This window comes from Microbacterium schleiferi, from assembly GCF_020781975.1.
Taxonomy (GTDB): domain Bacteria; phylum Actinomycetota; class Actinomycetes; order Actinomycetales; family Microbacteriaceae; genus Microbacterium.
The window spans coordinates 168,394-225,092 of sequence record NZ_JAJGNI010000005.1 but is presented as its reverse complement, the minus strand read 5'-3'; the positions used below and the strand labels follow the sequence as shown (position 1 = coordinate 225,092).

54 protein-coding genes and 4 tRNA genes (1 of these 58 running past the window's edge) are annotated in these 56,699 nt (G+C 66.2%); 21 read left to right on the top strand and 37 right to left on the bottom strand.

Annotation, left to right across the window (positions count from 1 at the left end; genetic code table 11):
* Positions 1–7: 7 nt before the first annotated feature.
* The 5 genes from clpX to LL236_RS08020 all read right to left on the bottom strand — a co-directional run bounded on the left by clpX (position 8) and on the right by LL236_RS08020 (position 4,470).
* The gene (gene clpX / locus LL236_RS08040) at positions 8–1,276 is read right to left on the bottom strand and encodes an ATP-dependent Clp protease ATP-binding subunit ClpX (protein WP_228178212.1); all 1,269 of its coding nucleotides are present in this window, start codon (positions 1,274–1,276) and stop codon (positions 8–10) included.
* Positions 1,277–1,421: 145 nt separating this feature from the next.
* Positions 1,422–2,099, bottom strand: coding sequence for an ATP-dependent Clp protease proteolytic subunit (locus tag LL236_RS08035; RefSeq protein ID WP_308017248.1), 678 nt, complete (start codon positions 2,097–2,099; stop codon positions 1,422–1,424).
* Between the two features lie 34 nt (positions 2,100–2,133).
* Positions 2,134–2,760 (bottom strand): ATP-dependent Clp protease proteolytic subunit, encoded by a 627-nt coding sequence (locus LL236_RS08030; RefSeq protein WP_228178240.1) that lies wholly within the window; start codon positions 2,758–2,760, stop codon positions 2,134–2,136.
* A 135-nt stretch (positions 2,761–2,895) separates the two neighbouring features.
* Positions 2,896–4,326, bottom strand: coding sequence for a trigger factor (gene tig, locus LL236_RS08025; RefSeq protein ID WP_228178211.1), 1,431 nt, complete (start codon positions 4,324–4,326; stop codon positions 2,896–2,898).
* A 70-nt stretch (positions 4,327–4,396) separates the two neighbouring features.
* Positions 4,397–4,470, bottom strand: a tRNA-Pro gene (locus tag LL236_RS08020).
* A 241-nt stretch (positions 4,471–4,711) separates the two neighbouring features.
* Here LL236_RS08020 and LL236_RS08015 point away from each other — a divergent pair.
* A tRNA-Gly gene (locus tag LL236_RS08015) sits at positions 4,712–4,785 on the top strand.
* A 166-nt stretch (positions 4,786–4,951) separates the two neighbouring features.
* On the opposite strand, the gene LL236_RS08010 is transcribed toward LL236_RS08015, so the two are convergent.
* Genes LL236_RS08010 through LL236_RS07980 form a run of 7 tightly spaced genes read right to left on the bottom strand, consistent with a single transcriptional unit; the run spans position 4,952 to position 10,990 of the window.
* Entirely contained in the window at positions 4,952–5,491 is a 540-nt protein-coding gene (locus LL236_RS08010) for a gamma carbonic anhydrase family protein (RefSeq protein WP_228178210.1), read from the bottom strand.
* 53 nt (positions 5,492–5,544) lie between these two features.
* A complete protein-coding gene (locus tag LL236_RS08005) occupies positions 5,545–7,041 on the bottom strand; it encodes an amidohydrolase (RefSeq protein WP_228178209.1) in 1,497 nt (498 codons plus the stop codon).
* Complete coding sequence (locus tag LL236_RS08000; protein WP_228178208.1) at positions 7,038–7,667, bottom strand: FMN-binding negative transcriptional regulator; 630 nt, start codon at positions 7,665–7,667, stop codon at positions 7,038–7,040. Before LL236_RS08000 ends, LL236_RS08005 begins: the two co-directional genes overlap by 4 nt.
* Before the next feature lie 30 nt (positions 7,668–7,697).
* Positions 7,698–8,696, bottom strand: coding sequence for an Fpg/Nei family DNA glycosylase (locus tag LL236_RS07995; protein WP_228178207.1), 999 nt, complete (start codon positions 8,694–8,696; stop codon positions 7,698–7,700).
* Positions 8,696–9,226 carry a ribose-5-phosphate isomerase gene (locus LL236_RS07990; RefSeq protein WP_228178206.1) on the bottom strand — a complete coding sequence of 177 codons (531 nt, stop codon included), beginning with the start codon at positions 9,224–9,226 and terminating at the stop codon, positions 8,696–8,698. Before LL236_RS07990 ends, LL236_RS07995 begins: the two co-directional genes overlap by 1 nt.
* Before the next feature lie 26 nt (positions 9,227–9,252).
* Positions 9,253–10,227 carry a BCCT family transporter gene (locus LL236_RS07985; protein WP_414683127.1) on the bottom strand — a complete coding sequence of 325 codons (975 nt, stop codon included), beginning with the start codon at positions 10,225–10,227 and terminating at the stop codon, positions 9,253–9,255.
* Positions 10,178–10,990 carry a BCCT family transporter gene (locus LL236_RS07980; RefSeq protein ID WP_228178204.1) on the bottom strand — a complete coding sequence of 271 codons (813 nt, stop codon included), beginning with the start codon at positions 10,988–10,990 and terminating at the stop codon, positions 10,178–10,180. The genes LL236_RS07985 and LL236_RS07980 overlap by 50 nt, the downstream gene beginning before the upstream one ends.
* A gap of 188 nt (positions 10,991–11,178) precedes the next feature.
* Here LL236_RS07980 and pepN point away from each other — a divergent pair, with 188 nt between their 5' ends.
* The 6 genes from pepN (at position 11,179) to LL236_RS07950 (ending at position 18,831) form a co-directional block, all read left to right on the top strand.
* Positions 11,179–13,722 (top strand): aminopeptidase N, encoded by a 2,544-nt coding sequence (pepN, locus tag LL236_RS07975; RefSeq protein WP_228178203.1) that lies wholly within the window; start codon positions 11,179–11,181, stop codon positions 13,720–13,722.
* Positions 13,723–13,824: 102 nt separating this feature from the next.
* Positions 13,825–14,736 (top strand): ABC transporter ATP-binding protein, encoded by a 912-nt coding sequence (locus LL236_RS07970; protein WP_228178202.1) that lies wholly within the window; start codon positions 13,825–13,827, stop codon positions 14,734–14,736.
* The gene (locus LL236_RS07965; protein ID WP_228178201.1) at positions 14,733–15,536 is read left to right on the top strand and encodes an ABC transporter permease subunit; all 804 of its coding nucleotides are present in this window, start codon (positions 14,733–14,735) and stop codon (positions 15,534–15,536) included. The genes LL236_RS07970 and LL236_RS07965 overlap by 4 nt, the downstream gene beginning before the upstream one ends.
* A 64-nt stretch (positions 15,537–15,600) precedes the next feature.
* The gene (locus tag LL236_RS07960; RefSeq protein WP_228178200.1) at positions 15,601–16,680 is read left to right on the top strand and encodes a mechanosensitive ion channel family protein; all 1,080 of its coding nucleotides are present in this window, start codon (positions 15,601–15,603) and stop codon (positions 16,678–16,680) included.
* Positions 16,677–17,126, top strand: a complete 450-nt coding sequence (locus LL236_RS07955) for a globin (protein WP_228178199.1) — start codon at positions 16,677–16,679, stop codon at positions 17,124–17,126. Before LL236_RS07960 ends, LL236_RS07955 begins: the two co-directional genes overlap by 4 nt.
* A 37-nt stretch (positions 17,127–17,163) precedes the next feature.
* The gene (locus LL236_RS07950) at positions 17,164–18,831 is read left to right on the top strand and encodes an FAD-binding dehydrogenase (protein ID WP_228178198.1); all 1,668 of its coding nucleotides are present in this window, start codon (positions 17,164–17,166) and stop codon (positions 18,829–18,831) included.
* 19 nt (positions 18,832–18,850) lie between these two features.
* On the opposite strand, the gene LL236_RS07945 is transcribed toward LL236_RS07950, so the two are convergent.
* Together LL236_RS07945 and LL236_RS07940 are read right to left on the bottom strand one after the other, a co-directional pair.
* Positions 18,851–20,416, bottom strand: coding sequence for an APC family permease (locus tag LL236_RS07945; RefSeq protein ID WP_228178197.1), 1,566 nt, complete (start codon positions 20,414–20,416; stop codon positions 18,851–18,853).
* 56 nt (positions 20,417–20,472) lie between these two features.
* The gene (locus LL236_RS07940) at positions 20,473–21,138 is read right to left on the bottom strand and encodes a hypothetical protein (RefSeq protein WP_228178196.1); all 666 of its coding nucleotides are present in this window, start codon (positions 21,136–21,138) and stop codon (positions 20,473–20,475) included.
* A gap of 68 nt (positions 21,139–21,206) precedes the next feature.
* Here LL236_RS07940 and LL236_RS07935 point away from each other — a divergent pair, with 68 nt between their 5' ends.
* Positions 21,207–22,118 (top strand): acyl-CoA thioesterase, encoded by a 912-nt coding sequence (locus LL236_RS07935; protein WP_228178195.1) that lies wholly within the window; start codon positions 21,207–21,209, stop codon positions 22,116–22,118.
* Positions 22,119–22,145: 27 nt separating this feature from the next.
* On the opposite strand, the gene LL236_RS07930 is transcribed toward LL236_RS07935, so the two are convergent.
* The 5 genes from LL236_RS07930 to msrA form a co-directional block, all read right to left on the bottom strand.
* The gene (locus tag LL236_RS07930) at positions 22,146–22,658 is read right to left on the bottom strand and encodes an acyl-CoA thioesterase (protein ID WP_228178194.1); all 513 of its coding nucleotides are present in this window, start codon (positions 22,656–22,658) and stop codon (positions 22,146–22,148) included.
* A 7-nt stretch (positions 22,659–22,665) separates the two neighbouring features.
* Positions 22,666–24,345: an energy-dependent translational throttle protein EttA gene (ettA, locus tag LL236_RS07925; protein ID WP_228178193.1), complete on the bottom strand. Its 1,680-nt coding sequence runs from the start codon at positions 24,343–24,345 to the stop codon at positions 22,666–22,668.
* A gap of 41 nt (positions 24,346–24,386) precedes the next feature.
* Complete coding sequence (locus LL236_RS07920; protein ID WP_228178192.1) at positions 24,387–24,908, bottom strand: DUF6993 domain-containing protein; 522 nt, start codon at positions 24,906–24,908, stop codon at positions 24,387–24,389.
* A gap of 43 nt (positions 24,909–24,951) precedes the next feature.
* Entirely contained in the window at positions 24,952–25,428 is a 477-nt protein-coding gene (locus tag LL236_RS07915; protein WP_228178191.1) for a single-stranded DNA-binding protein, read from the bottom strand.
* A gap of 160 nt (positions 25,429–25,588) precedes the next feature.
* Positions 25,589–26,113: a peptide-methionine (S)-S-oxide reductase MsrA gene (gene msrA / locus LL236_RS07910; RefSeq protein ID WP_228178190.1), complete on the bottom strand. Its 525-nt coding sequence runs from the start codon at positions 26,111–26,113 to the stop codon at positions 25,589–25,591.
* Between the two features lie 120 nt (positions 26,114–26,233).
* On the opposite strand from msrA, the gene LL236_RS07905 reads away from it, so the two are divergent.
* The gene (locus LL236_RS07905) at positions 26,234–26,452 is read left to right on the top strand and encodes a hypothetical protein (RefSeq protein WP_228178189.1); all 219 of its coding nucleotides are present in this window, start codon (positions 26,234–26,236) and stop codon (positions 26,450–26,452) included.
* A gap of 22 nt (positions 26,453–26,474) precedes the next feature.
* Here LL236_RS07905 and yczR read toward each other — a convergent pair whose 3' ends face one another.
* On the bottom strand, positions 26,475–27,899 hold the full coding sequence (gene yczR, locus LL236_RS07900) for a MocR-like transcription factor YczR (protein WP_228178188.1): 1,425 nt from the start codon (positions 27,897–27,899) through the stop codon (positions 26,475–26,477).
* 59 nt (positions 27,900–27,958) lie between these two features.
* Here yczR and yczE point away from each other — a divergent pair, with 59 nt between their 5' ends.
* Positions 27,959–28,591 (top strand): membrane protein YczE, encoded by a 633-nt coding sequence (gene yczE / locus LL236_RS07895; protein ID WP_228178187.1) that lies wholly within the window; start codon positions 27,959–27,961, stop codon positions 28,589–28,591.
* Positions 28,592–28,598: 7 nt separating this feature from the next.
* On the opposite strand, the gene LL236_RS07890 is transcribed toward yczE, so the two are convergent.
* Together LL236_RS07890 and orn are read right to left on the bottom strand one after the other, a co-directional pair.
* A tRNA-His gene (locus LL236_RS07890) sits at positions 28,599–28,674 on the bottom strand.
* Positions 28,675–28,710: 36 nt separating this feature from the next.
* Positions 28,711–29,334, bottom strand: a complete 624-nt coding sequence (gene orn / locus LL236_RS07885; protein WP_228178186.1) for an oligoribonuclease — start codon at positions 29,332–29,334, stop codon at positions 28,711–28,713.
* Between the two features lie 63 nt (positions 29,335–29,397).
* Between orn and LL236_RS07880 the strand changes: the two genes are divergently transcribed.
* The 4 genes from LL236_RS07880 to LL236_RS07865 all read left to right on the top strand — a co-directional run bounded on the left by LL236_RS07880 (position 29,398) and on the right by LL236_RS07865 (position 30,651).
* Positions 29,398–29,470: transfer RNA gene (locus LL236_RS07880), tRNA-Arg, on the top strand.
* Positions 29,471–29,501: 31 nt separating this feature from the next.
* On the top strand, positions 29,502–29,852 hold the full coding sequence (locus tag LL236_RS07875; protein ID WP_228178239.1) for a metallopeptidase family protein: 351 nt from the start codon (positions 29,502–29,504) through the stop codon (positions 29,850–29,852).
* A complete protein-coding gene (clpS, locus tag LL236_RS07870; protein ID WP_374198018.1) occupies positions 29,852–30,145 on the top strand; it encodes an ATP-dependent Clp protease adapter ClpS in 294 nt (97 codons plus the stop codon). The genes LL236_RS07875 and clpS overlap by 1 nt, the downstream gene beginning before the upstream one ends.
* Positions 30,142–30,651: a DUF2017 family protein gene (locus tag LL236_RS07865; protein ID WP_228178184.1), complete on the top strand. Its 510-nt coding sequence runs from the start codon at positions 30,142–30,144 to the stop codon at positions 30,649–30,651. Before clpS ends, LL236_RS07865 begins: the two co-directional genes overlap by 4 nt.
* A gap of 21 nt (positions 30,652–30,672) precedes the next feature.
* Here the strand turns inward: LL236_RS07865 and LL236_RS07860 are convergent, their stop codons facing one another.
* Genes LL236_RS07860 through dinB form a run of 3 tightly spaced genes read right to left on the bottom strand, consistent with a single transcriptional unit; the run spans position 30,673 to position 32,879 of the window.
* A complete protein-coding gene (locus LL236_RS07860) occupies positions 30,673–31,263 on the bottom strand; it encodes a hypothetical protein (protein ID WP_228178183.1) in 591 nt (196 codons plus the stop codon).
* Complete coding sequence (locus LL236_RS07855; RefSeq protein ID WP_195691589.1) at positions 31,238–31,558, bottom strand: hypothetical protein; 321 nt, start codon at positions 31,556–31,558, stop codon at positions 31,238–31,240. Before LL236_RS07855 ends, LL236_RS07860 begins: the two co-directional genes overlap by 26 nt.
* 58 nt (positions 31,559–31,616) lie before the next feature.
* Entirely contained in the window at positions 31,617–32,879 is a 1,263-nt protein-coding gene (gene dinB, locus LL236_RS07850; protein ID WP_228178182.1) for a DNA polymerase IV, read from the bottom strand.
* A gap of 125 nt (positions 32,880–33,004) precedes the next feature.
* On the opposite strand from dinB, the gene LL236_RS07845 reads away from it, so the two are divergent.
* Positions 33,005–33,598 (top strand): DUF2202 domain-containing protein, encoded by a 594-nt coding sequence (locus tag LL236_RS07845; RefSeq protein ID WP_228178181.1) that lies wholly within the window; start codon positions 33,005–33,007, stop codon positions 33,596–33,598.
* A gap of 48 nt (positions 33,599–33,646) precedes the next feature.
* Here LL236_RS07845 and gatB read toward each other — a convergent pair whose 3' ends face one another.
* From gatB to gatC, 3 genes are read right to left on the bottom strand one after another with little or no spacing between them, the layout of a single operon-like run.
* Complete coding sequence (gene gatB, locus LL236_RS07840) at positions 33,647–35,179, bottom strand: Asp-tRNA(Asn)/Glu-tRNA(Gln) amidotransferase subunit GatB (protein WP_228178180.1); 1,533 nt, start codon at positions 35,177–35,179, stop codon at positions 33,647–33,649.
* Entirely contained in the window at positions 35,179–36,702 is a 1,524-nt protein-coding gene (gatA, locus tag LL236_RS07835) for an Asp-tRNA(Asn)/Glu-tRNA(Gln) amidotransferase subunit GatA (protein ID WP_228178179.1), read from the bottom strand. Before gatA ends, gatB begins: the two co-directional genes overlap by 1 nt.
* A complete protein-coding gene (gene gatC / locus LL236_RS07830) occupies positions 36,699–36,998 on the bottom strand; it encodes an Asp-tRNA(Asn)/Glu-tRNA(Gln) amidotransferase subunit GatC (RefSeq protein WP_228178178.1) in 300 nt (99 codons plus the stop codon). The genes gatA and gatC overlap by 4 nt, the downstream gene beginning before the upstream one ends.
* A gap of 95 nt (positions 36,999–37,093) precedes the next feature.
* Here gatC and LL236_RS07825 point away from each other — a divergent pair, with 95 nt between their 5' ends.
* Together LL236_RS07825 and LL236_RS07820 are read left to right on the top strand one after the other, a co-directional pair.
* Complete coding sequence (locus LL236_RS07825) at positions 37,094–37,573, top strand: TetR-like C-terminal domain-containing protein (protein WP_228178177.1); 480 nt, start codon at positions 37,094–37,096, stop codon at positions 37,571–37,573.
* 53 nt (positions 37,574–37,626) lie between these two features.
* Positions 37,627–39,327, top strand: coding sequence for a long-chain-fatty-acid--CoA ligase (locus LL236_RS07820; protein ID WP_228178238.1), 1,701 nt, complete (start codon positions 37,627–37,629; stop codon positions 39,325–39,327).
* A gap of 11 nt (positions 39,328–39,338) precedes the next feature.
* Here the strand turns inward: LL236_RS07820 and LL236_RS07815 are convergent, their stop codons facing one another.
* The 4 genes from LL236_RS07815 to LL236_RS07800 form a co-directional block, all read right to left on the bottom strand.
* Positions 39,339–39,827, bottom strand: coding sequence for a DUF4262 domain-containing protein (locus tag LL236_RS07815; RefSeq protein ID WP_228178176.1), 489 nt, complete (start codon positions 39,825–39,827; stop codon positions 39,339–39,341).
* Positions 39,828–39,898: 71 nt separating this feature from the next.
* Positions 39,899–42,190, bottom strand: coding sequence for an NAD-dependent DNA ligase LigA (gene ligA, locus LL236_RS07810; protein ID WP_228178237.1), 2,292 nt, complete (start codon positions 42,188–42,190; stop codon positions 39,899–39,901).
* Between the two features lie 85 nt (positions 42,191–42,275).
* Positions 42,276–43,373, bottom strand: coding sequence for a tRNA 2-thiouridine(34) synthase MnmA (mnmA, locus tag LL236_RS07805; RefSeq protein WP_228178175.1), 1,098 nt, complete (start codon positions 43,371–43,373; stop codon positions 42,276–42,278).
* A 9-nt stretch (positions 43,374–43,382) separates the two neighbouring features.
* The gene (locus tag LL236_RS07800; protein WP_228178174.1) at positions 43,383–44,570 is read right to left on the bottom strand and encodes a cysteine desulfurase family protein; all 1,188 of its coding nucleotides are present in this window, start codon (positions 44,568–44,570) and stop codon (positions 43,383–43,385) included.
* A 131-nt stretch (positions 44,571–44,701) separates the two neighbouring features.
* On the opposite strand from LL236_RS07800, the gene glgX reads away from it, so the two are divergent.
* The 3 genes from glgX (at position 44,702) to glgB (ending at position 51,095) form a co-directional block, all read left to right on the top strand.
* Entirely contained in the window at positions 44,702–46,765 is a 2,064-nt protein-coding gene (glgX, locus tag LL236_RS07795) for a glycogen debranching protein GlgX (RefSeq protein WP_228178236.1), read from the top strand.
* A gap of 203 nt (positions 46,766–46,968) precedes the next feature.
* Positions 46,969–48,930, top strand: a complete 1,962-nt coding sequence (locus tag LL236_RS07790; RefSeq protein WP_228178235.1) for a maltotransferase domain-containing protein — start codon at positions 46,969–46,971, stop codon at positions 48,928–48,930.
* Positions 48,927–51,095 (top strand): 1,4-alpha-glucan branching protein GlgB, encoded by a 2,169-nt coding sequence (glgB, locus tag LL236_RS07785; protein WP_228178173.1) that lies wholly within the window; start codon positions 48,927–48,929, stop codon positions 51,093–51,095. Before LL236_RS07790 ends, glgB begins: the two co-directional genes overlap by 4 nt.
* Before the next feature lie 33 nt (positions 51,096–51,128).
* Here the strand turns inward: glgB and LL236_RS07780 are convergent, their stop codons facing one another.
* On the bottom strand, positions 51,129–52,079 hold the full coding sequence (locus LL236_RS07780) for a tetratricopeptide repeat protein (RefSeq protein ID WP_228178172.1): 951 nt from the start codon (positions 52,077–52,079) through the stop codon (positions 51,129–51,131).
* Positions 52,076–53,947, bottom strand: coding sequence for a glycosyl transferase (locus LL236_RS07775; RefSeq protein ID WP_228178171.1), 1,872 nt, complete (start codon positions 53,945–53,947; stop codon positions 52,076–52,078). Before LL236_RS07775 ends, LL236_RS07780 begins: the two co-directional genes overlap by 4 nt.
* Before the next feature lie 166 nt (positions 53,948–54,113).
* Between LL236_RS07775 and LL236_RS07770 the strand changes: the two genes are divergently transcribed.
* Complete coding sequence (locus tag LL236_RS07770) at positions 54,114–55,178, top strand: AI-2E family transporter (RefSeq protein ID WP_228178170.1); 1,065 nt, start codon at positions 54,114–54,116, stop codon at positions 55,176–55,178.
* Positions 55,179–55,181: 3 nt separating this feature from the next.
* Here LL236_RS07770 and LL236_RS07765 read toward each other — a convergent pair whose 3' ends face one another.
* The 3 genes in view from LL236_RS07765 to LL236_RS07755 are tightly spaced (at most 9 nt apart) and all read right to left on the bottom strand, a layout consistent with a single transcriptional unit that may run on beyond the window.
* Positions 55,182–55,910, bottom strand: coding sequence for an alpha/beta hydrolase (locus tag LL236_RS07765; RefSeq protein WP_228178169.1), 729 nt, complete (start codon positions 55,908–55,910; stop codon positions 55,182–55,184).
* A gap of 1 nt (position 55,911) precedes the next feature.
* Entirely contained in the window at positions 55,912–56,196 is a 285-nt protein-coding gene (locus LL236_RS07760; RefSeq protein ID WP_228178168.1) for a hypothetical protein, read from the bottom strand.
* A 9-nt stretch (positions 56,197–56,205) separates the two neighbouring features.
* A protein-coding gene (locus LL236_RS07755; protein ID WP_228178167.1) for a transglycosylase SLT domain-containing protein crosses the window boundary here: on the bottom strand, positions 56,206–56,699 show its 3' portion. It continues 199 nt past the right edge of the window; only the last 494 of its 693 coding nucleotides appear in the window; the start codon falls outside the window, past its right edge; the stop codon is at positions 56,206–56,208.

Sequence of the window (56,699 nt, the reverse complement as noted above, 5' to 3'; positions counted from 1 at the left end):
CGCCCGCTCACGCGGACTTGCGAGCCTGGCGCAGTACGAGCGTCGGCGCAGCGCCGTCTTCGACGGCGGCTCGCGTCACGACGACCTTGTCGACGTTCTCGGCCGACGGGATCTCGAACATGATCGGCCCCAGCACATCTTCGAGAATCGCGCGCAGGCCGCGGGCGCCGGTCTTGCGCGCCACCGCGAGATCGGCGATGGCAACGAGCGCCTCGTCGTCGAACTCCAGGCTGACACCGTCGATCTCGAACATCCGCTGGTATTGCTTGACCAGCGCGTTCTTCGGCGCCGTGAGGATCTCGATGAGGGCCTCGCGGTCAAGCGGCGACACGGATGCGACAACGGGAAGGCGCCCGATGAACTCGGGGATCAGGCCGAACTTGTGCAGGTCCTCGGGCTGAACCTCGCTGAACAGGCTGAGGTCGTCGCCCTTGTTATGAAGCGGCGCCCCGAATCCCACACCATGCTTGCCGACGCGCGACGAGATGATGTCTTCCAATCCGGCGAAGGCGCCGGCCACGATGAACAACACGTTCGTCGTGTCGATCTGGATGAACTCCTGATGCGGGTGTTTGCGCCCACCCTGCGGCGGGACGGAAGCCACCGTGCCCTCGAGGATCTTCAGGAGAGCCTGCTGCACGCCCTCACCAGACACATCCCGCGTGATCGACGGATTCTCGGCCTTACGGGCGATCTTGTCGACCTCGTCGATATAGATGATGCCGGTCTCAGCGCGTTTCGTGTCGAAGTCTGCTGCCTGCAGGAGCTTCAGCAGGATGTTCTCGACGTCCTCGCCGACGTACCCGGCCTCGGTCAGAGCCGTCGCGTCGGCGACAGCGAAGGGCACGTTCAGCCGCTTGGCGAGCGTCTGGGCGAGGTAGGTCTTTCCGCATCCCGTGGGTCCGAGAAGTAGGATGTTGCTCTTGGCGATTTCGATGTCTTCGGCGCGCTGCTCGGCAGGCTGCAGCGTCGAATGCGCGCGCACGCGCTTGTAGTGGTTGTAGACCGCCACCGACAGGGCACGTTTCGCCGGCTCCTGGCCTACGACGTACTCTTCGAGGAACGCGAAGATCTCCCGGGGCTTCGGAAGATCGAAATCGGCGACGGCGCCGTCACCGGACTCGGCCATCCGCTCTTCGATGATCTCGTTGCAGAGCTCGACGCACTCGTCGCAGATGTACACGCCGGGCCCGGCGATGAGTTGCTGCACCTGCTTTTGGCTCTTACCGCAGAAAGAGCACTTGAACAGATCAGCGCTCTCACCGATGCGTGCCATCAGGGGTCCTCCTCGTTCCGGGCGGCTGTGGTCCGAGCCTAACCGAGCCCAGCGACATCCGGTGGGATTGCTCGCCGCTCGTGCCGACAGCGCCAGGCCCCGGCATCCATGTCGTGCGAGGGATGCCGGGGCCTGGTTTCTGGTCTTACTTCGCGGGGGTCGCGGGCACGCGCTTACGCGTCGTGAGCACCTGGTCGACCAGACCGTAGGTCACTGCCTCTTCCGCAGAGAGGATCTTGTCACGGTCGATGTCACGGTTGACCTCGTCGGCACTGCGGTGCGAGTGCTTCGCAAGGGTCTCCTCGAGCCACGTGCGCATCCGCAGGATCTCCGCCGCCTGGATCTCGATGTCCGACGCCTGACCGTGTCCTGCCTCGCCCATCGCGGGTTGGTGGATCAGGATGCGGGCGTTGGGCAGTGCGAGACGCTTACCGGGAGCCCCCGCCGCCAACAGCACCGCTGCAGCCGAGGCTGCCTGGCCCAGCACCACGGTCTGGATCTGCGGGGACACGTACTGCATCGTGTCGTAGATCGCGGTCATCGCCGTGAACGAGCCGCCGGGCGAGTTGATGTACATGATGATGTCGCGGTCGGGATCCTGCGACTCGAGCACCAGCAGCTGCGCCATGACGTCGTCTGCCGAGGCGTCGTCCACCTGGACACCCAGGAAGATGACGCGGTCCTCGAAGAGCTTGTTGTAGGGGTCCTGACGCTTGTAGCCGTAGGCGGTGCGCTCCTCGAACTGCGGGAGGACATAGCGACTACCGGGCATCTGCATCGTCGAGGGCGAGGCCTGCGGGAGGCGAAGGTTCGGGGTGTTCATGCGGATTCTCTCTCTTCTGCCGTCGCTGCGTCGATCACTGCGCCGCGGGTGAGGTGTCGGTGCCGCCACCGCCACTGACGTCGGCAGCGTGCTCGCGGATGTGATCGACGAAGCCGTAGGCCAGCGCCTCCTCGGCGGTGAACCAGCGGTCGCGGTCACCGTCCTCGTTGATCTGCTCGACCGACTTGCCGGTTTGCGCGGCGGTGATCTCAGCGAGGCGGTTCTTCATCGATGTGATGAGCTGCGCCTGCGTCTGGATGTCGCTCGCCGTGCCACCGAAGCCACCGTGCGGCTGGTGCAGGAGCACGCGGGCATTGGGGGTGATGTAACGCTTGCCCTTTGTGCCGCTTGTCAGCAGCAGCTGGCCCATCGATGCGGCCATTCCGATACCGACGGTGACGATGTCGTTGGGGACGAACTGCATCGTGTCGTAGATCGCCATACCCGCCGTGATCGAGCCACCGGGAGAGTTGATGTAGAGGTAGATGTCCTTCTGCGAGTCCTCGGCGGCCAGCAGCAGGATCTTCGCGCAGATCTCGTTGGCGTTCTCGTCGCGCACCTCTGATCCCAGCCAGATGATGCGGTCTCTCAGCAGCCTGTCGAAGACGCTCGTCGCGACCAGTGGTTCAGCCATGTGTGCTCCCGTTTCGTTGCGTGAGATCGAATCTACCGGCGGGGTTCGCGCGACCCGCTCGTGTTCGCCGTGGGCAGATCGTGCTGCGCGGGGCGCGCACGCGCTACCCCAAGAAACGACGGATGCCTCGACCGATGTGGTCGAGGCATCCGCTCAGTGGTCTTACTCGGCGTCGGCCTTCGTCGACTTGCGCGGCGCGCGCTTCTTGGGAGCCGGCTTCTCTTCGGCCTCGATGATCTCGTCGGCGTCGGCGGCGGCATCTGCAATGCCCTGCGCTTCTTCGACGACCTCTTCTTCGGCCTCTGCCTCGTCCTCACCGAGGATGAGGTGCGCCGACAGGTCTACGGCGGCTCCGGTCGTGTCGACGATCTTCACATCACGCAGGGCGTGAACGAGCGCCTTGCTACGAGCGACTTCACCGACCATCGCGGGAAGCTGGTTGCCCTGCTGGATCGCATTGACGAAGTCCTGCGGCGACATGCCGTACTGGGCAGCCGACTGGATCAGGTACTGCGTCAGCTCATCCTGCGACACCTTGACGTCGTAGGTTTCGGTGAGCTTGTCGAGGATCATCTGCGTACGGAACTGCTTCTCGGACGCCTCGGTCACCTCGGCGCGGTGCTCGTCATCCTCCAGACGTCCCTCACCCTCGAGGTGCTGGTGCACCTCGTCTTCGATGAGTCCGGCCGGCACGGGGATCTCGACCTGCTCGAGGAGGAGGTCGACGAGCTTGTCGCGGGCGGCAGAGGTCTGCTGCAGGCCCGACTGCTGCGATGCGGTGGTGCGCAGGCTTTCGCGGAGCTCCGCGATCGTGTCGAACTCGCTCGCGATCTGCGCGAAGTCGTCGTCTGCCTCGGGCAGTTCGCGCTCCTTCACGCTGGTGACGGTGACCGCAACTTCAGCCTCTTCACCGGCGTGATCTCCACCGACGAGCTTCGAACGGAACGTCGTGTCTTCACCTGCGGTGAGGGATTCGATTGCCTCGTCGATGCCCTCGAGCAGTTCACCGGAGCCGACCTCGTAGGACACGCCTTCGGCGCGGTCGATCTCGGCGCCCTCGATGGTGGCGACGAGATCCAGCTCGACGAAGTCACCGGAAGTGGCGGGGCGGTCGACGGTGATGAGCGTGCCGAAGCGCGCGCGCAGCTTGTCGAGTTCGGCATCCACCGCGGCCTCGTCGACCTCGACTGCCTCGATCTCGACAGTGAGACTGTCAAGCGCGGGGAGCGTGACCTCGGGGCGAACGTCCACCTCGATCTCGACCTTCAGGTCGCCCGAGAAGTCCTTCTCGTTCGGCCACTCGGTGATGTCGGCGCTCGGGCGACCGATAACGCGGAGCTCCTGAGCTTCTACCGCCTCGCGGTAGAAGCGGTCGAGTCCGTCGTTGACGGCATGCTCGAGAACGGCACCCCGACCGATGCGCTGATCGATGATCGGCGCAGGCACCTTGCCCTTGCGGAAGCCGGGGATCTGGACATCCTTCGCGATGTGCTCGTAAGCGTGCGCGATGCTCGGCTTGAGTTCGTCGGGGGTGATCGAGAGCAGCAGCTTGACGCGGGTGGGGCTGAGCTTCTCGACAGTGCTGGTGACCATGCCTGTGTTGTTCTCCTCGTGCTGCACCGCACCGAAGCGCGGTGGAAGGTCTGGGTGTAAGGCCGTGACGTCGGGGCGACAGGATTTGAACCTGCGACTTCCCGCTCCCAAAGCGGGCGCTCTACCAAGCTGAGCTACGCCCCGGGCGGGATCTCACGCGCTGTGCGACAGACGGCCCACAGAAGTCTAGCTGACGCGCGGACCGACGTTGCGGGGGCCGACCTTCTCGCCGCCGTAGGACTTCTTCCTAAGGAAGGACGATCGGCCCGGCATCCGTCCTACCCAGGCGATTTCACCTACCTTCACGAGGCCCGGTTGGGCCGCGGATGCGAGGACGGGTCGCGGTGCCCTATAGACTGTCGGATGCTGCGGCTCCGGCCGCTGCGGGGGCGTAGCTCAATGGTAGAGTCCCAGTCTTCCAAACTGGTTGTGCGGGTTCGATTCCCGTCGCCCCCTCCATCGCTCTCACGTGCGGCCGCAGGCCGTGCGGGAGAGCGATCGTGCGTTCTGCGGGAAGCGAACCCGCAGGGTGGGCCCACGCCGCCGGAGGCTCCGCGCGCCGCGCAGCGGCGTGTGGAGTGGCGGTGGGGACGATTCCCGTCGCCCCCTCCAGCTAACGGCAGTCTTACTCCCCCGCGTCCCGGGCCTCGCGATGCGCGAGGACACCGACACGGTAGACCTCGGCGTTACGCAGGATGCCGAGCTTCTCCTCGTCCGTCAGTTCACGCCGCACCTTCGCGGGGACGCCGGCGACCATCGATCCGGGTGGGATGATCGTGCCGCCGAGAACGAGCGCTCCCCCGGCGACGAGCGATCCAGCGCCGATCACGGCGCCGGAGAGGATCACGGATCCCATACCTATGAGGCATCCGTCTTCGACCGTGCAGCCGTGGACCACGGCGTTGTGTCCGACCGAGACGTTCTCGCCGATGACCACCGGGCTGCCGGCATCCACATGGACCGAAACGTTGTCTTGCAGATTCGAGCCGGCGCCAACCGTGATCGAGGCGCTGTCGCCGCGCAGCACCGCGTTGTACCAGACGCTGGACTCGGGCCCGAGTCGAACATCACCGATCACGCGCGCACCGGCGGCGAGAAACGCGGACTCGTCGACTTCGGGACTCAGCCCGGCGACGGAAAGAACGGATGCGGAATCTGAGGTCATGCTCCGACAGTAGATCAGCGCTACTCGGCCCGGCCAGCCGCAGTACGAGGGATTCAGTCCTCGAGGTGTGTCACGCGGCCACCGAGCAGGGTAGCTCGCACCGGCATCGTGCGAAGATCCGACTCGGATGCTGTCAGCGGGTCTTGGGCGCACAGGACCAGGTCCGCAACAGTCCCCGGTTCGATGCGACCCGGGGCGGCGGATCCCCCGTGTGTCGACGCGGCCAGTGCGACGCGGGCGTCGATGGCCTGCTCGACCTGCCACGGTGGACGTCCGTCGCGGGTGCGATAGATCGCCGATGCCATCGCCGCCCACGGGTCGAGCGGCGCCACTGGGGCGTCGGACCCGAAGAGCAGATTCGCGCCGGCGTCCACCAGTTCCCGGAAGGGATAGGGACGCGCGATCTGGGCAGACCAGATGGTGTCGGAGAGATCCCGGTCATCGAGGGCATGCTCGGGTTGGACGCTCGCCCCGACACCCAACCGCGCAAAGCGGGGGATGTCGACGGCAGCAACCAACTGCGCGTGCTCGATCGTTCCTGTCGCGCCGGTTGCCGCGAAGGCGTCGAGCGCGTGGGTGTTCGCCAGGTCGCCGATCGCATGGATGGCGCAGGAGAAGCCGTGAGCCGTGGCATCCGTCATGAGCGCGACAAGGTCGGCGGGCGGGATGGTCAGGACCCCATGATTGTGCGGGTCACCCGGATACGGATGCGAGCACGCGGCGGTCCGGGTTCCGAGCGACCCGTCGGTGATGACCTTCAGCGGGCCGACCGTGATCAGCTCGCTGAGGCGCTCGCCGCTCTGCCACCCCGTCTCGATGAGCCGGCTCAGCTGCGAGGGGTAGGTGCCGAACTCGACGCGCAAGGAATCGAAGCCAGCCGCGACACGGCGAGACCAGGAATCCGCATTCCAGGCCATGTCGAGATCGATGATTCCGACAACGCCGCGCGCCGCAGCATGCCGGGCGAGGTCGGCGACAGCCTCGTCGGCGTCGTCGGGGCTTGCGGCAGCCAGCCGACGCGTGATCTCGAACGCCGGCTCCTCGCGCAGCATCCCCGACGCATCCGGGGGCGTGATCTGCTCACGAGCGACGGCAGCGGAGTTCAGCCACACGCTGTGCAGGTCCGCGTTGATCAGGTAGGTAGGAATGGTGCCCGTGGCCGCATCCAGCATCTCGAGCGTCGGTTCATCGGGCCAGAAAGCATCCCGAAAGCCAGCGCCGACCCGGATGCCACGACCGAGCAGCCTGGCGCTCGACATGATGTGTGCGGCATGGTGCGCTGATCCGGCACCACCGAGCGGCTCACGCTGTCGAGTGAGGGCAGCTGACACCGTGTGCACGTGGTGGTCCCACAGGCCCGGGATCAGCCACGCACCTCCGGCCTGCAGCACCTCACCGACCGGACGAACAGCGCCCGTAGGAGCAAGATCCGTGACGCGGCCACCCTCGATGAACACGTCATACGCGCCCTCGACCGGCAGAAGTTCGCTCCCCGGCCCCGTGATCCGTGCGTCGACGATGGTCGACACTGTCGCGCCTACGGCACTCATGCGCGAGCGTCATTCGCGCGGCGCATCTCTGCGGCAAGCGGCGGATTGTGATGCGGGCCGTCGTTCTCGAGCTCACGGATGATGTGATCGACGAGCTCGACGGGCCGGTTCTGGCTGAGCTTGCGCTTGGCTGCCACCGACGTCGGTGTGAGGCGAAAGCCGACGGTGCCGCGCTCGAGTCGCTCGACGAAATCAGCATCGTTCGGACGCTCCCACAGCATCCGAGGCTCGGGCATCGGGGTCTCGAAACGCGCAACCAGACGGTCGAGCACCCGTAGATTCTCGTCGGTCGACAGCAGTTCCGGCACTCCCCGCAGGTGCACTGTCACGAAGTTCCAGGTCGGCACGCTCGGCCGGTCGCCGTACCAGCCGGGCGAGATGTAGCCGTGCGGACCTTGGACGATGATCAGCAACTCGCGAGCCCCGAGGTCGTGGATCAGGTCGTCGGGCTTGCCGACGTGACCGACGACGGTGAGATCGTCACGAGTGTCATCCAGGAGCACCGCGTAGTGGGAGGCGACGAGACCGTCATCCGTCGAACTGACCAGGGTCGCCCACGGATTCTGCTCAACGATCCGTCGCAACTCGCCAACGTCGGTCATGGCGAAGCTCGGATTCTGCCGCATGCATTCAGCCTAAGGTGGTCGGATCCAGGCTCACGCCTGACACCTGGGGCACCAGTACAGCTTCCGCGACGCGGCCTCTTCGACCACGATCGCAGTGCCACAGACCCGGCAGGGCAACCCGGCGCGGTGGTAGACCCAGTGACGGTCGTCGCGGTGGGCCATGGCGCGACGATAGGCGTCAGGATCGAGGTCATCCATTGTCATCATTTGGCCGGTCTCAACGCCGATGGCGAGCAGCCGGGTCCAATCGCGCCAGAGTGCTCGCACCGTCTCTTCGGGCACGTCGCGCCCCGGGGTATGAGGGTTCAGCCGAACCCGGAACAGGAGTTCAGCTCTATAGACATTTCCGATTCCGCTGACGACCGACTGGTCCATCAGCAGCAGCCCGATGGGCGTCGGGGCGCGTCGCACGCGCGCGGTGAACAGCTCCTCACCCTCGGCGAGGTCGTCCACGAGCGGATCCGGTCCGAGCTTGGCGAGCGATGCGGCGACCTCGTCCGGCGTCTGCAGCTCGCAGGCTGTGGGTCCCCGCAGATCGGCGCAGGTCTCGTCGGTGAGCAGCCTCAGACGAACTTGGCCGACCACTGGGGGCGGCCACTGACCCTCCTCATCGGGCAGCCCGGTCGTCTGCTCCGACATCCGCACGTGACCGCGCGCGCGCCGGGGCGCGCCGATCGAGGTGAGCGAGTTCTCGCCCGCGGCATCCATGATCGGCTCGTCGATCACCGTGCCGCGCTGGTTGGTCTGTCCCATCCGCCCGTTCGCGGAGGCGATGGTGGGATCGGCGTCGATCACGCCGGCGAAGTCCCACGCACCGTACATGCCGAGGTGCACACGCAGCCACAGGTCACCATCGAAGCGCAGGAACATCTGCTTGCCGACCGCACGCGCCTCGAGCATTTCCCGGCCTGCGAGCGCTGCGGCCCCGTCGGCAAAGCGACCCTGCGGGCTGGATGCCTGCACAGCGCGACCGACGAAGTTGCGAGCGAACTGCCGAGCGATCCGGTGAACGGAATGACCCTCGGGCATCAACCAGCTTCCGGGTCGAACGAGTCGGTCGCGGCGGTGTTCGCGACATCCCGCGGGTCGGGCAGGAGCGACCCGTCAGCCTCGTACGCGGCGATCTGGCCGATGCGACGCACGTGACGTTCCTCGTTCGAGAAGGGCGTCTCTATGAACCGGTCGATGAAGGTCACGACCTCGCTGAAGGAGTGCTGGCGCGCTCCGATCGCGATGACGTTCGCATCGTTGTGCTGCCGGGCGAGCTCGGCAGTCGCAATGCTCCAGACGAGGGCTGCGCGGATGCCGCGCACCTTGTTCGCAGCGATCTGCTCACCGTTGCCTGAGCCACCGAACACGATGCCGAGAGCCTCGATGCCCGCACTCTGATCGGCGACGACGCCGAGGGCGGCACGGATGCAGAACGACGGGTAGTCATCGACGGCGTCGTACTCGATAGGGCCGTGGTCGATGACCTCGTGACCCTGCTCGGCGAGGTGGTGCTGGAGCTGCGTGGAGAACTCCATACCGGCGTGGTCGGTGGCGATGTGGATGCGCATGGTTCCCATCCTAGAAGCGACTGACGTCACGTCTGCGGGGTGTCGTCCTCAGCGGGTTTCGGCCGCCGCTCGCGTGTCACGAGGGACGCGTCGCCGGATGCCTCGTGGTCGGGACGGTCAGGCCCCTTCGGCTGGATGCGGCCCGGCTCGAGGGTGCGTGCAACGTCGTCAGCATCGACCACGTCGATCTCCTGCGTCGCTGTCGTGTACCACTCGGTGAGCTCGGGATCCGTCGAATCAAGCCACGCTCCCGCACCCTCGCCCGAGCCGACCTCGGTGGCGTCGAACACGAAGTCATCGCCGTGTTCGGCGATGCCCTGCCGGACCCCCTGCGCGATCGCTGCACGAGCGAACTTCCGGCGGAGCACGTACGGGTCTGTGCGCAGTTCCTTCGCCCACGCGATCATGATTCCGATGATCACGAGCGCGAATGGCAAGGCGGTCACGATCATGATGGACTGCAGCCCCTGCAGCGCTGTCGCACCGCCGACCACCAAGAGCGCCGCAGCGACCCCACCAAGCAGCACACCCCAGGTGATGGTCACCCACGAGGATGGCTCCGGCTTCCCGCGCTGACTCATCGACCCCATGACGATCGAGGCGGAATCGGCAGAGGTGACGAAGTAGACGACGATCGAGATGATCGCGACCACCGAGGTCAGGGCACCCAGTGGCAGTTCCCCGAGCACTCCGAACAGCACGTCCTCGGGTTGGGCGAGCTCGCTGAGCCCGACTCCCTCTTGCTCCATCCACATCGCCGTTCCGCCGAGGGTCGTGAACCACACGAAGCAGACGGCCGAGGGAATGAGGATGACGACGGTGACGAACTCGCGCAGCGTCCTGCCGCGCGAGATTTTCGCGATGAAGATCCCCACGAAGGGCGACCACGAGATCCACCATGCCCAGTAGTAGGTAGTCCAGGACGCCATGAAGGATGCGGCATCCTCACCTTCAAAGGAGTTGCGCGACATCATGATGCCGAGGTCGCTGAAGAAGGTCACCAGGCCCGACGGCAGCAAGGTGACGATCAGCACCGAAGAGCGTGACGATGATCGCGAAGATGTCGATCACGCCACCAGCCCAGCCGTCCACCCGGCGGCCGAACAGGGGCTCGAAAATCCCGGAGATGAGCGGCGCGCGACCACGCCGGTACGCGCCGTAGGCGATAGCGGCGCCGACGAGAGCGTAGAACCCCCACGCCAGCGGGCCCCAGTGGAACAGTGTCTGCGCGAGGGCTGTCTCCATGGCATCAGTCGTGCCCGGCTCGACGGTGAAACCATGCGGTGGGTCGACGAAGAATGACAACGGTTCCAGCGGACCATAGAACAGCAGTCCGATCCCCATTCCGGCCGAGAAGAGCATGGCAATCCACGAGATCGTCGAGAACTCGGGTTTCTCGTCGTCAGCACCGAGGCGCACCCCGCCTGTGCGGCCATAGCCGATCACGAGCATGAAGCCCAGGACGAGAACGGCGAGCGTCGAAAACAGCCAGCCGAAGTTCGTCGTCACCCAGCCGAGCGCGGTGCTGCCGACGAACTGTAGACTTGCCGGCGACACGATCGCCCAGATGATCACCGCTGCGACGAAGACGCCCGCCGTGAGAAAGACCGTCACATTCGTTGAGGATCGGCGCCCCGTCTGTTCAACACCGATGCCGGGGATCAGCGCCGGATGGATGCCGCGCTCGAGCTCTGGGGTGTTGACCTCGCGGAGCACTCGCTTGACAGGTCCGTTCGTCCCCGCACCGTCATTGGTCCGCGCCATCGAGGTCTCCCTGATTCCGTGTGCACTCACTCGTCAGGTAAACGTCGGCTCAACGCTATACCGCCTCCTGCGCTGGTCGCGCGGCTGCGAGGAGGTCGCGGCGTAGGCTTGGGGGTTGTCGCGCCCACAATGCGCGAGGCCGTTTCGCGGCATCCATGAACCCCTCACACACTTGGGAGCATCCGAAAGTGCCTGGAGAAAACCTCACCCGCATCGAAGCGCAGGAGCGTCGCGGCGTCCTCGACACGCAGTCTTATGAGGTCGAGCTGGATCTGACCACCGGCCCGGAGGTGTTCCGGTCGACCTCCACCGTGCGCTTCACCGCCACCGAGGGCGCGTCGACCTTCATCGACCTGATCGCCCGACGCGTCCACTCCGTCACGCTCAACGGACGCAGCATCCCGGCCTCGGCGTTCACCGACTCCCGGATTGCGCTCGACGAACTCGCGCTCGAGAACGAACTCGTCGTCGTCGCCGACTGCGAATACACGAACACCGGCGAAGGCCTGCACCGGTTCGTCGACCCCGTCGACGGCGAGGTCTACCTCTACACCCAGTTCGAGGTGCCCGACTCGCGTCGCGTCTTCGCCGTGTTCGAGCAGCCCGACCTGAAGGCGACGTTCCAGTTCACCGTGACCGCTCCCGCGTCGTGGAAGGTGATCTCCAACTCCCCGACCCCCGAGCCCGTACCCAGCGGCGAGGGCGTCGCAACGTGGGAGTTCGAGCCGACGCCGCGGATCTCGTCCTACATCACGGCACTGATCGCCGGCCCCTATGAGTCGACGTTCTCCGAGTTGACCAGCGCCTCGGGTCGCGTCATCCCGCTTGGCATCTTCGCGCGCAAGAGCCTGTGGCAGTACCTCGACGCCGACTACATCTTCGAGAAGACCCGCCAGGGCTTCGCCTACTACGAGGACAAGTTCGACTACCCGTACCCGTTCGCGAAGTATGACCAATTGTTCGTCCCGGAGTTCAACGCCGGAGCCATGGAGAATGCGGGAGCAGTCACCTTCACCGAGGTGTACGTCTTCCGCAGCAAGGTGACGGATGCCGTCAAGGAGCGCCGCGTCGTCACGATCCTCCACGAGCTTGCCCACATGTGGTTCGGTGACCTCGTCACCATGAAGTGGTGGAACGATCTCTGGCTCAACGAGTCGTTCGCCGAGTGGGCTTCGACGATTGCGACGGCCGAGGCCACCGAGTGGACCGAGGCCTGGACGACGTTCAATGCGATGGAGAAGACCTGGGCCTACCGCCAGGACCAGCTCCCCTCCACCCACCCCGTCGTCGCCGAGATCCGCGACCTCGAAGACGTTCAGGTGAACTTCGACGGCATCACCTACGCGAAGGGCGGGTCGGTGCTCAAGCAGCTGGCAGCCTGGGTCGGCATCGACGAGTTCTTCGCCGGTGTCGGGGCGTACTTCCGCAAGCACGAGTACGGCAACACGGAGCTTCGCGACCTGCTGACCGAGCTCGAGACGACCAGTGGACGCGAGCTGACCGAGTGGTCGAAGAAGTGGCTCGAGACCGCCGGCGTCAACACCCTCTCCCCCGCCATCGTCGAGGGTGCAGACGGCACGATCTCGGCGTTCAAGATCGTCCAGACGGCCCCGTCGGACTACCCGACGATCCGGCCCCACCGCCTCGGCGTCGGCTTCTACGACCTGCAGAACGGTGAACTCGTCCGCACCCACTTCACGGAGCTGGATGTCGACGGAGACCTCACCGATGTTCCCGAGCTCGTCGGCCTGACCCGCCCCGACCTGGTTCTCCTGAACGACCACGACCTCGCGTACGCGAAGATCCGCCTCGACGAGCGGTCGCTGCAGACGGCGATCGACCATCTCTCGAAGATCTCCGACCCGCTTGCCCGGTCACTGGTGTGGGGTGCCGCGTGGGATCAGACGCGGGATGCCGAAGCCTCGGCGTCCGACTACATCGACCTGGTCCTCGGCAACATCGCCTCCGAGACCGAATCGACCACGGTGCGAACGACTCTCGCGCAGCTGCAGCTGGCGGCCAACTCGTACGTGACCCCCGACAAGCGCGACGCGTCGCGTCACAAGGTCGCAGATGGGCTGTGGGCGCTCGCGCAGGCAGCGGATGCCGGCAGCGACAGCCAGTTGCAGTTCGTCACCGCGTTCGCGAGCGCGGCTGCAACCCCCGAGCACTGGGAGACGGTGCGCGCCCTGCGCGCCGGAGAGATCACCCTCGATGGGCTCACGATCGACACTGATCTGTCGTGGCAGCTGCTCGTGTCGCTCGCCGCGGGCGGAGTGATCACCGAGGGCGTCATCGACGAGGCGCTGGCTAGCGACAACACCGCCAAGGGCGCTGAGTTCGCCGCGCAGGCCAAGGCTGCGCTGCCGACGCCGGAGGCGAAGAACGCGGCGTGGTCATCGCTTGTCGACTCGGATCGCCTGCCCAACACGCTCGTACGCGCCGCAGGTCTCGGCTTCACGCACCCCGCCGGTGTGCTGCTGCTCGACGAGTTCGTGGACCAGTACTTCGCGATGTTGCTTCCCGTCTGGGAGTCGCGCACGTACAAGATCGCCGAGTACCTCGTGCTGGGCCTGTACCCCGCGCCGCTGGCAAACGCGAAGCTCCGCGACGCGACACGCGCGTGGCTCTCCGCCAACGGGGAAGCGCCAGCGGCGCTGCGCCGGCTTGTGGCAGAAAACCTCGCCGGCGTGGAACGCGCCCTTGCGGTCCAGGAGCGCGACGCGCTCTGACGTATCAACGCGGGGGAAGCACCACTTCGGTAGTACTTCCCCCGCGCTCGTGTCCGCCTTGCGATGGATGTTTCTCGGCGGTGACCTCCGTAGCGTGGAGGCATGATCGTTGCAGAGCAGCTCACGAAACGCTACGGAGACAAACTCGCCGTAGACAATGTCTCCTTCACCGTGCCGCCGGGGAAGGTCACCGGGTTCCTCGGCCCGAACGGGGCGGGCAAATCCACCACGATGCGGATGATCGTGGGCCTTGACCGTCCGACCGCTGGTCGCGTGACCGTGAACGGCGCGCGGTACCAGTCGATGCGGGCGCCTCTGACGGAAGTGGGCGTTCTCCTCGACGCGAAAGCTGTTCACACGGGGCGGTCCGCCCGTAACCACCTGCGCGCGATCGCTGCAACCCACGGTTTCGGTCGGGCCAGGGTCGACGAAGTCATCGAACTGACCGGTATCGCCTCTGTGGCCGGTCGCCGCGCCGGCACCTTCTCGCTCGGTATGGGACAACGTCTGGGGATCGCAACCGCACTGCTCGGTGACCCGCACACGTTGATCTTGGACGAGCCGGTGAACGGTCTGGATCCCGAGGGCGTGCGGTGGGTACGGCAGTTCGTGCGTTATGTCGCGGGTGAGGGACGTACGGTGCTTTTGTCGAGTCATCTCATGAGCGAGATGGCACAGACAGCAGACCGCATCGTCGTGCTCGGACGCGGCAAGGTTCTCGCCGAGGGTGATCTGCCCGACCTCGTTCAGGAATGGACGAGCACAGCCGTGACAGTGCGATCGCCTCGGCTGACCGAGCTCATCAGCGAAATAGAAGGATCGGAGGTCACCGTGACCTCGAACGAACCGGAGCTTGCGACGATCACGGGGCTGACAGCTGCACGCATCGGCGATCTTGCCGCGGCTCGCGGCATCCCGCTGCACGAACTCACGCCCCATGCCGGTTCTCTCGAGGATGCCTACCTTGCTCTCACCGGCGAGGCCGTCGAGTACCGGACGAAGGAGATCGCATGACCACCGCCACTGCCACCCCCACTCGAACGGTCGAACACGCCGGCACGCACCGCCTCAACGGTGCGAACTTGCTGCGCAGCGAGGCGATCAAAGTGACAACCCTGCGCTCCACGTGGTGGTCGCTCGGGATCGCTCTCGTTCTCTCCCTGGCGATCTCGTGCCTCATTGCAGCGAGCTCCCGGGACTTTCCGAACCCACTGCCTCCCATCTCGGCGATCCTGTCGCCGACACAGTTCACGATGCTCGTAGCCGGCATCCTCGGTGCGATCGTGATCACCGGCGAATACTCGACCGGCATGATCCGTTCGACGCTTACCGCGGAGCCCCGCCGCGGAGCCGTGCTGATCGCCAAGGCCGTGGTCATCGGAGTGATCATGGCCCTGGCCACAGCCGTCACCTACGCCGTGGCGATCGCAGCCACCGCGCCATTGCTGGCCACGGGCATCGACTGGGGAACGCCAGCGGACTCGATCATTCCGCTCTCCTACGGGGTGCTCTCGATGGTCTCGTTCACACTGTTGGGACTCGGCGTCGGGTTCATCGTGCGAAACGGCGCCGGCGCCATCGCGATCACCGTCGGCATCCTGTTCGTTCTTCCCATCGTCTTCCAGTTGTTCTCGCTCGCTGGCGAGAGCTGGCAGTGGCTCGTGGATCTCGGCGCCTACCTGCCGATGACCGCAGCTTCGACGCTCACGGCCGTTGGAGCCACCGACGTCGTCGCACCCCTTCTCACGCTCATCGGCTGGGCGATCCTCCCGTTGATCGGCGGGTGGGTGCTGCTGCGCAGCCGCGACGCGTGAGCGATGAACCGGGGCGGTCCGAACCCGGCGACAACGCTGAGACGAGAGTCCTAGGATTCTCGTGATGCGCCAGTTCGAGACCGCCCCGGCACCCGCGACCCCGTGGGAGAGCTTCCTCGCCATACTCGGCGAGATCGGCGGCACGCTCCTGCAGGTCGCGATCGTCCTCGTGAGCGCCGTGGTGGTCGTCTGGGTGCTGCGACTGATCATCCGTCGGGTCGTTCGTCGGGTGGTCGAAGGCGCCAAATCCCGCGCTCGCGTCGACGACACGCAGGCGCTCGAACGGTCGCCGTTGGCATCCGTTCGCGTCGTGCAGCGGACCCGCACCCTCGGGTCGATCCTGCAGAACATCGTGAACGTCACCGTCGTGATCGTCGCGATTCTGCTGATCATCCTGATCCTCGCGGGACCTCAGGTGATGGGCTCGTTCACGTTGCTGAGCGCGGCCATCGGGGCCGGCCTCGGTTTCGGCGCACAGAACATCGTCAAAGACGTGCTCAACGGGATCTTCATCGTCGCCGAAGACCAGATCGGCATCGGTGACGTCGCTGACCTGGGGCTTGCCACCGGCGTCGTCGAATACGTGAGTGTCCGCATCACCCAGGTTCGCGACGTCAACGGCACGCTGTGGTTCGTGCGCAATGGCGAAATCACCCGCATCGGCAACATGTCACAGGGATGGTCGCGCGCAATCATCGACCTCGCCGTACCGGTGAATGCCGATGTCGACGAGGTCGAACAAGCGATGCTGGATGCCGCGCGCGCTCTCGCACAGGAGCCGAAGTGGCGCAGCCGCATCATCGAGGATCCCGAAGTGTGGGGGCTGGAGTCGGTCTCGGGCGACGCGTTGGTCATCCGGATCGTGATCAAGACACGGGCAGGGGCGAAGGACGACGTCGCGCGCGAACTGCGCATGAGACTCAAGCGCGCGATCGATGGGCTCGGACTCACCCTGCCGCAGATGAACTCCATCATGCTGTCCGGTCTCGAGACGGCCGGCAGGGTGCGTGGCGCCAACCCGCCCCGGACCAAACCCACCCCCATCGCGCAGCCCGGGGTTCCGGATCGGCCCGTGTGGCGAGCCAAGCGAACGAGTAAGAAAACGGATGCCGACTCCGAGGCATCCGGGGAAGCAGAGCAGTGAGCACGCCCGAGCAGCAGTCGTTCTATGAGGCAGTCGGCGGACATGAGACGTTCGTGCGCATCGTCGATGGCTTCTACCGCGGGGTCGCCGGTGACCCGGTGCTGCGGCCCATGTACCCCGAAGAGGACCTCGGGCCGGCGAAGGAGCGCCTCTTGATGTTCCTCGAACAGTATTGGGGCGGACCGACGACCTACAGCCAGCAGCGGGGTCATCCCCGCCTTCGGATGCGGCACGCACCCTTTCCGGTGAATCCTGACGCACGCGACCGATGGCTCGCACACATGCGCGCCGCCGTCGACGAGGTCGGATTGTCGCCCCTGCACGAAGAAACCCTCTGGGACTACCTGAGTCGTGCCGCGCATGCCATGGTGAACACGTTCGAACGAACCGAGATCGGGCCCGGGGCTGGCGGTCGCGCAGACATCCCGCTGACCTCCGAGAACTGACACACACGACGACGGTATTCCACGACAAGGGAGTCGCATGACCGAAGCATCCGTTCACCGAACCGACGTCCTCGTGATCGGCTGGGGGCTGGCTGGACTCGTCGCCGCCGCAGAGGCAGTCGCGGCGGGCAAGCGTGTCACGATCATCGACCAGGAGCCACGCACCAACGTCGGTGGGCAGGCGTGGTGGTCTTTCGGTGGGCTGTTCTTCGTCGACTCGCCCGAGCAGCGGCGGATGGGCATTCGGGACAGCATCGAACTGGCACGACAGGACTGGTTCGGCACAGCGGGTTTTGATCGGGCAGAGGACGCCTGGCCACGCCGCTGGGCCGAGGCCTACCTCGAGTTCGCCGCAGGTGAGAAGCGCAGCTGGCTGCGCGAACGCGGCGTGGGATTCTTCCCGGTCGTCGGCTGGGCAGAGCGCGGCGGCTACACCGCCGGCGGTCCCGGCAATTCCGTGCCCCGCTTTCACATCACGTGGGGAACCGGCCCGGGTCTTGTCGCACCCTTCCAGGCTGCACTCGAGGATGCCGAGCGTGCCGGAACACTCACGGTGCTCCCCCGCCACCGCGTGACCTCCCTCACGCTGCGAAACGGCGCCGTGACAGGAGCTGCCGGCGACGTGCTGGCGCCCTCCAGCGCCGCCCGTGGTGTGGCAACGTCGCGGGACGTCGTCGGCACCTTCGAGATCGAGGCTGGCGCAACGGTCGTCGCATCCGGAGGAATCGGCGGCAACCACGACCTCGTGCGCCAGTGGTGGCCCGAGAGACTGGGAGCAGCTCCCGCCGACATGGTGGCAGGCGTACCCGCGTACGTCGACGGATCGATGCTCGAAGTCACGGAGACCGCGGGGGCGAACCTCATCAACCGCGACCGCATGTGGCATTACGTCGAGGGCATCCAGAACTGGGACCCGATCTGGCCGCTGCACGGCATCCGGATCCTGCCGGGCCCGTCCTCGATCTGGCTCGATGCAACCGGCGCGCGCCTCCCCGTTCCGCTGTTCCCCGGGTTCGACACGCTCGGCACCCTCGCGCACCTTCGAGCCACCGGCCACGACCATTCCTGGTTCGTGCTCTCACAGCGGATCGTCGAGAAGGAGTTCACGCTCTCGGGCAGCGAACAAAACCCCGACCTCACCGGCAAGGATGTGCGACTGCTCCTGCGATCGCGGCTCGGAAAGGGCGCTGCCGGTCCCGTCCAAGCCTTCCTCGACCATGGCGCCGACTTCGTCATCCGCGACGACCTCGACAGCCTCATCGAGGGCATGCGGGCCCTGCCTGGCGGCGAAGCCCTGGATGCCGACCGGGTGCGTTTCGAGGTCGAGGCGCGAGACCGCGAGATGGACAACGACTTCACCAAAGACGCCCAGGTCGCGATGCTGCGCTCGGCTCGCGCCTACCGCGGTGACAGGCTCGTCCGCACGGCTGCCCCGCATCGCATCACCGACCCCGCTGCAGGACCTCTGATCGCTGTCAAGCTGCACGTGTTGACGCGCAAGTCGCTCGGCGGCATCGAGACCGACCTCTCCGGGCGGGTTCTCGGACCCAGCGGCGAGCCGATCGCGGGCTTGTTCGCCGCAGGCGAGGCCAGCGGGTTCGGCGGCGGAGGCGTGCACGGTTATCGCGCGCTCGAAGGGACCTTCGTCGGAGGATGCCTGTTCTCCGGTCGGGCAGCCGGGCGAGGCGCGGCTGCGACCGTGTGACCGATTGCTGCGTCCAGCGTCAGGTCAGTCCGCCGTCAACCGAGCGACCGTATGCTGACGGTTCGTCGCGGACCATGACCGGCGTGTCGCGGTTGAGGCTCTCGCCGCGGAAGAACGACTTCGCGCGCGGGAAGAGGAACCACAGGAACATCAGCAACACGCCGAAAGCGAGTGCGCCGACGCCGAGAACGAACGTGCCGCCGACACCGAAGAGCACCGTATAGCCGTAGTCGACGTTGTACATGTCGATGGCCGACTGGACGAATGCGTAGGTCAGCATCAGCGCACCGAGCAACGGGAACAGGAACTTGTAGAAGAAGTTCCGCCGTGAGGTGAACAGCTCGCGACGGAAGTACCAGACGCACGCATAGCCCGTGATTCCGTAGTAGAACGCGATAGCGAGCCCGAGCGAGAGGATCGAGTCCTGCAGGATGCTGTCGCTGATCAGCGTCATCCCGACGTAGTACACGACCGCGACGATCCCCATGACGAGGGTCGAGAACGATGGCGTCTTGAAGCGCGGATGCACCGTCGCAAACCTCCTGGGGAGAGCGCGGTAGGCGGCCATTGCGAGGGTGCCGCGCGCTGTCGGGAGGATCGTCGTCTGCGTCGACGAGATCGCAGACACCATGACCGCGACGACCAGCACCCACCCGAGCGGACCGAGAAGGCCGTCTTTGATGGCGATGAAGAAGTCGTCGGCGTTGGCTTCGTTGCCAAGGCCCGTCGGTCCATCGCCGAGCCCGGCATACATCATCGCCGCGATCGTCACCGCAACGTAGGTGAACAGCAGGATGACTGTCGTGAGCAGTGCGGCGCGTCCGGGGATTCGCCGGGGATCCTTCGTCTCTTCATTGAGCGCCAGCGTCGTGTCCCAGCCCCAGTAGATGAACAGGGCGAGCAGGATTGCCTGCACGAAGCCGCTCCAGTCGCCGATCGCGAACGGGCTCAGCCAGGACCACTCGAACGGAGTCGGATCGGGTGCGCTGCCTGAGAAGAAGTGCCAGAGGGCCGCGACGATGAAGATCGCGAGTGCGAGATACTGCAGGCCGAGCAGGATGTTCTGAACCCTCTCGCCGATCTCGACACCGCGCCAGCTGACCCACGTCATCGCGACGATGAAGACGACGCCCGTCGCGGTGACCAGCAGCGCATTGTCGGCAAGGAGAGCGTCCTGGGGGCTTCCGACGATGCCGTCGACAAGCGCCCAGAGATAGATCCCGCTGATCTGCGCGAGGTTTGCCAGCACGACCATGCCGGCCACGGCGACTCCCCAGCCGCCCATCCATCCCACCCACGGACCGAAGGCTTTCGTTCCCCAGGTGAACGTGGTCCCGCAGTCGGGAATCTCACGGTTGAGTTCCCGGTACGCGTAGGCGATGAAGAGCATCGGCACGAACGCCAGGACGAAGATTATCGGCGCCTGCGCACCCACCGCGATGACGATGAACCCGAGCGTTGCAACCAGCGAGTACACCGGCGCCGTCGATGCCAACCCGACGACGGTCGATCCCCACAAGCCCAGCGTGCCGGCTGCCAACCCCTTGCCCTCGGGTGCCGTGAAGGTAATCGGTGCAGTCGCCATTCCGTCACCGTAGGGGCACGGCGAATTCGCGGTCAAGCATATGCTTCGGCCGGCCCTCAGCCGAGGAGGCCCCCGGCCTGCGGCCCGCGCGGGTTCATCCCGGATCTGCGCACCAGAACGTGCCCGCGGCGAAGAGACAACCGCACCCATGCACCGGTTTCGCGCATCGACACACTCTCGACGTCTGGCCCGAGAAAGCCAAGCACCTGGGCGACGAATCCGACGCCGCGCGGTAGTCCGCCGAGGCCTGCATCCGGCGCTCCCCACACCGCTGCACGGATCTGACGCACCACATCCTCACCCGCATTCGTGGGGACCGACGTCGCGACCTCCTCCATGCCGCGGTGGGCAGCCGCGGCCAGGTCGGTCGAGGCGATCTCACCGGTCACCGTCCAGCCCGACACCGGCGGGGAGATACCGGCCCAGGCCGCGCGCACGCCCGCGTCGGGCAATTCGAGTGTGACGCCGTGCGCCCGCAGAGAAGCGCCGTCGACGACCAGGTCGCATACGAGTTCCGGGTCGGCGGCGAGAGCGCGAACACCCAGAATGGTCGGCGCGGTATCCAGGATGCCGCGTGGCGCAATGGGTGCGCAGGACATGACGAGGATGCCGCCGCTTGCCCGTAACCGCACGGCGCCGTCTCCGACGCGCGCTGCGCGAGAGGCAAAGGTCTGCGCGTCCACGGCGGTCTCGGGATCGGCGAGATTCAGGGGCGTCGACATCCGACCTAAACTACCAAGCGGAACAGCTGCCGCGGCCGCGGCGATACCAGCAAGCTACGGGAGAACCGATGACCGACGGCGCCACGAACACCCCCAGGGAGGTCGTCGAAGCCGATCCGGTAGCTTCGCTCCTTGCCGTTCTCACGCTTTCCTTCAGCGGTGCCCGGACGACGGAGGACATCTTCACCGGCGTCTCCCAGTCGATGCCGCTCGGACGTGTGTACGGCGGCCAGGTGCTGTCCCAGTCCATCGTGGCGGCATCGCACACGCTGCCGCCCGGACGAACCGTCCACTCGATGCACGGGTACTTCCTGCGACCGGGAGACTCCTCTGCGGGAATCACTTTCGCGGTGGATCGGATCCACGACGGGCGATCATTCTCGACCCGCCGAACGCAGGCGTACCAGGATGGCGTGCCGATCTTCTCGATGATCGCCTCATTCCAGGATGAGGGCCCTGGCGTGGAACACGCGGAGCCGATGCCGAGCGGCATCCCTCACGCGGACGAGCTCCCCGACCTCGAGGATCACCTGGTCGGTCTACATCCCATGAGCAAGCGCATGTTCACCGACCGGCCGCTCGATGTGCGCCATGTTCCCGGCCCCATCTATCTTCACGTGGAAGGCGAGCACGTCCCTCACCAGGCGGTGTGGCTTCGTACGCGCCGATCGCTGCCCGACGACCCCGACCTGCATCGCGCCGCGCTCGCTTACCTGAGCGACATGACGATCCAGGAGTCGGTGCTGCGCGCTCACGGCGTCGCCTGGTCAACCCCGGGACTCAAGGTTGCGAGCCTCGACCACGCCATGTGGTGGCACCGGTTCGCGCGGGTCGACGAGTGGTTGCTCTACGTTCAGGAATCACCCAGTGCCCGTGGAGGCCGGGGTCTCGCTACCGGCAGAATCTATTCCTCGGAAGGAATACTGGTGGCGAGCGTCGCGCAGGAGATCACGATCCGCCTGCCGCACGACCGCGACTGACCTGCTTAGCGTCTGGTCTGAGCCCGCTCAGCGGCGGTGTCCGTATCGCAATGGTTCACCGACGTAGGGTGCCCAGGCTTCCTGTTCGACCTCGCTCAGACGGACGGGCCTGCCGGTTTCGGCATCCACCTTCACAACAACCGTCGTTGCACGCGCGTAGATCTGCTGGCCGTCCGCGCCGGCGGTCTCCAGGGGGCTGCAGACCTCGTAGCACACGTCGATGCTGGAACCGCCGAGCCTGCCGAACCAGAGCTGGACGTCCAACGGATGCCGCTGGTAGGGAACAGGGAGCAGGTACTCGATCTCCTGGCGAGCAATGAGCGTCAGGACGCCGGCGTGCAGACTCGAGTCCATGACGGCCGTTGGCGGTGCACTCTCGCCGGCGCCGGGCCGCCAGAACGCGCGAACCCGCGCCTCTTCGAGGAGCTTGAGCATCGAGGTGTTGTTGACGTGATTGAATGCGTCGAGGTCGCCCCACCGCAGGTGGATCGGTAGGTGCAGCCGAGCCCCGCCGGGCACACTTGCTTCGGTCTCGCTCATTGCCGGGTCAGTCGCGTGTGAGCTTGCGGTACGTGGAACTCGCGCGGTTGAGCGCATCCGGCCCCAGGCGCTCAAGCTTGTTCTTCTCGTAGGCCTCGAAGTTGCCCTCGAACCAGTACCACGCATCCGGGTTCTCGTCGGTACCTTCGTAGGCAAGGATGTGAGTCGCGATGCGGTCGAGGAACCACCGGTCGTGGGTGATGACCACGGCGCAACCCGGGAACTCGAGCAGGGCGTTCTCCAGAGACTGAAGAGTTTCGACATCAAGGTCGTTCGTCGGCTCGTCGAGCAGCAGGAGGTTGCCGCCCTCCTTGAGGGTGAGTGCCAGGTTGAGGCGGTTCCGCTCACCACCAGAGAGGACGCCTGCCTTCTTCTGCTGGTCAGGTCCCTTGAAGCCGAACTTCGACACGTAGGCACGCGAGGGAATCTCCGTCTTACCGACCGTGATGATGTCCAGCCCGTCGGACACGACCTCCCACAGCGTCTTTGTGGGATCAATGTTCGAGCGGGACTGGTCGACGTAGCTGATCTTGACCGTCTCGCCGATCTTCAAGTCGCCGCCATCGAGCGGCTCAAGGCCGACTATGGTCTTGAACAGCGTCGTCTTACCCACACCGTTGGGGCCGATGACACCGACGATGCCGTTGGGAGGAAGGCTGAAGCTCAGTCCATCGATGAGGGAACGACCGTCGAACCCCTTCTGGAGCTTCTTGGCTTCGATCACGACGCTTCCCAGGCGCGGCCCCGGCGGAATCTGGATCTCCTCGAAGTCGAGCTTGCGAGTGCGCTCGGCCTCGGCGGCCATCTCTTCGTATCGAGCCAGACGAGCCTTCGACTTGGCCTGACGACCCTTCGCGTTCGAGCGAACCCAGTCGAGTTCCTCCTTCAGCCGCTTGGCAAGCTTCGCGTCTTTCTTGCCCTGGACATCCAGCCGCTCGGCCTTCTTCTCGAGGTAGGTCGAGTAGTTGCCTTCGTAGCCGATCAGTCGGCCGCGATCGACCTCCGCGATCCACTCAGCGACATTGTCGAGGAAGTACCGGTCGTGGGTGATGGCGATCACAGCACCTGCGTACTTCTGCAGGTGCTGCTCGAGCCAGAGCACGCTCTCGGCGTCGAGGTGGTTCGTCGGCTCGTCCAGCAGGAGCAGGTCAGGCTTTTGCAGCAGGAGCTTCGTGAGGGCGACGCGGCGCTTCTCGCCACCCGAAAGGAGCGAAATCTGCGCGTCCCCCGGGGGTGTGCGCAGCGCATTCATCGCCTGGTCGAGTTGCGAATCGAGGTCCCACGCGTCTGCCGCGTCGATCTCTTCTTGCAGCGTGCCCATCTCGGCCAGCAGGCTGTCGAAGTCAGCGTCAGGGTCGCTCATCAGGCCCGAGATCTCGTTGAACCGATCCAGCTTGGCCTTGACCGCGATCCCGTCTTGGATGTTCTCGAGAACGGTCTTGGATTCGTCGAGCTCCGGCTCCTGCATCAGGATGCCGACACTGAACCCCGGGGTAAGGATCGCCTCTCCGTTTGACGGGGCGTCAAGGCCCGCCATGATCTTCAGGATCGTCGACTTTCCGGCACCGTTGGGGCCGACCATTCCGATCTTCGCTCCCGGGAGGAACGCCATCGTCACGTCGTCGAGGATCAGCTTCTCGCCCACAGCTTTGCGGGCGCGGACCATCTGATAGATGTACTCAGCCATAACCTGTCCAGTCTACGGGCCGACCGGGTGCTGCCTACGCCTCACCAGTCGATGGGACGGGTGTCTCCGATGAGGCAGCGACCGGTCTGAAGGCCCGGCATCACGGCAACGACAGGATCCCCGGTCGAGGGCCCGACCTGGCCGACAAGGCATTCCTCGCCCCACCGCACCGAGAACTGGATGCTCTCGGCCGGATTGCCGACCGTTGACTCGTCGTAGGTGACCTCCATGGCCGACTTGTCGAAGCCGACCTGAGTGAGCCCGTCGACATACGCGCGCCCCTGGAAACGCCCGTCGGTTGCCCACACAGCCGCAACCACGTCAGCGAAGAACGGGAGCGCCTCGTCGGCTGTAGTTGCATCGCTCACCTGCTGCGGAGCTGCGGAAGCTGTCTCCGTCGGGGTTGGTGTCGCCGTGACCGTCGGCGTCGGCGATGGCTCGGGCGTCGCGGTACACCCCGCGAGTACCCCGACAACCAGTGCCGCGCTGACAGCCGGGGCGATCCGGCCGAAGCGGGAACGTCCCGTGACAGGGGTCGGAGTAGTCATTCCAGCGGCACGCACGCAGAGGAGTCTAGAGCCACTCTCCCGACCGCTCCCTGGGAGGCTAGAAGGGCGTTTCGCCGGCAAGCGCGGCAGCCGGGGCTGCACCGTCCAGTCCCGGCGCAGCCCACGCATCCTGGTCTTCGCCGGCACTCGCGGGCGGGGCGGACGCGGCCCCTTCTGCGGTTGCCTGCTTGGTGTAGGTCGTGGTTCCCCACCGCAGATCATGGCCGACGGTGTCGGCATCGATATCGATGCTGATGCCCTTCTTGCCGCCGGACTCCCAGGGGCGAAGCCGCAGACGGCCGGTGACCACCAGCGGCTCGCCCTTGGTGACCGAGGCCGCGATGTGTTCGGCAAGTCCCCGGAAAGCCGAAACGTTGTACCAATTGGTTCCGTCGTCGACCCACGTGCCGCTCTGGCGATCAAAGCGACGCTGTGCACTCCCCAGCCGGAAGTTGACGATCGGGAGTCCCCCAGCTGTGACCTTGAACTCGGGGGGCCCCGCGACATTTCCGGTGACGGTGATGATGTCCTGCATTTCTCCCTTTCCCGCCCGGATCGGTTCCGGGCTGCGCTGGTACCCGAGTGCCCGTCGGGTACCAGCGCCGAGATCAGGCTCGCCGATCAGCGGGAGCTATGCCGCCCCGCGCTGCCGAGAGGTGCACAGGTGGCGCGCCGGGGCGGCTGGGGAGGAAGGCTCAGGCCGTCACATACTCCGCGAAGCGCGCCCGCACCTTGTTCACCTTGGGGACGGCGACCGCCAGGCAGTACCCCTGCGTGGGGTTCTTCGCGAAGAAGTCCTGGTGATACTCCTCCGCGGCGTAGAACTCACCGAGGGGCTCGATCGTCGTGACGATTCCGCCGTCCCACCACTCAGCCGCGCGATCGCGCGCAGCCTCGAAGAGCTCCCGCTGATGATCGTCGGCGGGAAACATCGCGCTGCGGTACTGGGTTCCGATGTCGTTTCCCTGTCGGTTCAGCTGTCGCGGATCGTGCATCGTGAAGAAGGCATCCAGGATGACGTCGTCCGAGATGACGTCGGGATCGAAGGTGACGGCGACGGCCTCGGCGTGCCCGGTACGGCCCGTGCAGACCTGCTCATAGGAGGGGTTCTCGACGGTGCCGCCGACATACCCCGAAACGACCGACGACACTCCGCGAAGAGCGCGGTACGCCGCGTCGAGACACCAGAAGCAGCCGCCTGCGAGAACGAACGTGTGCATGATTTCTCCTTGTTGTGGCGCCGGGTTCTCGGCGCCACTGGCAACAACAGTCTCGCGCGTATTGCTGTTCCCTGCGATGTGTCGGAGGTCGGATCTATGTTCGATCTCAGGGAGACACTGATGCAGACCTCACAGATACAGCTCGTGCCGATCGGGATCGACGCCTGGCGCGTCGTTGATGCGGGCCGCGGGCCGATCGGTCACCTGCGCGTCGATCGCGACGCTCAGGGTGAGCACTTCGCGGTGAAACGCTTCCACCCGAGTGACAGGCAATTCCATGCGCTCGGACGGTTCTGGAGCCGCGATGACGCCGTCGAGGCCCTCCTGCTGTCGACCTGACGTCTGTCCCGAGGTCGGCGACTCAGACCGGTGAGCTCCAGAGGTCCCGGACACCGTGCGGAGCATCTCGAAGCACGCCCGGCCAGACGTCCGCAAGAATCTCGACGGCCCGGCGCAGGTCGCCGGGGGGTGCGGTAAACGGAATGCGTAGGTGCCGTTCGTTTCCGCCATCTGGCGCGAACCTCGGACCGGCCGACAGGAGCAGTCCGGCCGTCCTGGCTTGGAGCACCAGCGCCGAACTCAATGGCGCGTTCAGCTCGACCCAGAGGGCGACTCCCCCATCAACCGAGGGCACGCGCCACTCCGGCAGCCGTTCCGCCAGCGCTGAGACCAGCGCATCCCGTCCCTCGCGCAGGAACTCACCGCGATGTCGCGCGATCTCGGGCAGCCGCGGAATCAGCCCGGTTGCCACTGCCTGTTCGAACTCCGGTGTACCGAGGTCGTACGCCGGGCGTTCCTGCACGAGCCGGTCGATGAGGTCATGGTCGGTCCGTATCCACCCGACACGCAAACCTCCCCACACGGTCTTGCCGAGCGACCCGACGCGCACCACGAGGGATTCATCGGTCGCCTGGAAACCGCGGTCCTGGGATCCTCGATCGATGTCGAGGTCGGCGGTCGTCTCGTCGATCGCCAGGAGGGTTCCAGAGCGCTGTGCAGCCGTCATGATGGTCTCGCGCTCGTACGCCGACATACTGCGGCCCGTCGGGTTCTGGAAGTCGGGCATGAGGTAGGCAAGGGAGGGGCGGGTGCGAGCGAAGGACTCGGCGACGCGCTCGAGATCCCATCCGCTTTCGGCCGCTACCGGGATGCCGACGAGCCGCCCGCCGGCGCGACGGAGTGCGTCGGCTGCATGCGGATACGTGGGGGTCTCGATCGCGACGCGATCGCCGCGTCCGATGAGCACGCTCGCAAGCAGGTGGATCGCGCTCTGGGCACCGGCGGTGATCATGATCTGGCGAGACTCGGTCGGCAGTCCCCGAGCGCGGAACAGCTCGGCGATGGCTTCGCGCAGCTCAGCGCGACCGAGGACGTCGTACCCCGAGCGCGAGGCGAGGGTCGCGGCATCGGCCGCAACCTCGGCCATGTGACCCGCAAGCCCGGGCCAAGCTGGGGGGCTCGCCTGCTGGAGGTCGATGGTGCCGTCAGTTCCGAGCACCCTCGCGACCTCGCGCCGGCCGAGCGGAAGGGTGACGCTTCCCGACCCCCGCAGGCTGCTGATGTGCCCGGAGTCGCGAAGGCTCTGATAGGCCATCGAGACGGTGCTGCGACTGATTCGAAGTGCGGTGGCGAGTTCGCGCTCAGCCGGAAGCGCGGTCCTGGGCGCGATGCGGTTGTCCAAGCAGAGCAGACGGATGCCGTCGGCGAGCGCCTCGTAAGCCGGTTCGCGCGTGCGCCATCCGCCCAGTGCGAGGGTCAGTGATCGCGCGGACATTCGGGACTCCACGGCCACTCCTTCCCGATTGGACTGGTCACGTCAGTCCACTTCTGGTCTTGGATGGTGCCATGCCGCGCCGCATCCTGCAACTTCTCATCGGGCTCCCCCTCTACGGGGCCGGAGCTGCGCTGACGGTTGATGCTGGACTGGGCGTCGACCCCTGGACTGTGCTGGCCGAGGGCCTGTCGATCAGAACCGGTATCGGCGTCGGGTGGATGACGAACATCCTCGGCCTGTTGATCCTGCTTCTCTGGATTCCGCTGCGCCAACGCCCCGGCATCGGCACCGTGGCCAACATCCTCGTCGTCGGAACCGCGATGCAGGTCACCCTCTGGGTCCTGCCACCGATCACGGGATTCCTCGCGCAGCTTGCGGTGCTCGTAAGCGGCATCCTGCTCGTCGCCGTCGCCTCGGGGCTGTACATCGGCGCGCACTTCGGGCCGGGTCCCCGCGACGGCCTGATGACCGGCCTGCGCAGCCGGTTCGGGATGCCGATCTGGGCAGCTCGCGCCAGCGTCGAGCTCACCGTGCTGGTAATCGGGTGGCTGCTGGGAGGCACCGTCGGGCTCGGGACCGTCCTGTTCGCGGCGACCATCGGCCCGCTGGTACACCTCACCTTGCCGCTGTTCGACACCGCTCGCACGCGGGCGACATCGCGGCTGGTAGCGGCGCCGACCACTCCCCTCGCGTCACCGAGGTAGGAATACGTGGGGTGGCTAACGGGGCTTGAACCCGCGACCCCCGCGACCACAACGCGGTGCTCTACCAACTGAGCTATAGCCACCATGTGCACACCGGAGTGCGCAACCAAAAGATTCTCTCACACGCCGGGGGCGAACGCCGACACGGCGACAGCCGCTGCCTGCTTGGCCTCATCGCTGGTCGGACCCGGTTCGGGAACGAACACGACGCTGCGGTAATACGCCAGCTCGCGCAGCGATTCGCTGATGTCGGCGAGCGCGCGGTGGCCGCCATCCTTCGCCGGGGCGTGGATGTATGCGCGTGGGTACCAGCGCCTGGCCAGTTCCTTGATGCTCGACACATCGACGTTGCGGTAGTGCAGCCACCGATCGACGCGGGGCATGTACTTCGCGAGGAACATCCGGTCAGTCCCGATCGTGTTTCCGGCCAACGGCGCCTTGCCCTCGAGGGGAACAAAGCGCTGGATGTACTCGAGAACCTCGAATTCGGCCTCTGCGACGCTGACGCCGTTCGGGATCGCCTCGAGCAGTCCGGACTTCTCGTGCATGGCGGTGACGAAGTCATTCATGTTCGCCAGCGCAGAAGCGTCAGGTTTGATAACGATCTGGAAGCCGGGATCCAGCGGGCGCAACTCGAAATCGGTGACGATCACCGCGATCTCGACGAGTTCGTCGACGGCGAGGTCCAGTCCGGTCATCTCACAGTCGATCCACACCAGCCGGTCGTTCTCGCTCGAAGCCATGCCGCCCATCCTAGAGCGGGCGCTCCCGGCTACTGCGGCGGCTCCCGGTAATCTGGTTGATGCGCCTCCGTAGCTCAATGGATAGAGCATCGGCCTTCTAATCCGACGGTTACTGGTTCGAGTCCAGTCGGGGGCACGAGATGAGTGGCGGGAAGGCGCGGGGCACGATGGTCGAGATGGATGCCGACGCGTTCGAGCGCCTGGTCGTCGAAGAACTCGACCGACTTCCCGATGACATGGTCGACGGACTGGACAACGTCATCTTCGTCGTCGAAGACCGCGGCGAGGACGGTTCCCTGGACCTCCTCGGGCTCTACGACGGGTGGGCGCTGACCGAACGCGATCGATATGGCGTGGGTGAGCTTCCGGACCGGATCATCGTCTATCGCGAAGCGCACCTGGCAGCGTGCGACGATCTGGACGACCTTCGCGCCGAGATCCATACGACTCTCGTGCACGAGATCGCGCACTTCTACGGGATTGACGACGACCGGCTCCACGAGTTGGGATGGGCTTGATGAACAGCGCGACACTGCCTCGAGCCGATGAGGATGTCGACACGCTCCGCGCCGCTGAAACGCCGTGGCAGACAGTCGTGTGGAACGACCCGGTCAACCTGATGAGCTACGTCACCCATGTCTTTCGGAGCTACTTCGGGTTCAGCGCCGAGCGGGCCGAATCACTGATGCTCGCCGTGCATCATGAGGGCCATGCCGTAGTGGCCGAAGGTGCGCGCGAGCAGATGGAGCTCCACGTTCACGCGATGCATGACTACGGGCTCTCGGCGACGGTGCGGAGGGCTCCGGCATGACCCGCGAACTCGTGATGGCCATCACGCGGATCGAGGCTCTGCACCTCTCGCAGATGACGGAGCAGTTCCGGGACCTCCTCGACGCCACGACAGACGCATCAAGCGATGATGCCGTGGCACGCCTCGTTCCCGAGGGGTATCTCGACGATGACGCCGCAGCTCGCGAGTTCCGCCGCTTGACCGAGCGCGAGCTGCTGGACCGCCGTCACACGGATGCCGAGACTGTTCTCGGCATCCTGCGCCCGACGCTACCCGCCATGCCGATCGCATCCGACGACCCGGCGCTCACGGAGGAGGTCGTCGTGCACGCAAGCGCAGCTGATGTGAGCGCGTTGCTGCGCACGCTGTCGGCGATTCGGCTCGTACTCGCGACGAGGCTCGGGATTCAGGCCGATGACGACCACGATGCCTCTGATCCGCGTTTCGGGATCTACGACTGGCTCGGCTACCGCCTCGACAGCCTCATTAGCGCGATCGACGCAGATTCCGATCCCCGCGGCACCTGACGAGACCAGGCACCGATCGGCTCACGGAACGACGAAGACCCGCGTTGCGTGTGCTGCCGGGTCGTCACGAGTGATGTGGCGATCCTCCTGGCGCGCCCACCGCTCCCAGTGTGGTCGGTACGTGTCCCCGTCGCGCTCCAGGGCCCGTTCTCGTCGGGAGTCCGCCGGCGATTCGACCCACACGCGAACGCTCGCGAGCGCAGCGGTCGTCGGGGTGAGGATGCCGGATCCTTCGATCACGAGCGGAAGATCCGGATCCACGCCATACGACTCCGCATACTCACCCGCGCTCCAGTCCCACCGTCGCCACCGGCCCTGCTGTCCGTTGGCATGCGGGATGAGGACGTGACGTGTGACGTCCTCGACGGCGGCATCCAGCCCGTCCCAACCCGGGTACGTCGAGTCCAGCGCGAGCAACTGAGGTGAGGCATCCAACGGCCACCGCTCCAGAAGAAGGCGCGTCAGGCTCGTCTTGCCGGCTCCGCTGCGCCCGTCGATCAGGATGACGGGCGCCGGGCCACCCAGCGTCAGGATGTCGTCGCGCAGGGCGTCGGTGGCCTCGGTCAGGACCTGACCGACGGGATCGTCACTTCTTGAGGGCGCGGATGACACGAATGAGGACGTGCCCGGCGACCCACACGAACGGGATGCCGACAGCAAGCAGAGAGATCAGATTGGGCTCGAAGCGCAGGTCATCACCGCGGCGAATGTACGCGCCAATCGGGATCGCCGTACCGCCGGCCCCACCGCCACCGTTGCCGCCCTCATCCGAGCCCCCGCCGAAGCCGGAGGACGCGAGGGCGACGGGAATGATCTTGATGCCATCCACGTCCTGCTGTTCTCCGTAGATGCCGGAGACACCGAAGGATGCTGCCTGCTTGCCGAGTTCGAGCGCGATGTTGGGCATGGCCCCACGCTACCTTCCCCGGGCGTTCCAGGACAGGCCGACGTGGATCCGGTCCTCGTCAACGCTGATCGTCGCGGGGCAGGCGGGGGTTCGAGGGGAGCGTCCCGCCGCCGCGTTCGCTGATGAGGGTCGCACGGGTGACCGCCCCTCGACCGAAGCGGGCAGCCGCAGTATCCAGTGCGGATTCGACGCGCCGCCACTCTCCGTCGTCGTCCCACAGGGTGGGCGCTGACTCACTGAGGGTGCGGAGCTTCTCGGCACGGACGCCCACGAGACGCACGGGCAGTCGCTGGTCGATGCCCTCGAACAGCTCGAGGGCGACATCCCCCAGGCGCTGGCCGACGGAGCTCGGCTCCGGGAGGCTGCGCGAGCGGGACACGGTGCTGAAGTCGGCGAACCGGACCTTGATCGCGACAGCTCCGGCTTCCCATGATGCTGCGCGCAGGCGTGCCGCAACACGGTCTGCCAGACGCCGAAGCTCCGAACGCAAGACGACGGCGTCACTGATGTCGGTGTGGAAGGTTTCTTCGTGCCCGACGCTCTTCTCCACGCGGGTTGTCGTGACCGCTCGGGCATCTCGCCCCCGCGCGAGGTTCCACACCCGCTCCCCCATCGCAGGACCCAGGGCCCGCTCGAGGACGGCCTGGGGCGTTTCCAGGACGTCGGACACGGTGTGGATGCCTCGAGACTCCAACGCCTCGGCGGCCTTCGGTCCCACGCCCCACAGCGCGCGGACAGACCGTGGCGCGAGGAATGCCGCGGTGTCTGCTTCGGCGACGATCAGAAGGCCGTCGGGTTTGCTCAGGGTGGAGGCCATCTTCGCGACATGCTTCGTTGCGGCGGCACCCACGCTGCAGGTCAGGCCGGTCTCGTCGCGCACGCGGGCGCGAAGCATCCGTGCGATCGTTCCGGGAGACCCCCACAGGCGCCGCGCACCGCGCACGTCGAGAAAGGCCTCGTCGATCGACAGCGGTTCGACCAGCGGTGTGATCTCGTGGAACACGCGCATGACCTCGCGCGAGAGCGCCACGTATCGATCGAAGTGAGGGGGCACGACGATCGCCTGCGGGCACAAGCGCAACGCCTGCCCGACCGGCATGGCAGCTCGAACACCGAACGCGCGAGCCTCGTAGGAAGCACTGGACACGACCGACCGACTCTCGGGTGCGCCGATGATGATCGGCTTTCCTGCAAGGGTCGGGTCATCGAGCACCTCGACAGCCGCGTAGAACGCATCCATGTCGACGTGCAGGATGTCGGCGCCGGTGTCGTCAGCATCGTCGGGCGACACGAGGCGATTCGTGCCGTCCCCTCGTCCCATGCATCCATTCTCGCCCGCCCCACCGACAGTGTTCTGTCGGCGTTCCCATAGGCGCTGGATGGTCACCGCGGACCCTTCCGGGATACCCTAGGGGGTATAAGAGTCCGACATCGAAGGAGCACGTCATGATCAGTTCAGCACGCCATGTCCTCCCCGTCGCAGTGGTCACAGCTGCGGCTCTGGGGATCTCGGGGTGCACGGTCGCGTCCGCACCGACCGCCGAGGCCGAGGCATCCGCTGCCCCGACCACCGCGAGCCCACTGGCGCCGACCGGGTCACCCATCCCCGCGGAAATCGTCACGAGCGACCTGGAGGCGCAGTTGCTGTACCTCATCGAAGAGGAGAAGCTCGCTCACGACGTGTACACCGTGCTCGGTGACCTGTGGGGCGGGAACGTCTTCGTCAACATCGCTGCGTCCGAGATCTCGCATCAGGATGCCGTGGCAACACTTCTCGTGGAGTACGACCTTGCCGATCCGCGCTCGGACGAGGTCGGCGAGTTCCGCGACCCCGACCTCCAGTCTCTCTACGACCAGCTCGTGGCCGATGGCAGCCAGTCCAGGGCCGCCGCCATCGATGTCGGAGTCCTCATCGAGCAAACCGACATCGCCGATCTGACGCGTGCCCTAGACGACGCTGCCGATGATGTCGCGGTTGTCCTGGAGCGCCTGCTTGCCGGCTCCCAGAATCACCTCGCCGCGTTCGAGCGGCAGGCTTGATGAAGTGCAGCCCCGCGCGGGGCTGCACCAGCTCGAGCCGACCGAGGGTCAGGACTGCGAAGCGCGCTCGAGAATCAACTCGCGCACGCGCGCGGCGTCAGCCTGGCCCTTCATCGCCTTCATGACAGCGCCGATGATCGCGCCGGCAGCCTGAACCTTGCCGTCGCGGATCTTCTCGAGCACATCGGGCTGGGACGCGAGCGCCTCATCGATCGCGGCGATCAGCGCCCCGTCATCCGAAACGACCGCGAGCCCTCGCGCGTCTACGACCTCCTGCGGAGTGCCCTCGCCGGCGATGACGCCCTCGAGGACCTGTCGGGCGAGCTTGTCGGTGAGTGTTCCCGCATCGACGAGCCGCTGGAGCGCCGCGACGTCGGCGGGCGAGACGAGGTCGCTCGCTTCGCGGTCCTGCGCGTTCGCGATTCGGGCAATCTCACCGGTCCACCACTTGCGTGCTGATGCCGGTGATGCGCCTGCAGCGATCGTCGCCTCGACCTCGGCGAGGATGCCGCCGTTGGCGACATCCTGGAATTCGAGGTCGGTGAATCCCCACTCCGCCTTCAGCCGGCGCCGACGCGCAGCCGGTGACTCGGGAAGCGCCGCTCGAAGCTCCTCGATCAGCTCGATCGACGGCTCAACGGGAAGCAGGTCGGGCTCGGGGAAGTAGCGGTAGTCGTCGGCATCCGACTTCGGGCGTCCGGGCGAGGTCGTGCCGGTGTCTTCGTGCCAGTGACGGGTCTCTTGCGTGATCGTGCCGCCGGCAGCGAGGATCGCGGCCTGGCGCTGGATCTCGTGACGAACCGCGCGCTCGACCGAGCGCATCGAGTTGACGTTCTTCGTCTCGGTGCGGGTTCCCAACGGAGCCGGCGGCTCGCCGGCCGCGACGCGCGGGCGCAGCGACACGTTCGCGTCACAGCGGAGGTTCCCACGCTCCAGACGCGCTTCCGAGATGCCGAGCGAGAGCACGATGTCGCGGATCGTCCGCACATAGGCCTTGGCGATCTCGGGCGCGCGGTGCTCGGCGCCGAAGATCGGCTTGGTGACGATCTCAATCAGCGGAACGCCCGCGCGGTTGTAGTCGACGAGCGAGTACTCGGCGCCCTGGATGCGGCCCGTGGAACCGCCCATGTGGGTGAGCTTTCCGGCATCCTCTTCCATGTGCGCGCGCTCGATGGGAACCTCGACGATGGTGCCGTCTTCGAGCTCGACCTCGACCTTGCCCTCGAACGCGATGGGCTCGTCGTACTGCGAGATCTGATAGTTCTTTCCGAGGTCGGGGTAGAAGTAGTTCTTGCGAGCGAACCGGCTCGAGGGCGCGATCGAGCAACCGAGGGCAAGCCCCAGGCTGATCGACGAGCGCACTGCTGTCTCGTTCACGACCGGCAACGCCCCTGGAAGCCCCATGTCGACCGGGGCGACAAGGGTGTTGGGCTCAGCGCTGTGGTTGGAGGCGTGGGCCGGGTTGCCGGCAGCCGAGAACATCTTGGTCTCGGTGTTCAGCTCGACATGCACCTCGAACCCGAGCACCGGCTCGAACAGCTCGAGAGCCTTGTCGTAATCCATGAGCTTCGCGGTAGCCATCAGGCACGCCCTCCCGTCGATGCGCTCAATACCGGGGCCCGGTCAAGCAGCGGACCACCCCACTCGTCCAGCAGCAGCGCCTCGAGCGCCGCACCCACGCGGTAGAGCCGCGCATCCTGTCGAGCCGGCGCGAGGAACTGGATGCCGACAGGCAGGCCATCGTCTGCCGACAGACCCGAGGGAAGAGAGATTCCGGGAACACCGGCGAGGTTTGCAGGGATCGTCGCGACGTCGTTGAGATACATCTGCAGCGGGTCGTCGATCTTCTCCCCCAGGCGGAACGCCGTGGTCGGGGCGGTGGGTGTGGCGATGACGTCGACCTGCGCGAACGCCTGGTCGAAGTCCTGCTGGATGAGGGTGCGAACCTTCTGCGCCGATCCGTAGTACGCGTCGTAGTAGCCGGCGCTCAGGGCGTATGTCCCGAGAATGATGCGGCGCTTGACCTCGTCGCCGAAGCCCGCTTCTCGCGTAGCTGCCATGACGTCTTCAACAGTTCCTCCCGGAACGTCGACGCGCAGTCCGAAGCGCACCGAGTCGAACTTCGCGAGGTTACTGGATGCCTCAGCGGGCAGGATCAGGTAGTAGGCGGCGACGCCGTACTCGAAGTGGGGCGCGCTGATCTCGACGATCTCGGCACCCTGCGCCTCCATACGTGCCAGAGCTGCACGGAAGGACGCCGAAACACCGCTCTGGAAACCGCTGTCGGGCAGTTCCCGGATGACGCCGACCCGCAGACCTTTCAGCACATCGCCGCGGGCACCCTCGCGTGCGGCATCCGCAAACGACGGCCAGTCCTCGGCGAGCGAGGTCGAATCGTGGGGGTCGTGACCGCCGATCACGTCGTGGAGCAGACCCGCGTCGAGCACCGTCCGGGTGACCGGTCCGACCTGATCGAGGCTGGAGGCCAGTGCGATCGCCCCGTACCGGCTCACAGCGCCGTACGTGGGCTTCACACCCACCGTGCCGGTCACGTGCGCCGGCTGACGAATCGAACCGCCGGTGTCGGACCCGAGAGCAAGTGGCGCCTCGAAAGCTGCGACTGCCGCGGCTGATCCACCGCCAGACCCGCCGGGGATTCGGTCGAGATCCCATGGATTGCGCGTGGGACCGTAGGCCGAGTGCTCGGTCGAGGAGCCCATCGCGAATTCGTCCATGTTGGTCTTGCCCAGCGGGACGAGACCGGCAGCACGCGAACGCGCGACGACCGTCGCATCGTAGGGCGACATGAACCCCTCGAGGATGCGGGATCCGCTCGTGGACGGCATGTCGGTCGTGACGAGCACATCCTTGATGGCGAGCGGGACTCCCGCCAACTCGGGGAGCTCTTCGCCTGCCGTGCGCCGGGCGTCGATATCGGCTGCCACCTCGAGCGCGTGGTCGCTGACGTGGAGGAAGGCGTGGATGTCGGCATCCACCGCGGCGATCCGGTCGAGATGCGCGCGCGTAGCCTCGACACTCGATATCTCGCCCGAGGCGAGCGACGACGCCAGCTCGGCAGCTGTCAGGCGGGTGAGGTCTGTCACTGTTCTTCTCCCAGGATCGCGGTCACACGGAAGCGGCCGTCTGCGGCATCCGGGGCGTTCTGCAGCACCTGCTCGGGCGTGAGCATGTCGCCCGGAACATCAGCGCGGAACACATTGTGTAGGGCGATCGGGTGACTGGTCGCAGGCACCTCGGGAGTGGCCACCTGCGACACCTTGGCGATGTTGTCGACGATCGCGTCGAGCTGGCCGGTGAGGCGCTGAACCTCGTCGTCGCTCAGGCGGATCCGGGCGAGCACACCAAGATGGCGCACGAGATCGGGGGTGATTTCAGACACCGCACCATTCTAGGTGGGGCACCTCGACCGCCTGTGCCCCGCAGACCCCTCCGGCTTCACGCCGCAGAGCGCTCAGTCCGACGCACGGTGAGTCGATGAGCCGGGAGCGCAGCCACGATCCCGCTCGCGATGAAGACGACCTGCAGCATCGCTCGCGGAAGGAGCGGCGTCGAAGGCGCGGCAGGGTTGTCTACCCCGGCGGCCGCGACGATGTTGTCAGTGCGGCGCTGACAGAGGCGGGCGGCGACATCTACCACCACGGCGTGACCTACGTGACGTGGGCGCTCGCCCATCCTGGCCACTACGCGGTGATGTGGACACCGCGACTGACCGATGAGGAGGATTCCTCACTCGCTGCAGCACGGATGGCGACATGGGGCATCCTCGAGCGGGCCGTTGCCGATGCCCGCACTGACGCGTCGGATGACGAGGAGGCGCACGATTCGGCGTACGCTGCGTTCGCTATCGTGCACGGACTCGCCGGAATCTGGCTCAGTGGCGCAACGCCGCCTCCTCCCGATCCGGATTCACGCGCTCGTGCGATCGTGCGCCATCTCGCCTTCGAGACACTCTGACCGCGAGCCGGACCTTCAGGGGCGGCGCGCTCCCCCCTAGGCTGAATGCCGTGATGCAGTACGACCCGCCTCGCCCCTGGATCGCCAGCTACGCGGAGGGGGTCCCCGAGGACCTCGATCCGGTCAGCGGGTCACTCGTCGACATCGTTGCGACATCCGTCCGGGATTATCCCGATGCTCCCGCGCTGCAGTTCTTCGGACGTACGACGAGCTATCGGTCGCTCGACGAGCAGATCCAACGCGCTGCTGCCGCCTTGCACGCACACGGCGTCCGGGCAGGCGACCCGGTCGCGATCGTGCTGCCCAACTGCCCGCAGCACATCGTCGCGTTCTACGCGATCCTGCGCTTGGGAGCCGTTGTCGTCGAGCACAACCCTCTCTACACCCCGCGGGAACTGCGCAAGCAGTTCGAAGACCACGGCGCCAAGCACGCGATCGTGTGGAGCAAGGTCGTGCGCACCGTTCAGGAGTTCCCCCGCGATCTGCGTGTCGACACACTCATCTCGGTCGACATCACCAAGGCGATGCCCTGGACGATGCAGCTGGCACTCAAGCTCCCGATCGCCAAAGCACGCGAGGCGCGCACCGCCCTCACCGAGCGAGTCAGCGGTGCCGTCAGCTGGGATGACGTCGCGAGCCACGAGCCGCTGCCTGCCGCGCACCCGTCACCCTCCACCGACGATCTCGCCCTGATCCAATACACGAGCGGAACGACGGGCAACCCCAAGGGCGCGTCGCTGACACATCGCAACCTGCTCTCGAACGCTGCCCAGGCGCGGGCGTGGGTTCCCACGATCCAGCGCGGCGAAGGATGCGTCGTCTACGCCGTCCTGCCGATGTTCCATGCGTACGGACTGACGCTGTGTCTCACGTTCGCGATGTCAATGGGCGCCCGCCTGGTACTTTTCCCGCGGTTCGATCCCGACATGGTGCTCGAGGTCACGAAGAAGCATCCGGCGACCTTCTTGCCGCTCGTACCGCCGATCGCTGATCGACTCTTGAAGGAGTCTCAGCGCACGGGGATTTCGCTCGCGGGTACGGGCGTCGCGATCTCGGGAGCAATGGCACTCCCGCACGAACTCGTCGTGCCGTTCGAGGCCGAGACCGGCGGATACCTCGTCGAAGGTTACGGCCTCAGCGAGTGCTCCCCCGTACTGATGGCGAACCCCGTCGCCGACAACCGCGTCCCCGGCACCGTCGGTTTGCCTCTTCCGGGCACCGAGTGTCGCGTCGTCGACCCAGATGATCCGACGACGGACGTCGCGCAGGGCGAGCGTGGCGAACTGATCGTGCGTGGCCCCCAGGTCTTCTCTGGCTACTACGGGCGACCGGAAGAGACCGAGGAGGTCTTCGTCGACGGTTGGTTCCGCACCGGCGATATCGTCACAATCGACAACGCCGGGTTCGTGCGGATCGTCGACCGCATCAAGGAGCTCATCATCACAGGAGGCTTCAACGTCGCCCCGACCGAGGTCGAGGGAGTGCTGCGGCAGCATCCTGCCGTTGCCGATGTCGCGGTCGTCGGGATGCCGTCGGAGCACTCCGGTGAAGAGGTTGTCGCCGCTATCGTGCTCGAGTCCAGCGTCGAGGACATCGACGAGACCGCTATTCGCGAGTTCGCGCGCAGCATCCTCACCCCCTACAAGGTGCCGCGCCGAATCTTCGTCGTCGATGAGCTACCAAAGTCACTGATCGGAAAGGTCCTGCGGCGGCAGGTGCGCGCGAAGCTTCTGGAGCTCTCGGGCGAGGAGTAGGCCTCGCGGCATCAGGCTCGCCACTGCCCAGGCCGTGGTTGGATCCATGCGGGAATCGAGTACCCCACCTCGTCCGGAAAGTGGCCGTTGACATCGTCGTAGGTGAGTTGGAGAAGAGGAACCGAGAACGCGTCGGGTCGCTCGTAGAACCGATTGGCGGCGAAGGCGATCTCGCCCGGGTTGGGAACCGCCTCGACGCGGACGCGATGTTGCCACGCCTGGAAGCTCAGAATCTCGCCCGGAATGAGATCGGATCCGTCCCGGACACGCGCCGAGAGATCGTTGAGAACCGCTGCCGCAGTCTCGGGCCCCACGCCAAGAATCGCGAGCTCGGGATGACCGATCCCGTACAGACCAACCGTGTACGCGAACGGCGCGCGCTCAACGTGCCCGGCCCCACCGACGTACTGGATGTACGTGCCGTACTTTCGAATGGTCTCAACGGTGTGGCGATCTTCTTGGTCGAGCCATGCCTGCGTTGCGGCGTCCAGTGCACTCATGATCTTGTCCTCCCTCAGTGACCTTGATCATGAGATTAGAACAAACGTACGACACTCAGATTGGCGCCAGATTACTCCCCCAGCGCGGCTGGACCCTGCTCCACGAGGATGCGGAACTGGGCTGCATCGATAATCCGCACACCGAGCTCCTCCGCCTTCGCGAGCTTCGAGCCCGCGCCCGGGCCAGCAGCCACGAAATCCGTCTTCTTGGACACGCTCGAGGCAGCCTTGCCGCCAGCTGCCATGATCGCCTCTTGTGCGCCCTCGCGCGTGTAGCCCTCCAGGGTTCCGGTAGCCACAACCGTGACCCCCTCGAGCACGCCGCCCGAGACGACAGCAGCGCCAGGACCAGGATGGCCGGGGGTCGACAACTGCGCTCCGGCAGCCGCCCACCGCTCGACGATCTCCACGTGCCAGTCCACCTCGAACCAGTCGATGATCGCATCGGCGATGATCGGGCCGACGCCCTCGACCGCCGCGAGCTCCTCACGGGAAGCCGCACGAATCGCATCAATCGACCCGAACCACTGCGCCAGCGCGCGGGCAGCGACCGGGCCAACGTGACGGATGCTCAACGCGACGAGGAAGCGCCACAACTCCTTCGTCTTGGCGCGTTCGAGATTGTCGAGCAGCTCATACGCCGCCGCCGACAGAATGAAGTCGGCATCCCCATCGAACGGCCTCTCAGGATCGAACACGGGATCGGGTCGCGACGCTGTCGGCGCACGACCTTCCAGCGGAGCCCTGCGCTGACGACGGAACGGGCTGCGCGCATCCGGCTCACCGTCGGCATCGAGCCGAACAAGCCCCGTCTCGGCATCGCGCACCTCGACGTCGATTGGAAAAAGGTCCTCGGCACGCAGATCGAACAGCCCCGCCTCAGTGACCAGCGGCGGCACCTCGGGGCGCAACGGATGCGTCAGGGCGGCAGCTGACACCTCACCGAGCCCCTCGATATCGAGAGCGCCACGCGAACCAATGTGCTCGACCCGACCGCGAACCTGGGCCGGACACGATCGCGTGTTCGGGCATCGCAGATCGATGTCGCCCTCTTTGGCGGGGGCGAGCGGAGAGCCGCACTCGGGGCAGTGCGTCGGCATGATGAATGCGCGTTCGCTGCCGTCACGCAACTCGACGACCGGCCCGAGGACTTCGGGAATGACATCGCCGGCCTTGCGGATGACGATCGTGTCGCCAATGAGGACCCCCTTGGCCTTCACGACGTCCTGGTTGTGCAGCGTCGCCTGACGTACGACGCTGCCCGCGACACGCGCCGGTTCCATAACGGCGAACGGTGTCGCGCGGCCGGTTCGCCCGACCGAAACGACGATGTCGAGCAGCTTCGTGTTCACCTGCTCGGGCGGGTACTTGTACGCAATCGCCCACCGCGGCGCGCGGCTCGTCGCGCCCAGCTCGTCGTGCAAAGCCAACTCATCGACTTTCACGACGACACCGTCGATCTCGTGCTCGACATCGTGACGGTGTTCGCCGTAGTGGCGGATGTAATCGGCGGCGGCATCGACTGACTCTGCGACCGTGAAGTACCGACTCACCGGCAAACCCCACGACTCCAGCAGCCCATAGACCTCGCTCTGGGTCGCTACCGGAGGATTCGGCCAGGCGCCGATGCCATGGACGGTCAGCCGCAGCCGCGAGAGCCGTTCGTGCATCGCCTCGAGCTGGCGCTCGTTCTTGCCCTCGCGCTTCTGCCGGAGCGACCCGGATGCCGCGTTCCGCGGATTCGCGAACAGGCGATCTCCCATCGACTCCTGGTAGGCGTTGAGCGACTCGAAGTCAGCCACGGTGAAGAACACCTCACCACGCACCTCGACAAGCTCAGGATGTCCCGTCCCGGCAAGCGCGGTCGGGATACCGGCCACGTCCCGGACGTTCTCGGTCACGTCCTCTCCGACGCGTCCGTCGCCCCGCGTGGCAGCCGACACGAGCCGCCCGTGCTCGTAGCGCAACGACAGGGCGAGACCGTCGATCTTGAGCTCACACAGGTAACGAACTGAGCCGCCGACGTCACGCTGCACGCGTGCAGCCCAGGCCCGGAATTCCTCGTCGCTGAAGACATTGTCGAGGCTCAGCATCCGCTCGGCATGCTCGACCGGCGAAAACAGCGTGCCTGATGCTGCCCCGACCGAGAGTGTCGGCGAATCCTGCCCCTGAACTTCGGGATGCAGTCGCTCGAGGGCCTCCAGCCGCTGCATCCACGTGTCGTACGTGGCGTCGTCGACGATGACCTCGTCACGCCCGTAGTACGCCCCGCGGGCATCGACAATGAGGTCAGTGAGGCGCGAAGCCTCCGCCCGAGCATCGTCGAGACTGAGCCGCGCGAGCTCCGCATCCGGGATCGTCACAGATGCAGGGGAAACGTCGTTCGTGGCCACGAGTGCAGTTTAGGCACCACCCACGACACGGCAGGCCGACACAGGATGCCGCTGCTCACGCCTCGATGGGAACAGCCGACCTCGTGCGATCGATCGTGAACTGGCCGATGACGCGCGTGCCGTCGTAGAGCACCGCTGTCTGCCCGGTAGCGACCCCGTCGAGGGGCTCATCGGGCGTGACCACGACCTCGCCGTCGAGGATCTCTGCTCGCGCGGGAACCGGATCGGCGTGGGCGCGGATCTGTACGTCGCACGCGAAGGATGCCGCATCCGGCGCCCGCCCCGCCCAGGTCACCCGTGATCCGGCGATCTCGGCGGTCGCGAGAGCCTCCTTCGGCCCGACGACCACCGTGTTGGTCACGGGTCGGATCTCGAGAACGAACCGCGGCTTGCCATCAGAAGCCGGAGTGCCGAGTGCGAGCCCGCGGCGCTGACCGACCGTGTAGGCGTGGGCACCATCGTGAGTGCCCACCTGGGCGCCGGAACGATCGACGATAGGCCCTTCAGCGACCCCGACGCGCTCAGCCAGCCACCCCTTCGTGTCGCCGTCGGGAATGAAGCAGATGTCGTGGCTGTCGGGCTTGTGCGCAACGGTCAGGCCCCGCTCCTCCGCCTCGGCGCGCACGACAGCCTTCGACGGGGTCGAACCGAGCGGGAACAGGCAGTGCGCGAGCTGGTCAGCGTCGAGCACGCCAAGCACATACGACTGGTCTTTCGCCGCATCCGACGCCCGGTGCAGCTCACGGCCCTCCGGCGTCTCGACGAGGGTCGCGTAATGGCCGGTGCAGACGGCATCGAAGCCGAGCTCGATCGCGCGCTCCAACAGCGCTGCGAACTTGATCTTCTCGTTGCAGCGCATGCACGGGTTCGGCGTGCGCCCGGCCCGGTACTCGGCGATGAAATCGTCGATTACCTCGTCGCGGAACCGCTCCGAGAAGTCCCACACGTAGAACGGGATGCCCAGGCGATCGGCCGCGCGGCGAGCATCCATCGCGTCCTCGATCGTGCAACAGCCGCGGCTGCCCGTTCGCAGCGTCCCTCCGGCGCGCGAAAGCGCGAGATGCACCCCGACGACCTCGTGGCCGGCATCCACAGCGCGCGCCGCGGCGACGGCAGAGTCGACTCCGCCACTCATGGCCGCAAGAACACGCATGGTCCCAGTCTACGAGCGGCCATCTGTACGGGACCCGGATGCCGCCCGCGCCCGCTCTACCGCATCGGGAAGCACCCGCAGAACCGCGTCGATGTCGGCATCCGTCGTTGAGCGCCCCAGGGTGAACCGCAGCACCTCGCGCGCCTCCCGATCGCTTCGACCCATCGCGGTCACGACGTGGGAAGGCTCGGGAACACCCGCCTGACACGCAGACCCCGTCGACACCGAGACCCCGGCCATGTCGAGCAGGAAGAGAAGCGACTCCCCCGACGCCCCGGGAAAGAGGATGTGCGCATTCCCCGGCAGGCGGTCGACTGGATCACCGAGCAGCTCGGCTGCCGGGACCGTGGCCAGTGCGCCAGCGATCAGCCGATCGCGCATCCCCGACAAGCGCGCCGACTCTTCGGCAAGCTCCCCGACCGCGAGCTCGGCAGCTACCGCGAAGGCCGCCGCTCCAGCGATGTCCTGGGTCCCCGAGCGCAGTCCGCGCTGTTGACCACCGCCGTGCAGCAGCGGGTCCAGTCGGGCAGACCGGGCGACCACGAGAGCGCCAACCCCGATCGGTCCGCCGACCTTGTGCGCTGACAGGCTCATGGCGAGGAGCCCGGCTCCGGGGCGAGCATCGCCTCGCAGCTGGGCGAAAGACACCGGCACATGTCCGAACGCCGCGATGGCGTCCAGATGCAGCGGCACGCGCTCGGAGGCTGCGGCCCGGGCGAGAGCGGCAACCGGGTTGACCGTGCCCACTTCGTTGTTGGCGACAAGCGCCGTTGCCAGAGCGGCCCCAGGGAGAGCCGCCGCGAACTCGGCAGCGTCGATGGCTCCCCGGGTTGTGAGTGGCACACTCCGGATGCCGGCACCATCGCGCCTCGCGATCCAGTCCACGGGGTCGATGGAGGCGTGATGCTCACCGTCAGGCAGGACGATGTCGGAGGTGCCGGCGCGACGGGTCTGCCAGAGCCCTTTCAGGGCGAGATTCACGGCTTCGGTCCCACCGGAAGTGATCACGATCTCGATCGGGTCGCAACCCACCGCCGCAGCGAGCCGTTCACGAGCATCCTCCAGGACTCGCCGCGCACTCTGGCCATTCGCGTGGATCGACGACGCATTGCCGACGACCGACGCCGCTTGCAGCCAGGCCTCGCGCGCCTCAGGACGCAGCGGCGTCGAGGCCGCATGGTCGAGGTAGATGCTCACGCACTCCACTGTGCCACTGCCCCGGGGTCGTGGGCCGCCGACGCCTGCGGCAGACGCGTCTGCGGCATGTACCGCGTCGTTATGCTCTACGCATGCCGATCCCCGAGTCAGCTGTACTTTCGCGCGCCGACATGACCGACGCCGGTCTCCTGTCGCCGCGGTTCGACGACCTCGGTGTCCGGCTGCATGACGGTGGCGGCACGCTGCGGGTCTGGTCAGCGCACGCATCCTCGATCGACCTCCTGATCTTCGACAACGACGACCTGGACTGGGTCATCGAGACTGTTCCGCTGGCGCGCACCGACGGTGACATCTGGTCGGCGTATGCGGCGGGGCTGCGCCCGGGAACCCATTACGCGATCCAGGTGGATGGACCGCAGGGCCCCGGGAACACGTTCAATCCCTCAACGCTGCTCATCGACCCCTACGCACGGGGCCTCGCATGCAATGGCTTCCGCGGATGGCGATCGGTGGTCGTCGCCGGCGATTTCGACTGGTGCGGCGCGCGCAAACCCCTCGTGCCTCTGGACCGGACGGTCATCTACGAGGGTCACGTCAAGGGGATGACCAAGCGTCATCCCGAGGTTCCCCCTGCCCTGCACGGCACCTACGCGGGACTTGCGCACCCGGCGATGATCGAGCACTTCACCGCGCTCGGGGTCACCAGCATTGAGCTGCTTCCGGTCCACCAGTTCGCGAGCGAGCCCCGCCTGCTCGAGCTGGGCCTCACGAACTACTGGGGCTACAACACCGTCGGCTTTTTCGCTCCCCATGCCGCCTATGCGACCGAAGAGAACCGGCGCCAGGGTCCGGAAGCGGTGCTGCGGGAGTTCAAGGGCATGGTCAAGCTCCTGCACGAGGCCGGCCTGGAAGTCATCCTCGACGTCGTCTACAACCACACATCCGAGGCCGAGCTCGGTGGCCCGCGCTCGAGCTTCCGGGGCATCGACAACCGGGGCTACTACCGTCAGCACGCCGACGGCGCCTACATCGACGTCACAGGCTGCGGAAACAGCGTCGATACCGCCACGGATGCCGCCTCCCGCCTGGTCCTCGACTCGCTGCGGTATTGGGCCAACGACGTGCAGGTCGACGGTTTCCGCTTTGATCTCGCCACGACGCTCGGGCGTGACCGCGAGCACACCTTCACCCCCGAGCATCCGTTGCTTCGAGCGATCATCGACGATCCCGCGCTTGCGGATGTCAAGAAGATCGCCGAGCCGTGGGACGTCGGGATGGGTGGCTGGCAGACAGGCAACTTCGGTCCGGGCTGGATGGAATGGAACGACCGCTACCGTGACCGCGTGCGCAACTTCTGGCTCAGCGATGTCGACTACGGTCGTCGCGCCGCGACAGCGCCCGTGGGGGTCGGCGGGTTCGCGACCCGCCTTGCGGGCTCGTCGAACACCTTCAGCGCCGAACGTGGTCCGCTTGCGAGCGTCAACTTCGTGACAGCACACGACGGCTTCACGCTCCACGACCTGGTGTCGTACGACGTCAAACACAACACGGCAAACGGCGAACACAATCGTGATGGCGCCGACACGAACAGGTCGTTCAACCATGGGGCCGAGGGCGAGACTGACGACCCGCTCATCCTGGCTACGCGGCGCCGCGCTATGCGCAATCTGATGGGCACCCTCCTGCTCTCCGCGGGAGTCCCGATGATCACTGCAGGTGATGAGTTCGGACGCACGCAGCATGGCAACAACAACGCCTACTGCCACGACGGGCCGCTGACCTGGTTGCCGTGGGAGCATGCGCCGTGGCAGGCGAACCTCTTCGCCCACGTCCAGCGCCTCTTGACTCTGCGCGCGCAGAACCCCGCGCTGCGTCCGAGCAGGTTCGCGCGCGATGACCAGGAGACGCCCTCAGCGTCGGTCATGGACTGGTACGACGAGCACGGCGAGATGATGTCGGGCGCGCGGTGGGCCGATCCGACGCACCGCACGCTGCAGTACCTCGCGACCTCGACTCCCGAGCTCGAGGCACCCAACCGGATTCTTCTCGTCGTGCACGGCACCGAGCGTCCGGTTACCGTGCTTCTGCCACGGGTCGAGGGGGTCGCGCGATATCGAGCGGTCTGGTCGAGCGAGGACGAGCATCCGTCGGACGACATCACCGCCCACGAGCCCGCGTCATCCGTCGAGCTCGGTCCGACATCGATGCGCCTGTTCGTAGCCGACCCGGCCTGAGCCTCTTCCAGGGGCGCATTGTTGCGGACGGCGCGCCCCCTGTCCACACCTGTTCCCGCTGGCGGTGCGCGGGGTAGGTTCGAAACGTGGCAACCAGCAGACGCTCCCCCGTTCCTCGGCCGTGGCGAAGCGCCACCGCGATCCCGGTGCGCCCCGCCTCGCCGCTCGCGCCGGCCGCTGACGCCGCCATGGGACGCATCCCCATGGTCCGGCCGAGGCCTGACACCCCCGACGCGGCCTATAGCCCGAGCGCCTTTCACGGCGAGGCTGTCGCGTTCGGCGTCACGGCCTTCCGCGAGGGCCACGATCGCATCGGCGTTCACCTGCGCCTGACCTCACCGTCGGGCGACGAGTCGCTGCATCGCCTGGACCCTGCGGGGGACGGATTCGACCGCTGGTGGACGAACGTTGCGCTCCTTGAGGAGGGAACCTGGACGTTCCACTTCGAGTCCTTCGCTGACGACTTCGCCACCTGGCACCACGCGGCCCACGTCAAAGTGCTCGCCGGTGTCGATGTCCCCCTCATGCTGGAGATGGGGGCGCTGCTGTGCGAACGCGGCGCTGCCGAACGCGATCGACCGGCAGCCGAGCGCCGCATGCTCACCGAGATGGCAGAGCAGTTCCGCGCGGATGCCGGCACCGAGCCGCTCAGCCTTATTGACGATCCGCGTCTGGAGGCAGCGTTCACGGCTCGCCCGCTGCAGTCCCTCGTGACCGTGGGCAGCGACCGCGACTTGCTCGTCGAACGCGAACGGGCAGGCGTGGGCGCCTGGTACGAGTTCTTCCCCCGGTCCGAAGGGGCAAAACTCCGCAAAGACGGCACCGTCAAGAGCGGTACGTTTCGCACTGCCAGCAAGCGGCTTCCCGCGGTTGCACGGATGGGTTTCGACGTCGTGTACCTGCCGCCGATCCATCCGATCGGGCGCACGAATCGCAAGGGCCCGAACAACTCGCTGACCCCCGGTCCGGGCGATCCGGGCTCGCCGTGGGCGATCGGCGCGGCAGAGGGCGGACATGATGCCGTCCATCCTGATCTCGGCACTCTCGCCGACTTCCGTGCGTTCGTGCGGGCAGCTGCCGCCGAAGGGCTCGAGGTTGCGCTCGACCTCGCGCTGCAGGCGTCCCCGGATCATCCGTGGGTGACAAGCCACCCGGAGTGGTTCACGACGCTCCCCGACGGGTCCATCGCGTACGCCGAGAACCCCCCGAAGAAGTATCAGGACATCTATCCGATCAACTTCGACAACGATCCCGAGGGAATCCGCGCCGAGGTGTTGCGGATCGTGCGCCACTGGATTGCGCAGGGCGTCCGCATCTTCCGCGTCGACAACCCGCACACCAAGCCGCTCCAGTTCTGGGAGTGGTTGATCCGCGAGGTGAACGCCGAGCGCCCGGATGTCGTCTTCCTGGCCGAGGCGTTCACCCGCCCCGCTCCGCTCCAGGGGCTTGCAATGGCGGGGTTCCAACAGAGCTACACCTACTTCACCTGGCGCAACACGAAGGAGGAGCTCGAGGAGTTCCTCTCCTCGCTTGCCCACGAGACCGCGGACTACCTTCGGCCCAACCTCTTCGTGAACACCCCCGATATCCTCACCGAATACCTCCAGTACGGCGGCCACGCGGCGTACGTCATCCGTGCCGCGATCGCCGCCACGGCTGCGCCGGTCTACGGCGTGTATGCGGGTTATGAACTGTTCGAGAATGTCGCCCGGCCAGGTTCCGAAGAGAACATCGACAACGAGAAGTATGAGTACAAGTTCCGCGACTGGGAGGCGATCGACGCGGCGGGCTCATCCCTCGCGCCGTTCCTGACCCGCCTCAACGAGATCCGCCGGGATCACCCGGCACTGCGTCAGTTGCGAAACCTCACGGTCCACTGGAGCGACGACGACGCGATCCTCGTCTATTCGAAGCACCTGGATGCCGCCCTCTCGCCGACGGGCGAATCCGACACGATCCTCGTCGTGGTGAACGTCGACCCCCATTCGGTGCGCGAGACCACGGTCCACCTCGACACTCGCGTGTGGGGCGTCGAACCGGGTGAGGCCTTCGGGGTCACCGACCTCATCACCGGGGCCCAGTGGACCTGGACAGACCACAACTACGTGCGGCTCGACGCCTTCCGCGAGCCCGTGCACATCCTGCGGATTGAGGGACAGCGATGACTACGATCGACCCCGCCACACTCGACGCCGTCGCGCACGGCAGCCATCACGACCCCCACAGCGTTCTCGGCATCCATCCCGCCGGCAAGAACACGTGGGTCATCCGGACCCGCCGACCGCTCGCCGCGACGGTCACCGCCGTATTCGATGGCGGCAAACGCGTGCGGCTGGAGCATGTCGCGGCAGGCATCTGGGAGGGCACGGTCACCGGACCGATTGGTTCCTACCGGATCGACGCGACGTACGACGACGGACCCGACTACCGGGACGACGATCCCTATCGGCACTCCCCCACCATCGGCGAACTGGACCTCCATCTGATCCGCGAGGGACGCCACGAGCGGCTCTGGGACGTCCTGGGCTCACACGTTCGAACCCACGAAGACAGCCATGGCACATCCTTCGCCGTCTGGGCGCCGAACGCCCGCGCAGTTCGGGTCGTCGGCAACTTCAACGGGTGGGACGGCGCAGCCCACGCGATGCGCTCGATGGGTGGCTCCGGGGTCTGGGAGTTGTTCATCCCCGCTGTCGATGAGGGAGCGGTCTACAAGTACGAGATCCAGGGACCGGACGGGCAGTGGCGGCTGAAGGCCGACCCGCTGGCCCGACTCGCGGAGGTTCCCCCCGCTACCGGGTCGGTCGTCACCGCGTCGTCGTACCGATGGCAGGACTCGGCCTGGATTTCACGACGTTCCAAGAGTCGCCCGGTGACCGAGCCCATGTCGATCTACGAGGTCCACCTCGGCTCGTGGCGCCCCGGCTTGTCGTACCGCGACGCAGCCGACCCTCTGATCGAACACGTGAGCGCGCTTGGCTTCACCCACGTGGAGTTCCTCCCCCTCGCGGAGCATCCGTTCGGCGGATCCTGGGGCTATCAGGTCACGGGTTACTTCGCACCCACGAGCAGATTCGGCAGCCCCGACGACCTCAAGTACCTGATCGACCGGCTGCACCAGGCCGGCATCGGCGTCATCATGGACTGGGTTCCCGGACACTTCCCGAAGGACGAGTTCGCACTCGCGAAGTTCGACGGCAGGGCCCTCTACGAGCACCCGGACCCCCGTCGCGGCGAGCACAAGGACTGGGGAACGCTCATCTTCGACTACGGACGCAACGAGGTCCGCAACTTCCTGGTCGCCAACGCGCTGTACTGGTACGACGAGTTCCACGTCGACGGACTGCGCGTGGATGCCGTCGCCTCGATGCTCTACCTCGATTACTCGCGCAACGCTGGCGAGTGGGAACCGAACATCCACGGCGGTCGGGAGAACCTCGAGGCCATTCGGTTCCTGCAGGAGGTCAATGCGACGTGCTACAAGACGTTCCCGGGCATCAGCATGATGGCCGAGGAATCGACGAGCTTCCCCGGTGTGACCGCGCCCACCGACCACGCCGGGCTCGGTTTCGGGTTCAAGTGGAACATGGGCTGGATGAACGACAGTCTCGAATACATCAAGCGAGATCCCCTGTACCGCTCCTACCATCAGGGTGAGCTGAGCTTCTCGTTCGTGTACGCATTCAGCGAGAATTACGTGCTTCCGATCAGCCACGACGAGGTAGTGCACGGCAAGGGAAGTCTGTTCTCTCGGATGCCGGGCGATCATGCTGCCAAGCTCGCGAACATGCGGGCGTACCTCGCCTACATGTGGGCGCACCCCGGCAAGCAGCTGCTTTTCATGGGGCAAGAGTTCGGGCAGATGGCGGAGTGGTCTGAATCGCGCGGGCTCGACTGGTGGACGCTAGACCAGCCGACCCACCGACAGCTCCAGGACTTCGTCGGTGCTGTCAACGGCACGTACCGCGCCAACCCACCCCTGTGGAGTCGCGACAACGACGGGTCTGCGTTCTCGCGCATCGGCGCTCCCTCATGGAACCCGAGTGTGCTCGCCTTCACCCGACGGGACTGGGACGGCAACATCGTCGCCGCAGTGTGCAACTTCTCGGGGTCCACGCTCTCGAACTACGCGCTCGACCTTCCCCACAGCGGAGTCTGGCGCGAGATCCTCAACACCGACGCGCAGGACTACGGCGGCGCAGGCGTCGGCAACCTCGGGATGGTTGTTGCAGGCGAGGACGGCAGAGCGTCAATGGTGCTGCCCGCGACGAGCGTCATCTGGCTGCGCTACGACCCGCAGGCCCGGGTGCCCTCCACTATCCGCGACTGACGCAGGGCAATTCGCCCTTCCGGGCGCCCACTGTCAGAACAGCAGCGACGCGAGGCGACTGCGCGACCGGATGACGCGCGGGTCGTCGTCGCCCACGATGCCGAACAGCTCAAGCAGCCGCTCCCGCACTGGCGCGCGATCATCGTCGGGCAACGCCGCGAACAGATCGAGCAATCGATCAAAGGCGTCCTCAACGTGACCACCCGCAAGATCGAGGTCGGCGACCAGCAGCTGAGCGTCGACATCAGTCGGAGCAGCCGCAGCCGCTGCGCGCGCGGCCTGGAGGTCGGCATCCTGGACCCGAGAGAGCAGCCGCACCTGGGCGAGCCCCGCCCGCGCGTCGGCGTCGCGCGGGTTCTCAGCGAGCGCGCGCTCGTACGCAGAGATCGCCGCCGCATAGTCGCCGGACTCGATCGCAGCGAACGCCTCGGCGTGAAGCGGCGGCATCGCGGGCTCGGCAGCAGCACCCTCTTCATCAGCAGCGTCGGCGTCGCCTGAGCCGACTGAGCCGGTGACGCCGTTCTGCGCGGCAAGCTGCAGCAACTGGGCGAACACCTCGCGCACCTGCTGTTCGGGAACGGCGCCGGTGAACAACGGCACAGCCTGACCGCCGACCAGGGCCACGACCATTGGAATCGACTGGGCGCGGAACGCCTGAGCAAGCTGCGGGTTGGCGTCGACGTCGACCTTTGCCAGAACCAACCGGCCCGCATGCTCCGTGACAACGCGCTCGAGGACGGGGCTGAGCTGCTTGCACGGCCCGCACCATTCGGCCCACAGGTCCACGACGACAGGCACCGTCTTGGACAGCTCAAGAACCTCGGGGAACATCGCGTCTGTGACGTCGATCACCAGCCGCGCCGTGTTTCCCCCCGCGGGGGCGCCAGCAGCAGGCTCACTCGGGGATGCCGCTGCCGGGCGGTTGCGCAGGGCTGACAGGTCGACGGCGCCCCGGAGAGGAACGTTGGAGCCGGGAAGTGTCACAGCACAGAGCCTTTCAAAATCGAACTCGAGTACCCCAGAAGCCGGATCGGTTCGTTCGATCCCTTTTCCGGAACATAGAAGAAGAGCTGGTCGCTGAAGGTCGTCGAGAACCCGGATGCCGACTGGTCCGCGCCCGAAAGAGTCTTGACCGTCGCATTGTTGTCCAGCTTGATGACGGCGTCTTCGTTGGTCGGCTTGACGGTGTCGGTCTCGGCGATGCTTACCGCGACGATCGCGCCGCTCTCGAGCGTGGCGATCGCGAACGGAGGGAACTCACCGGCGGCGGCGCTGAAGGTCAGACTGCCGGTTTCGGCTCCGGTCTCGTTGAAGTCGTCGAGACGTTCCTTGCGGTCGGCGACGACTCCCGCACGGAAGAGGTCGCTCTGCTCGTCGAACATCCCCGCGAACTCCGACTCATCGCCCTTGTCGAGCACATCGGCGTACGCGGAGGCGAGCTCGTCAGGCGGCAGCAACAGGAACGGCGAATCCGGGGCGAGCTGGCTGGCGCCGATGTAGGAGGGGGCGAGCTCGGGCATCAGCGTATTGCCACCGAGGTTGCCGATATAGCTCAGCTTGTAGGGAGTCCACGGGTCTGCCTGGGTCAGCACCATGATGCTCGACGTGTTGGCCTCGTCATCCGTGACGATCGCCAGGAACGAACGCGGCCAGCCGTTATAGGCCTGCGGCAGCACGACCTCGACGGGCTTGCCGGGAACTGCCGTCGGCATCGCATAATCGGCGATGGCCTCCCTCAGTGTGTAGTTCGTCTTGCGCTCTGCCAGAAGCGCACCGTCGAGCCGGGTCGCTGCGAGGTCAGCATCCTTAGCCTCATCGGCCTGCGCCACCGTCTGAGCCACCTGCTCGACGATCCGCTCGGCCTGCTGCTTGGTGACGGCTGGAGCCTGCTGGCCCTCCGGCACGATGACCGACGCGGTCGGGCTCGGCGTCTCGGTCGGCACCAGCTGCGGCCACGCGTCAGACGTGCAGCCAGAGAGCAGGCCGACCGTGACCGCCGCAACGGGGAGAGCAATGAACGTCTTTCGTCCGCGCCCGAGCGCCCGCCGTGGCTTGCTGGCACTGATGACGCCCTTGTCAGACTCCGCGACAGACAGATCAATCGGCTCCGTCACCGGCACGGGCAGACCCTTGCGGCGCGGACCCCGCGAACGGCGCACGTGACGGATGCCGAGGACGTAGAGCACAACGCCGACCGCCATCAGGATGCCGCCACCGACGATCAGGGGTCCAGCCCAGGGCGTGGAGTTCTCGATCGGCCAGGTGACACTCACCGTCGTCGGGGCAGGTTCTGTTCCATCCGAGGCGATGATGACGCTCATGTCGGCTGGAAGCTGCAGCGGCGCGATGACGAGGTCTTCCTGCTGGTACTCATCCAGCCAGAGATCGGACCCTGCCGGGTTCCGCCCCGGAATAGCTTCCTCCTCGGTGCCCTGATCGGTCGCGGCATCCCCCGCCGCTGCCCCGTCCTCGGTCGGGGCGTCGGTTGCCGGCGTGGCGGTGGGGTCGACGGTCGGTTCGGGCTCAGGAGTCGGCTCGATCTCCTCGGTAACGAGCGAGCCGTCCTCGGTCTGCACTACCTGGTTGTAGGTGGTGTCAGCAAGCCATGCCTGCACGTCGGCAGTTCTGCCGTAAGCGGCGAAGACAGAGCCATCCCCCAGCACCCGCAGCGTCTGGGACCCGGGGTTCGCGGTCAGCACGGCGCCGTCGATGACCAGATACGGCTCGTCTTGGGTGATCGAAACATCGGCTGTCGTCGACCGTGGGCCCTGGAAGATCGTCCGCTGGGCGATTCCCGCCCCGATCATCACGGTCGCCAGAACCAGCGCGACCACAGCCCATACGAAACGCACGAAAAACCTTCCTCGGCGCACGGACGTCGACGCACGCCGAAAACTCGACATTTCAGACTAGCGAACATGTCCTGAAAGTCCCCAGGGAGGCGATGCATCACCGACTAGGCCCCGGCTATGCGTATTCTGATCGCCAGGCGGGTCACGCCTGAGAGAACGAGGTCCCGTGAAGCTGCAGAACCCCTTCCGCGTCGCATTCGTCGCGACCCTCGGCGTGGGTCTCGGACTCCTGCTCATCGCGAGCGTGCAGACGTTGTCGACGATCCTGCTTTATGTGGGCACAGCGCTGTTTCTCGCGCTCGGCCTGGAACCGATGGTTTCGTGGCTGATCCGCCGTCGCGTACCGCGGTGGGCGGCGGTACTCGTCACGATCGTCGTCGTGTTGGGCGTCTTCGCCGGCGTCATCCTGATGGTGCTCCCGATCATCGTGGAACAGATCACGCAGTTCGTCGTCGAGGTCACCCGCATTCTGCAGAACCCCTCGTGGCCGGATGAGCTCCAAACGTGGCTCGAGTCGGTGTTCCCCATGCTCAGATGGGATGACATCTTCGCCTACATCCTGCAGTGGCTCCAGGGACTGGACTTCGCGTCGATCGGCGGGTCGATCGGTGGCAACATCCTCGCTATCGGTGCCACCATCGCAAGTGGCCTCTTCGGCGCCTTCATCGTGCTGATCCTGACGATCTACTTCACGGCATCCATCCCCTCGCTCAAGAAGGCCGTGTACCAACTGGTCGCGGCATCCAAGCGTCAGCGGTTCGTCGACCTCGCCGAACAGATCACCAATTCGGTCGGCTATTACGTGATCGGCCAGGTCAGCCTGGGTGTCATCAACGGCATCCTGAGTTGGATTTTCCTCAGCATCATCGATGCGCCGTTCCCCGCGGTCCTCGCGGTGGTGGCGCTACTGTTCTCGCTGATCCCGCTCGTGGGAACGCTCACCGGGTCGACGATTATCGTGCTGACCTGCCTGATCCCGGGTCTCGGCTCGCCGACGATAGCCCTCATCGCGGCGATCTACTACCTCATCTACATGCAGCTCGAGGCGTACGTCATCTCGCCTCGAATCATGAGTCGCGCCGTCGCGATTCCCGGAGCGGTCGTGGTGGTCGCGGCACTCGCGGGAGGATCGCTTCTTGGGCTCCTCGGCGCCCTGATCGCGATCCCGGCAGCGGCGAGCGTCTTGATCATCTACCGGCAGGTCGTGATCCCGCGCCAGAACGAGCGCTGAGCCTCAGGCGGGCTCGCCGAGCTCGCCGTCCCACTCCGTCGGCAACGGCAGGGCATCCGGGTTGATCGCAGCGACGATCTCGGTGAGCACCGTCCTGGTCTGGTTCTCCCCCACCCACAGGTGGCGTCCGCCCTCAACCGGAATGAGCGTGGCGTGCGGGATCGCCGAGAAACGCTTGGCCGCCTCGTCGGGCCGCAGGAAGTCATCGAACTCGGGGACAAGAACAATGATGGGCCGCGGGTCTTCTGCCCAGCCCGCCAGTTCATCCTCGGTGGTTCGGTGCAGCGGCGGTGACAGCAGCACGATTCCTTCGACGTCGTGGTCGGCGGCGTACTTCAGCGCCAGCTCCGTCCCGAAGGACCAGCCGACGATCCACGGACGCGGCAGTCCCCGTTCGGCGACGAACGACATTGCCGCAGCGACATCCCACCGCTCGGAGTCACCACCGTCGAAAGAGCCGTCGCTGGTCCCCCGCGGCGACGTCGTCCCGCGTGTGTTGAATCGGAGCACGGCAAGATCGGCCAGGGCGGGCAGGCGCGCCGCCGCCTTGCGGAAGATGTGCGAGTCCATGAATCCACCAGCCGTCGGCAGCGGATGCAGCGTGACGAGCGTGGCGTGGGGGGTGCGCTCGGCAGGCACGGCGAGTTCACCGACCAGAGTCAGTCCGTCTTGCGTGTGAAGCTCGATCTCTTGCCGGCGAGCGGGAAGAAGCATCGGTCCGCGAATCTCCATGTCAGCTGATCCTCCAGCAGTGTGAGTGCCAATGTCGGCGAGCCGCGAGATCGGCAGCGTCCCCGAGGACGCCATCTGCGCGCCACGCGACGATGTGGGCGGTGCCCGGCTCGATAGGGCGAACGCATCCGGGGCACGCATACGACTTCGTCGCCTGCGCCGCCGATACCGGCTGAACCGTCCACTCCACGCCGCGGCGTACCTCGGTTCGCTTCCAGCCGGCGATCAGGCGTTCGAGGCCGTCATCGCCGGCAGGCTCGGGTCGACGACGATGGGATCGTGGCATCTTCGACGGTCACCACCAGTGGTTGTTGACCCAGAAGTTGTACGCGCCGGCCCAGCTGCCATAGCGTCCCACGGCATAGCCGTTGGCCCACCGCAGATTGTCGACCGGGTTGTAGCCGCTTCCGGGAACCTTGCTGCACGGCAGAGCCTGAACCAGACCGCAGGCTCCCGACCGCCGGTTCGTCGCGTTGGGATTCCACCCGCTCTCCCGTGAGACGACGTAATCGACGTAGCCCCAGTCGCTCTCGGGAATCCCGGCCGCCGACATCCACTCGGCCGGCGAACCACCGCCCGAGTAGAACAACGGTGCTGCTGCGCCGCCTCCACCACCGCTGGATGCCACGACGGGAGTGGGCTTGGGCTTGACGTACACCTCGTAGCCACCGCGATCTGGATCAAAAGCGACAGGCTCGGCATCCGTGTCTATGACCAGTGACTGCGCGTCGACGATCGAACTCGCGTACAGCGAGACAGGCTCGGGCGTGTCGTCCTCGGCCGTCGCGA

Bases quoted from the DNA above. Each gene is read 5' to 3' on its own strand.
- clpX (WP_228178212.1), bottom strand. From the start codon at position 1,276: ATGGCACGCATCGGTGAGAGCGCTGATCTGTTCAAGTGCTCTTTCTGC.
- LL236_RS08035 (WP_308017248.1), bottom strand. From the start codon at position 2,099: ATGAACACCCCGAACCTTCGCCTCCCGCAGGCCTCGCCCTCGACGATG.
- tig (WP_228178211.1), bottom strand. From the start codon at position 4,326: ATGGTCACCAGCACTGTCGAGAAGCTCAGCCCCACCCGCGTCAAGCTG.
- LL236_RS08010 (WP_228178210.1), bottom strand. From the start codon at position 5,491: ATGACCTCAGATTCCGCATCCGTTCTTTCCGTCGCCGGGCTGAGTCCC.
- LL236_RS08005 (WP_228178209.1), bottom strand. From the start codon at position 7,041: ATGAGTGCCGTAGGCGCGACAGTGTCGACCATCGTCGACGCACGGATC.
- LL236_RS08000 (WP_228178208.1), bottom strand. From the start codon at position 7,667: ATGCGGCAGAATCCGAGCTTCGCCATGACCGACGTTGGCGAGTTGCGA.
- LL236_RS07995 (WP_228178207.1), bottom strand. From the start codon at position 8,696: ATGCCCGAGGGTCATTCCGTTCACCGGATCGCTCGGCAGTTCGCTCGC.
- LL236_RS07990 (WP_228178206.1), bottom strand. From the start codon at position 9,226: ATGCGCATCCACATCGCCACCGACCACGCCGGTATGGAGTTCTCCACG.
- LL236_RS07980 (WP_228178204.1), bottom strand. From the start codon at position 10,990: ATGGCGCGGACCAATGACGGTGCGGGGACGAACGGACCTGTCAAGCGA.
- LL236_RS07970 (WP_228178202.1), top strand. From the start codon at position 13,825: ATGATCGTTGCAGAGCAGCTCACGAAACGCTACGGAGACAAACTCGCC.
- LL236_RS07965 (WP_228178201.1), top strand. From the start codon at position 14,733: ATGACCACCGCCACTGCCACCCCCACTCGAACGGTCGAACACGCCGGC.
- LL236_RS07960 (WP_228178200.1), top strand. From the start codon at position 15,601: ATGCGCCAGTTCGAGACCGCCCCGGCACCCGCGACCCCGTGGGAGAGC.
- LL236_RS07950 (WP_228178198.1), top strand. From the start codon at position 17,164: ATGACCGAAGCATCCGTTCACCGAACCGACGTCCTCGTGATCGGCTGG.
- LL236_RS07945 (WP_228178197.1), bottom strand. From the start codon at position 20,416: ATGGCGACTGCACCGATTACCTTCACGGCACCCGAGGGCAAGGGGTTG.
- LL236_RS07940 (WP_228178196.1), bottom strand. From the start codon at position 21,138: ATGTCGACGCCCCTGAATCTCGCCGATCCCGAGACCGCCGTGGACGCG.
- LL236_RS07935 (WP_228178195.1), top strand. From the start codon at position 21,207: ATGACCGACGGCGCCACGAACACCCCCAGGGAGGTCGTCGAAGCCGAT.
- LL236_RS07930 (WP_228178194.1), bottom strand. From the start codon at position 22,658: ATGAGCGAGACCGAAGCAAGTGTGCCCGGCGGGGCTCGGCTGCACCTA.
- ettA (WP_228178193.1), bottom strand. From the start codon at position 24,345: ATGGCTGAGTACATCTATCAGATGGTCCGCGCCCGCAAAGCTGTGGGC.
- LL236_RS07915 (WP_228178191.1), bottom strand. From the start codon at position 25,428: ATGCAGGACATCATCACCGTCACCGGAAATGTCGCGGGGCCCCCCGAG.
- msrA (WP_228178190.1), bottom strand. From the start codon at position 26,113: ATGCACACGTTCGTTCTCGCAGGCGGCTGCTTCTGGTGTCTCGACGCG.
- LL236_RS07905 (WP_228178189.1), top strand. From the start codon at position 26,234: ATGCAGACCTCACAGATACAGCTCGTGCCGATCGGGATCGACGCCTGG.
- yczE (WP_228178187.1), top strand. From the start codon at position 27,959: ATGCCGCGCCGCATCCTGCAACTTCTCATCGGGCTCCCCCTCTACGGG.
- orn (WP_228178186.1), bottom strand. From the start codon at position 29,334: ATGGCTTCGAGCGAGAACGACCGGCTGGTGTGGATCGACTGTGAGATG.
- LL236_RS07875 (WP_228178239.1), top strand. From the start codon at position 29,502: ATGGTCGAGATGGATGCCGACGCGTTCGAGCGCCTGGTCGTCGAAGAA.
- clpS (WP_374198018.1), top strand. From the start codon at position 29,852: ATGAACAGCGCGACACTGCCTCGAGCCGATGAGGATGTCGACACGCTC.
- LL236_RS07865 (WP_228178184.1), top strand. From the start codon at position 30,142: ATGACCCGCGAACTCGTGATGGCCATCACGCGGATCGAGGCTCTGCAC.
- LL236_RS07855 (WP_195691589.1), bottom strand. From the start codon at position 31,558: ATGCCCAACATCGCGCTCGAACTCGGCAAGCAGGCAGCATCCTTCGGT.
- dinB (WP_228178182.1), bottom strand. From the start codon at position 32,879: ATGGGACGAGGGGACGGCACGAATCGCCTCGTGTCGCCCGACGATGCT.
- LL236_RS07845 (WP_228178181.1), top strand. From the start codon at position 33,005: ATGATCAGTTCAGCACGCCATGTCCTCCCCGTCGCAGTGGTCACAGCT.
- gatB (WP_228178180.1), bottom strand. From the start codon at position 35,179: ATGGCTACCGCGAAGCTCATGGATTACGACAAGGCTCTCGAGCTGTTC.
- LL236_RS07825 (WP_228178177.1), top strand. From the start codon at position 37,094: ATGAGCCGGGAGCGCAGCCACGATCCCGCTCGCGATGAAGACGACCTG.
- LL236_RS07820 (WP_228178238.1), top strand. From the start codon at position 37,627: ATGCAGTACGACCCGCCTCGCCCCTGGATCGCCAGCTACGCGGAGGGG.
- LL236_RS07815 (WP_228178176.1), bottom strand. From the start codon at position 39,827: ATGAGTGCACTGGACGCCGCAACGCAGGCATGGCTCGACCAAGAAGAT.
- mnmA (WP_228178175.1), bottom strand. From the start codon at position 43,373: ATGCGTGTTCTTGCGGCCATGAGTGGCGGAGTCGACTCTGCCGTCGCC.
- glgX (WP_228178236.1), top strand. From the start codon at position 44,702: ATGACCGACGCCGGTCTCCTGTCGCCGCGGTTCGACGACCTCGGTGTC.
- LL236_RS07790 (WP_228178235.1), top strand. From the start codon at position 46,969: ATGGTCCGGCCGAGGCCTGACACCCCCGACGCGGCCTATAGCCCGAGC.
- glgB (WP_228178173.1), top strand. From the start codon at position 48,927: ATGACTACGATCGACCCCGCCACACTCGACGCCGTCGCGCACGGCAGC.
- LL236_RS07765 (WP_228178169.1), bottom strand. From the start codon at position 55,910: ATGGAGATTCGCGGACCGATGCTTCTTCCCGCTCGCCGGCAAGAGATC.
- LL236_RS07760 (WP_228178168.1), bottom strand. From the start codon at position 56,196: ATGCCACGATCCCATCGTCGTCGACCCGAGCCTGCCGGCGATGACGGC.